The following is a 55,161-nucleotide window of genomic DNA, read 5'->3' as shown; positions in this document are numbered from 1 at the left end:
TGACTCAGCCTGCGCTGCTCCCTTGCAAGTTTTTCCTGGGATTTTCGGAAAAAATGAGGATAATCTGCATGAACTCCATTGGAATCTACATACAATTCACTCATGGAGAAATCAAGCCCGATTGCGATTTTTACTGGCCTGATTTCATGTTCCGCTTCTTCTGCCGCATACAGTAATGATACATAATACTTGTCATCTGCTTCCTGGCTGACGGTGGCACCCTTCAATATATAACTATCATCAATATTCCGATGCTGTTTTATGTGAATCCAACCTGCTTTCGGAAGTTTCAGTTTACCACTCTGCAAAGTAATATTTCCATTTACGCAGTTTGTCGTATAACTTCTTACCGGATTCTTTTTTGACTTGAACTTCGGAAAACCAACCGAAGAATCCCGAAAGAAGTTCTTATAGGCTGTCTGCAGATGCAGCTGTGCATTACACAATGCCAGACTGTCTACCTCCTTCAGCCACGGAAACTCTGCCTTATACTTTGCAGGCGTAACCTTTAATACTTTTCCGGTTTTCTCATAATATTCTATCTTCTCTGCCAGCATCCGGTTATACACGAAACGCACACAGCCAAATGTCCTTGCAAATAGTTCTTTTTGAGATTTATTCGGGTAAATCCGAAAACGGTACACGATGTTCACTCTTATTTTCTCCCTGTGTTTCTATGTACTGGCGGATAACCTCAATGGGTGCACCACCAGCACTTAACAGGCAAAAACTCTGGCTCCAGAACATTTCTTTCCAAAGCTTCTGCCGAATCTCCGGATACTCTTTTTTAATCAATCGGCTGCTTGCGCTTTTATACGCATTGATAAATTTGCTGAGTTCCGATTTCGGATGGGCCCGGAACATAATATGAACATGATCCCGATCATGATTCCATTCCTCTAATGTAACATGATACTTCGGAGCGATATATTCAAAAATCTCCCGGGCACGCTCAGAAACAGGATCCGTCAGTATCTTTTTTCGATATTTTATAACCAGAATCAAATGATAATAGAGTAGAAACACTGAATGTGCATTACTGTCCAATTTTCTCATAAAATCAGCCTTTCTTTTTACTTTCGACTGATTATATTATAACACAGGAACACTTGTTTGTCTATATTTTTCAGAACATTTGTTCTTCTGTATTTGTTTTCATTTATGTGCACAGATATGCGCAGTTTTAATATGCCAGATATTGCATGATTTTCCCAAAAGGCAATTCATCTCACCACCTAGAGAGGATGGGAGAATTCTTGCAAAGTGTTGTTAAAAGTCATCCAAACCATTTTCTCACAAAGAATGTACCTTGGCACATTCTCGCGCCAAGCGCGGTCGCTTGCGACATGTTTCTTCTTCGCGCGAATGTGCATCCTGCGGAGCTTTTTTGTCATAGGACAAAGTTTTCTATGACAAAAAATACAGCACCAGAAGATGCGCCGGATAATAGATATAAAAGAACGAACGGAATCTGCTCCGGCCTCTGTAACCGTCATATAACAGGAGGCAGACAGCCGTGAGCGCCAGTACCCAGAGGGGTTCCTGCCACGCGAACGCGCCGATGAGGACGGCGGCAATCATCTTCATAAACACCCCCGCCGTTTTCTCATGAAAAAGAATGTGCCTTGGCACGTTAGTGCCTGAATTTCCTATTACACAAAAATAAAATGCCAGCACCAGTCCCATCCCCCATGCGCCGCCGTCTGCTCCCGCCGCTTCTGTCAGCGTACAGAACACTGCCGTCAGCACCAGCTTCTCCCAGATACCGTTTCCATACCGCTCTAACAGCTCCATCGCAACCAGCGCCAGAAAAAAGGTCAGGCAGACATTCTGGTGCTGTGCATCCATCCACCGTCCGGAAAATGCCAGATCATACGGAATCTCCGACACAGCCGCCGCCAAAAGCAGCCTCCGTCCATAACATCTGCGATCCCGCGTGTGAAAAAAACCTTCTACTAATAAAAAGGCGAACAATGGAAACGCCAGATCCCCAAATGTCCGGAATCCCGGAACCGGTCTGCAGATCACCGCAATGTGGTCTGCCGTCATCGCCAGGAGTGCTAAATATTTAAGGGCGGAGGCGCTGAGATGGAGGCGGGTTAAAACCGCTCTTTCCATCCCCTCTGATTTCTCATTCTGCTTTTCCTTGATTCGATCTTTTATCGCACTCTCCTCCCTTCGTTTCCTGTCCATTCTATCTCTATTCCATCAAATTATACTGAACATTTCACCCGCTGTCCATCCGCACTTTTCCATTCCCTTTTTCTCCATCTCCCCTATTTTCCCATTCTCATTTTCCACTCTTTCTCCCCATCTTTTTTCTTTATTTTCTCTAATAAAAAAATGTAGTTTTTTCTTATAAATAAAGGCTTTTCGGCACTTTTCCGCGTCTTTTTTACACTAATTTTACATTTTATTTGACAAACGAAAAACCGTGTTATATTCTGTAAATGGTGCTGGTGCGAGATCCTGCTGAAAAAGCAAAAATCCCGCACCGCTCTTCATTTTAAATACTAAAAAATACACGGACAAAAGAGGTAGAATCTCATGGCAGGTTTAGATATTATTTGCATTGGCGCTATCAATTATGACTATATGTTTCACTGCACCGGGCTTGATCTGGTGGAGACATCCGCCGGTGGAGGCGACGAGAACTTAAGCAACCCGATTTCCGATGTGGAAAACGATATTCAGGAGCTGGCGATAAAAGGCAAGGAGTACACAACCCAGATCGGCGGTTCTGCTTTCATCACCCTGAAAGTGGCAAAGCATATTCTCCCTAACCTGCAGGTCGCTTACGTCGGCGTGTGCGGCACTCCCAGTCCATTCGATCTGCGCTTCGGCAAGACAAATGACATTGACGCCGAGCTGGCGCACCTGGATAACCGTGACTGGCTGTTTACCACGCGCGAGCGCTTCGACGATCCATATTCCAAAGCGATTGCCAAATCGATTGTCCGCCTTTATAATCACACGCGCAATTGCATCAAGATCGCGCCGTGTGCCAACAACACTCTCTTAGACCGCATCCATGAACAGGAAGCCCGGACGGGAACCACACTGGCGGAGTACCTCGCGCAGGCCCGCTGGATCCATCTGTCATCCCTGTCTGATTTCGACCAATTCGAGGCAATCATGCAATCGGTCATCCAGGCAAAACATTTAAATCCTGCCATGAAAGTCAGCATGGATCCTGGTTTTGAGTATACATCGCTGCGCCGTGAGCGCTTACAGCCACTGATCGCATATGCCGATTATGTTTTCTTAAATAAATCCGAAAAGAAAAACCTCGGCTTCAATGCCCGCAGCGCCCGTCCGCTCTACGCGAACCTCTGTGAGTATTTTTCTGCGATCAACCCGGATCCCACCCGCACCCTCATTGTCAAGCACGATGACCGCCATGAGCTGATCCATTTTAAGGACGGCGTATGTCAGATCCGCACAGTCCGCCACAAAAAGCTCTACCAGTACCAGTTAAACAACGATACCGGCGCCGGTGATTCCTTTGCCGGCGGTTTCATCAGCGGTATGCTCGATGATCGGCTCAATTCGGATATTGCTGAACCGATCCAGCTCGGTGTTCTGGCTGCCAAGGGACGGATGCGTAGTTTTGATTATGAGAACCCGTATCTGAATATACAGAAATTGACCAATGCTTTTTTTGAAGCTCTATAATAATTTTTTTCAAGTGCTGTTAAATAGCGCAGAGTGAATTGCAGCCATCATTTCAGGAGAAAAGTACGTTACTGTTCACACACGTGTGCCCAGCAACGGGATTTTGCCGATGCTACGCATTCCAAATCGGCAAAATCTGCTGCCGAAACTGTATCGTACGGAATTTTCAGTTCAGAAAATTCCTACCTGTGAACAGTTACAAAAGTACCCGCAAAATAATAGAACGTTACTTTTCTCCTGTTTATCCTTATATAATTATATATATAATGTCTGTACACATCTAAAAACTTCTTTCATATATTAATATCAATTTGATATTGATTTTGGAGATCCCATGATCCGCCTCAGCCTATGTATGATCGTCAAAAATGAAGACGCCGTTTTGACGCGTGTTTTAGCATCTGCCATACAATTTGCGGATGAAATCCTCGTCGCCGACACCGGTTCCACCGATCGAACTGTAGAAATCGCCCGGCAATACACCAAACATATTTATCACTATCCGTGGAACGATGATTTCGCCGCCGCGCGCAATTTCATCTGTGAAAAGGTCACAACCGAATACTGGATGTGGCTCGACGCCGACGATGTCGTTCCCGCAGAATCGATTACAGCGATTTTAAAGTTGAAAGAAACTTTAAGCAAATCCCCGCAGCCCGACGTTGTCATGATGAAATACATCGCTGGATTCCAGCCGGACGGCACACCTGCATTTACCTACGATCGCGAACGGATTCTGAGAACGGACCGGCATTTTCTCTGGAAAGGACGCGTCCACGAAGCCATCGCGCCACGCGGCAGAATTCTCTATTCTCCTATTCAGATCGAACACCGGAAGCCTGCTTCCGCTTTCACCCATTCTGACCGGAACCTGAAAATCTATGAAACAATGCTTGCAGACGGCGAACTGCTCGATCCGCGCCATCAATACTACTACGCCCGCGAACTCATCGACCACAAACAATACGAAAAAGCCCGCCCGGTTCTGGAACATTTCCTAAACGAACCGGACGGGTGGTATGAAAATAAGGCGGACGCCTGTCTGCTTCTGGCGCGCTGCCATGAACTACTCAGAAATATAGCTGCCAGTCAGCTTTCCCTGTTCCAGAGTTTTCTCTACGACCGCCCACGTGCTAAAACCTGCTGTGAGATTGGACGGTTGAAACTTTCCCTCGGAGAAATTTCCCAGGCTGTTTTCTGGTACCAGCTTGCCCTCAAAGACCGACCAGAATATCATCCAAATGCCTTTATCGAAGCCGATTACTATGATTTCATTCCTTTAATCCAGCTCTGCGTCTGCTATGATCGGATGGGAAACTATGATAAGGCACTGTATTATCATAAGGAAACAAAAAAAATCCGCCCGGATTCTCCGGCGGTTTTGACAAATGAAGAATACTTTCAAACCATATCCTCAAACCATAAAACAAACTGATTACCTATCTTGTGACATTCTCTCCGACCTCTGCGGTGGTCTGAGCGGCGGACTGGGAGTCGTTCCATCCAGCGGCATCCACACTTCCTACATTCATTCTTACCGTCTTCCACACTTATAATATTCCACAGTTCCCAGCCCTCAATTTCCCAGCCCTTTTCTGCTAATGCACATCTCTTTCATCGCACACATATACTACATCAGGATGGATGTCCTAAATCTGGAAAGGAGTTTTTTATGTTTCGTCATTCATGTAATTATCCCTACTATTTTGATGATAATGACTGTGAAAATAACGGCTATGGGCGCTGCGGACGCGATCGCGGCTGTCCCGGTTCTTTTGAACCCTACAACTGCTGTCGTCCCGGTCCCATAGGACCACGCGGCTGCCCCGGACCGATCGGACCTGTCGGTCCCACTGGTGCTGCCGGACTCGATGGACTGGACGGTGCTACGGGTCCGACTGGACCGACCGGGGCAACGGGGGCTGCGGGTGCTGCGGGTCCGACCGGACCGACCGGCGCTACCGGGGCTGCGGGTCCGACTGGGCCTGCTGGCGCTGACGGGGCTGCGGGCGCTACGGGTCCGACTGGACCGACCGGCGCTACAGGGGCTGCGGGGCCGGCTGGGCCTGCTGGCGCTGACGGGGCTGCGGGCGCTACGGGTCCGACTGGACCGACCGGCGCTGACGGTGCTGTTGGTCCGGCAGGGCCGACCGGGGCTGACGGCGCTACCGGCCCAACTGGCGCTACAGGAGCTACCGGCGCTGCTGGTCCGACTGGCGCTACAGGTCCTACCGGCGCTGCAGGAGCTGTCGGCGCTACAGGAGCTACCGGCGCAACGGGTCCTACCGGCGCTACAGGTCCTACCGGTCCCGCCGCCACCGTCACCGCCGCTAGTCCCGTCGCAGATGCAACAAGTGCTGAAGATGTCGTTGAACGCTTCAATGAACTTCTTGCCAACCTGCGTGCCGCCGGACTTCTGGCAACCGACAATGCGTAAAGGGCTGAAATTCTGTAACAGAAAAACCCCGGAAACCTTACGGTTCCGGGGTATCTCTTACGTCTGGACACAATGCGCTTCCTGGAAGCGACTTTATATTATATATATACGGTACATCTTCTTGCCTGCTGCGCATACAAGAAGCACCTTTGTTTAATTCATTGATTACTCAATGATAGTAGCAACTCTACCAGATCCTACTGTACGGCCGCCCTCACGGATAGCGAAACGAAGACCCTGCTCCATAGCTACCGGATGAATCAGCTCTACAGTCATCTCTACGTTGTCGCCCGGCATACACATCTCGGTACCAGCCGGTAACTCACAAACGCCTGTTACGTCAGTGGTTCTGAAGTAGAACTGCGGACGATAGTTGTTGAAGAACGGAGTATGACGACCACCCTCGTCTTTTGTCAGAACGTAAACCTGAGCAGTAAATTTCTTATGGCATTTTACAGAGCCCGGTTTAACCAGACACTGACCACGCTGGATGTCAGTTCTCTGAACACCACGAAGCAGAGCACCGATGTTATCACCAGCCTCAGCCTGATCAAGCAGCTTACGGAACATCTCGATACCAGTTACAACAGTCTTACGAGTCTCCTCGTGAATACCAACGATCTCAACCTCATCGTTCAGTTTCAGAGTACCACGCTCAACACGGCCGGTAGCAACAGTACCACGACCTGTGATGGTGAATACGTCCTCGATCGGCATCAGGAACGGCTTATCTGTAGCACGTACCGGATCCGGAATGTAAGAATCTACAGCGTCCATGAGCTCCATGATCTTGTCGCCCCACTCGCCGTTCGGATCTTCAAGAGCCTTCAGAGCAGAACCCTGGATGATCGGTGTGTCATCGCCCGGGAACTCGTACTCGTTCAGCAGGTCTCTGATCTCCATCTCAACCAGCTCAAGCAGTTCCGGATCGTCTACCATATCGCACTTGTTCATGAATACTACGATGTACGGTACGCCTACCTGACGGGAAAGCAGGATGTGCTCTCTTGTCTGAGCCATAACACCATCGGTAGCAGCTACAACCAGAATAGCGCCATCCATCTGAGCAGCACCAGTGATCATGTTCTTAACGTAGTCAGCATGTCCTGGGCAGTCAACGTGTGCGTAATGTCTCTTCTCTGTCTGATACTCAACGTGTGCAGTAGAGATAGTAATACCACGCTCTCTCTCTTCCGGAGCTTTATCGATATCCTCGAAGTTCTCAGCTGTGTTACCAGCTACTCTTGCAGCCAGAACTTTTGTGATAGCTGCTGTCAGGGTTGTTTTACCATGGTCTACGTGTCCGATAGTACCAATGTTACAATGCGGTTTAGTTCTTTCAAACTTTGCTTTTGCCATTTTAAGACGTCCTCCTTAATTTACACCCAATACGGGTATCTCAATTTATGTTAGGCTGACTCTAATTATATTCGATTAGAGCCGTTTTTTCAAGCCTAATATTGCTTTTCCGGGCAGTTATCTGCCCGGAAAAGGCAATATAGTTACATTTTTAATTATTTCTCAGCTTTTCCAGCAAGAACTTTCTCCTGAACGCTCTTCGGAACCGGCTCATATTTCTCAAAGAACATGGAGTAGTTACCACGTCCCTGAGTTCTGGAACGAAGGTCGGTAGAATAACCGAACATCTCTGCCAGCGGAACATAAGCCTTAACCAGCTTGCCGCCGCCGATGTCTTCCATACCCTCGATACGACCACGACGAGAGTTGATATCACCGATGATATCGCCCATATACTCTTCCGGCATGGTTACCTCAACCTTCATGATCGGCTCAAGCAGTACCGGATTACCTTTACGCATAGCATCCTTGAATGCCATGGAACCTGCGATATGGAAAGCCATCTCAGAAGAGTCGACCTCATGGTAGGAACCATCGTATACGTCAGCGTGAACGCCGAGTACCGGGAATCCGCCGAGGATACCTGCCTTAGCAGCCTCTTCAATACCTTCGCCTACAGCCGGGATGTACTCTTTCGGGATAGCACCGCCGACAACGCTGGACTCAAACTTGAAGGTCTCTTCGCCGTTCGGATCCATCGGAGTGAAGTGTACCTTACAGTGACCGTACTGACCACGACCACCAGACTGTTTTGCATACTTGCTGTCTACATCTACAGCCTTTGTGAAGGTCTCTTTGTAAGCTACCTGCGGAGCACCTACGTTAGCTTCAACGTGGAACTCACGAAGCAGACGGTCTACGATAATCTCCAGATGGAGCTCGCCCATACCAGCGATGATTGTCTGACCAGTCTCTTTGTTTGTATAAGCACGGAAAGTCGGATCCTCCTCTGCCAGTTTTGCAAGAGCCTCGCCCATCTTGTCCTGACCAGCTTTGGTCTTCGGCTCGATAGCGATGTCGATAACCGGCTCCGGGAACTCCATGGACTCCAGGATTACCGGATGCTGCTCATCACAGATAGTATCACCTGTGGTGGAGAACTTAAATCCGATCGCTGCTGCGATATCACCGGAGTAAACCTTTTCCAGCTCGTGACGCTTGTTGGCATGCATCTGAAGGATACGTCCAACACGCTCTTTTTTGTCCTTTGTTGCATTCAGTACGTATGAACCGGAGTTCATAACACCTGAGTACACACGGAAGTAAGCCAGCTTACCTACGAACGGGTCGGTCATGATCTTGAATACAAGAGCAGAGAACGGCTCTTCGTCGGAAGAATGTCTTACAGTCTCGTTGCCATCCAGGTCAACACCCTTGATCGGCGGGATGTCAAGCGGAGACGGCATGAACTCAATGATAGCATCCAGGAGCTTCTGAATACCCTTATTTCTGTATGCGGTACCACAGCATACCGGGATAGCCTGACACTCACAGGTTGCTTTTCTTAATACTTTCTTTAATTCATCTACAGACGGCTCTTCACCCTCAAGGTATGCCATCATCAGATCATCATCCAGCTCGCAGATCTTCTCTACCAGCTCGGTGTGGTAAAGCTCAGCGTCATCCTTCATATCCTCCGGGATATCAAGGATGCTGATGTCCTCACCCTTATCATCATTGTAGATGTATGCTTTCATCTCGAACAGGTCGATAATTCCCTTGAAATCATCTTCCTTGCCGATCGGAAGCTGTAAACAGATAGCATTCTTACCAAGTCTGGTCTTGATCTGCTCTACACAGCCATAGAAGTTTGCACCCAGGATATCCATCTTGTTGATGAATGCCATACGCGGTACATTGTAGGTATCAGCCTGACGCCATACGTTCTCAGACTGAGGCTCTACACCACCCTTAGCACAGAATACACCTACAGCACCGTCCAGTACACGCAGGGAACGCTCAACCTCAACCGTAAAGTCAACGTGTCCTGGGGTATCGATGATGTTGATACGATGCTCCAGAGCGCCTGGTTTCGGTTTGCAGTTTTCCTGCAAAGTCCAGTGACAGGTTGTCGCTGCAGAAGTGATGGTAATACCTCTCTCCTGCTCCTGAGCCATCCAGTCCATGGTAGCAGTACCTTCATGAGTATCACCGATCTTATAGTTAACACCAGTATAATACAGAATACGCTCAGTAGTGGTAGTCTTACCAGCATCGATATGAGCCATAATACCAATATTTCTGGTTCTCTCTAACGGATATTCTCTTCCAGCCAAAGCTTTTTCCTCCTATTAGAATCTGTAATGAGCAAATGCCTTGTTAGCCTCTGCCATCTTATGCATATCTTCTTTCTTCTTCACAGATGCACCAGTGTTGTTAGCTGCATCCAGAATCTCTTTTGCCAGTCTCTCTTCCTGAGTCTTCTCGCCTCTCTTACGGGAGTACAGAGTGATCCAGCGAAGTGCAAGAGCCTGTCTTCTTTCCGGCTTAACCTCGATCGGTACCTGATAGGTAGCACCACCGATACGTTTTGCCTTAACTTCCAGAACCGGCATGATGTTGTTCATTGCCTCTTCGAAAACCTCTACAGCTTCCTTACCGGATTCTGCAGCGACACGATCAAACGCGCCGTATACGATCTTCTGAGCAACGCCCTTTTTGCCGTCCAGCATGATGTTGTTGATTAATTTAGTAACAACCTTGTTGTTGTACAGCGGATCCGCTAATACGTCTCTTTTCTGAGTATGTCCTTTACGTGGCACGTTACTTCCCTCCTTAATATCTGCTCCGGCGGGGAGCCGCGGGAGCCATTCATTAGATCTTAGGTACTCGCATTGAACACTTAGCGAGGTTCCTCACGAGCTTAGTGTGAAAGCGCACCTGCGAAACGAGCGCGTCTTTCAGCGCGACATTGAGCATGGTGCTTCCTCTCTTCCTACTCGGCAGGTTCTCTCTAAGTTCAACCTGCGTCTCGTGCGCGGTTCTATGATTCCCTGCAACCTACAGGATCAATATCAAAGTCCGGCACATTCATTCTAAATCTAATAGAACTTCTACCTAATTAAAATTATTTCTTGTCTTTCGGTCTCTTAGCGCCGTATTTGGAACGCGCCTGTTTTCTGTTGGCTACGCCTGCAGTATCAAGAGTACCTCTGATGATGTGGTATCTGGTACCTGGTAAGTCTTTTACACGACCACCACGAATCAGAACAACGCTGTGCTCCTGTAAGTTGTGTCCCTCACCCGGGATGTAGCTTGTTACTTCGATACCGTTGGAAAGACGAACTCTGGCGATTTTTCTAAGAGCAGAGTTAGGCTTTTTAGGTGTTGCAGTCTTAACGGCTGTACACACGCCTCTCTTCTGCGGTGCAGAAACGTTGATAGCTTTCTTCTGTAAAGAGTTGTATCCCTTCTGCAGAGCCGGAGCTGTTGATTTCTTTTCAGATGTCTGTCTTCCCTTTCTTACTAACTGGTTAAATGTAGGCATCCTTTTCACCTCCTGTGATATTGTCTGTGGTTGCTTTTTTAAGCTTGTATTTCCGCGCAGAAATTCCTTGAATTTTGCACGCTTACTTATTATAGCTAGTTTGAGTTGCACTGTCAAGGTATAAAATGCAAATTTTTCCCGTAAAATAAAGGGTTTGTTACTGTTCACGCATACGTGCCCAGTAACGGAATTTGCCGTGGCTTCGCATTTAAATACGGCAAATTCCTGCTGCCACCACGTTTTCTTACGGCACTTTCGGTTCCAAAAGTGCCTACCTGTGAGCAGTAACAAGGGTTTTACGCTGTAGACAGGTACAGTGCAAAACCCTCTATTGTCTCGTCTGACTCTTTTTTGTCTGGAAAATATCTTAAATATCCCGGAACTTCATTTCCGCTACTCCTGCGGTCCCATGTACTCCGAATCACCAAAACCAAGAATCAGCATAAAAAGCGGATTCAGGAAAAATAAACCAATCGTAAATCCTATCCCGTGACCATAGGCACACGCCAGCTTATAGAGTGCCACCACATTCATGAGTGCTGTTCCCAGAAGCGCAAGCGAACCGATAACTCCCACGATTCCACCGAAGGAATTTAAAATACCTCCGCCGACCGCCAGTCCCAGTGCCACCCAGAAATACTGCACATCCCAGGTCAGCCGGTACTGTACATAGCCATTGTAAATCGGAATGATGGATTTCCATCCTTCTTCCCCGGCTTTTGTAAAAATCTTCCAGTATGCAATTACCTGCAGAATATAAAAGATAAACGCAAATAATGCATATGCCATAATAAACGCCACCAATCCCATATGCTTTCCTCCTTTCAGTTTTTACTGTCCGAAGAACGTATTCACGCCAGCCAGCAATCCGTTCGCCAGCGTCTCAAGCGTCGCACCCGAATGATCGGACGCCTTATCTCCCAGCTCAATATCCACACTCGGAATCGTTGAATAGGAAGTCTGGGTCAAATCCATCTCCATGCTGCCTTTGGAATAAATCTTCACACCCGCGCTCTTTAAGCCGCTGATCAGCGACTCGCCCAGTTGGTTGTGCTGCTTCCAATGAGAGGCAACCGGCTCCATCGCACGGTAGGTTGCATTGCTTGGAACGCTCATGAAAAAGGCACCCTTGTTGCTGCTGGTTGAATCCCAGTGCAAGGCTATATGACAGTCCGCGTTGTTATTCGCAATGACCGTACGGGCTATATTATCCAGCTGTACATCATCTGATTCACGGATCATCAGTACATCATAGCCTGCATTCAGAAGTTTTGTCTTAAGCACCTTTGCCATAGCAAGTGTTACCTTGCTCTCTGCTGTTCCATCTGCAAAGGTCATACCGCTGGAAACTGCCACTGCTGAGGTAGCACCGGCTCCGGTTGTGCCGCCGGTTACTTTCGCACTTCCATCCGGATGACACTGGGTCTTGACGCTTCCGCCACCGTTTGTTCCATGTCCGGCATTGACACAGACCACTTTATTTTTCTTGTTGGAAGCAGTCGAGCGGTACAGGGTCGCAGTTCCGCTGTTGATCTTCGAATAATTTGCGTATTTATAATTAGAAGAAAGTGCGATCGCCGTGCCGCCGGATGTCTGCGCTCCCGCTGCTGTCTGGCTGGTTGTCTGGACAGCACCTGCGGATGCCGGTTTTTTGCTTGTCACATAGGCAGATGAAACGTAATACTTCTTTCCATTCAAAAGAATCATCGTCCACTGTCCGCTGGTTCCCACGCGCTCCAGCTTCTGACCGTAGGACAGATTGCCCGCGATATTATTGTCCTTGATCTGCGCGGATGTCCGGTAGCGCAGGGAAGACGTATTGACATACACCGAGTCGCCTGCCAGCGCGATCTGCGACATACCGGCTGTCATCAGCAGAGCCGCCGCCAGTCCCAGTGCATGTTTTTTGAGCCGATTGTGTCTCTTCATCTATATAATCTCCTTCCAATGTCTCTATTTTTTTAATAATTGTTTCTGTTTTGAAAGTCTAAAATCGTTAAATTTGTTTTTTAAATTTATACAATTCAATCACATTACTTTGGATTTTAAACATTTCCTTTATAAGTATAACGGATTTTCCCCTTCGATTCAACCAATCCCGCGCTTCTATTTCTTACGGTTTTATGAAACAAAAAAAGACCGCCGCATCTCTGCGGCGATCTCCAAAAAACGATTCCGTTTTCATTTTTAATTATTCTTCACTCAGCTCATCCTCGTTGAGTACAATCTTGTCTGCCTCGTCCAGTTCAGCCGGCTCGTTGAAGTCGTCCTCTGCCAGATCGATATCATCCTCTTCCTCAACATCAGTGTTCAGCTTGATGGAGCGGTAACGCTTCATACCGGTACCAGCCGGAATCAGCTTACCAATCAGAACGTTCTCCTTCAGACCAATCAGCTTATCTACCTTTCCGTTGATGGCAGCCTCGGTCAGAACCTTGGTTGTCTCCTGGAAGGATGCAGCGGATAAGAAGGAGTCGGTTGCCAGAGATGCCTTGGTGATACCCAGCATAACCTGACGTCCGATCGCCGGCTCTTTGCCCTCAGCTTCCAGCGCCTCGTTCATCTCGTTGAAATCGAGTACATCCATGGATACGCCCGGCAGTACGTCGGAATCTCCACTTTCCTCAATCTTAATCTTCTTTAACATCTGGTGTACGATCATCTCGATATGCTTATCGTTGATTTCTACACCCTGTAAGCGGTATACACGCTGTACTTCCTGGATCATGTAATCCTGTACGGCGCGGACGCCCTTGATCTTCAGAATATCGTGCGGGTTCACGCTACCTTCGGTCAGCTCGTCACCAGCCTCCAGAACCGCGCCGTCCTGAATCTTGATACGGGAGCCGTAAGGAATCAGGTATGTCTTGGAATTGCCCGTCTCATTATCCGTGATAATGATCTCACGTTTCTTCTTGGTATCTTTGATGGTTGCCACACCGCCGAACTCAGCGATGATAGCAAGTCCCTTCGGCTTACGTGCCTCGAAAAGCTCCTCGACACGCGGAAGACCCTGTGTGATATCGCCACCGGCAACGCCGCCCGAGTGGAACGTACGCATGGTCAGCTGTGTACCAGGCTCACCGATGGACTGTGCCGCGATGATGCCGACTGCCTCACCGACCTGAACCGGCTGACCGGTTGCCATGTTGGCACCGTAGCACTTCGCACACACACCGATATGGGATTTACAGGTCAGAACGGTACGGATCTTGATGGAATCTCTGCCCTGTTTCTTCAATGCTGCCATAACAGCCGCTGCACGCTTCGGCGTACACATATGATTCTTCTCAATCACCACTTCACCTGTATCCGGGTCTGTGATTGTCTCAGCGATGAAACGTCCTGTGATACGCTCCTGCAATGTCTCGATGGTCTCCTGACCATCCATGAATGCCTTGATCTCCATATACGGAATCTCCGGCTTATCCCAGCAGCAGTCCTCCTCGCGGACGATCAGATCCTGGGATACGTCTACCAGACGTCTGGTCAGGTAACCAGAGTCGGCAGTACGCAGAGCCGTATCGGACATACCTTTTCGAGCTCCGTGTGCGGAGATGAAGTACTCCAGTACGTCCAGACCCTCACGGAAGTTGGACTTGATAGGAAGTTCAATCGTATGACCGGTCGTATCTGCCATCAGTCCTCGCATACCAGCAAGCTGTTTAATCTGCTTATCCGATCCTCGCGCACCGGAGTCAGCCATCATGAAGATGTTGTTATATTTGTCAAGTCCTGTCAGCAGGTCGTGAGTCAGCTGATCATCGGTTGCCTTCCAGGTCTCGATAACTTCTTTGTAACGCTCTTCCTCTGTGATAAGACCACGGCGGAAGTTCTTTGCGATATGGTCAACCGTTGCCTGCGCGTCAGCAATCAGCTTCGGCTTGCTTGCCGGTACGGTCATATCGGAAATCGATACGGTCATGGCTGCACGTGTAGAGAACTTGTAGCCAATCGCCTTGATATCATCCAGGGTGATCGCTGTCTGGGTTGCACCATGGACATTGATAACCTTCTCCAGAATCTGCTTTAACTGCTTCTTGCCTACGTGGAAGTCAACTTCCAGTTTCAGCTCGTTCTCTTTCTGGGAACGGTCTACGAAGCCCAGATCCTGCGGGATGATCTCGTTGAAGATGAAACGTCCAACGGTAGACTCGATGATACCAGTCTTCGTTGTGCCATCCGGCATCGTGCGGGTTACTCTTACTTTGACACGGGAATGCAGGGTAACAACCTTGTTCTCGTATGCAAGAATCGCCTCGTTGATGCTCTTGAATGCCATGCCCTCGCCCTTGGCGCCCGGACGTTCCTGGGTCAGATAGTAGATACCGAGTACCATATCCTGGGAAGGAACGGCTACCGGACCACCATCGGACGGTTTTAACAGGTTGTTCGGGGAAAGCAGCAGGAAACGGCACTCTGCCTGTGCCTCCACGGAAAGCGGAAGATGTACCGCCATCTGGTCGCCATCGAAATCGGCGTTGAACGCGGTACAAACAAGCGGATGCAGCTTGATTGCCTTACCTTCTACCAGAATCGGCTCGAATGCCTGGATACCCAGACGATGCAGTGTAGGAGCACGGTTTAACATAACCGGATGCTCTTTGATTACATCCTCGAGAACGTCCCAAACCTCCGGCTGAAGGCGCTCTACCATCTTCTTTGCATTTTTAATGTTATGAGCGGTTCCGTTGGAAACCAGCTCTTTCATAACGAACGGTTTAAACAGCTCGATCGCCATCTCTTTCGGCAGACCGCACTGGTAAATCTTTAACTCCGGTCCTACGACGATAACGGAACGTCCGGAATAGTCAACTCGCTTACCCAGAAGGTTCTGACGGAAACGTCCCTGTTTACCCTTTAACATATCAGAAAGGGACTTGAGGGCACGGTTGCCAGGACCGGTAACCGGACGGCCACGGCGGCCATTATCAATTAATGCGTCAACTGCCTCCTGAAGCATACGTTTCTCGTTGCGCACGATGATATCCGGTGCGCCGAGCTCCAGAAGTCTTGCAAGACGGTTGTTACGGTTGATAATACGACGATACAGATCGTTTAAGTCGGAAGTTGCGAAACGTCCGCCATCCAGCTGTACCATCGGACGGATATCCGGCGGGATAACCGGGACAACGGTCATGATCATCCACTCCGGTTTGTTGCCGGAATTTCTGAATGCCTCTACGACTTCCAGACGCTTGATGATACGGGCACGCTTCTGTCCGGTTGCATCCTGTAACTGGTTTCTCAGATCCTCAGAATCCTTCTCCAGGTCGATCGCCTTTAAAAGCTCCTGAATCGCCTCGGCACCCATGCCGACACGGAAAGAACCGTAACCGTATTTCTCGATCTCGTCACGGTACTCCTTCTCAGACAGAACCTGCTTCATCTGCAGTCCGGTCTGTCCCGGATCCAGCACGATATAGGAAGCGAAGTACAGAACCTTCTCCAGAGTTCTCGGAGAAATGTCCAGAATCAGACCCATGCGGCTCGGAATTCCCTTGAAATACCAGATGTGGGAAACCGGAGCTGCAAGCTCGATATGACCCATGCGCTCACGGCGGACGCTGGCTTTTGTAACCTCAACGCCGCAGCGGTCACAGATAACACCTTTATATCTGATTTTTTTATATTTACCACAGTGGCACTCCCAGTCCTTGCTCGGTCCAAAGATTCTCTCACAGAACAGGCCGTCTTTCTCCGGCTTTAATGTTCTGTAGTTGATGGTCTCCGGCTTTTTAACCTCGCCGTGAGACCACTCCAGAATCTTTTCAGGGGATGCCAAACCGATCTTGATTGCGTCAAATGTCAATGGTTGATATGTTTCATTTGTCTCTGGCATGAGCGGTACTCCCTCCTATCGATTATTCTTCGTCGTCAGATCCATTATCATCGGAAACGTCTGCATAGTCATCGTCTGTATAGCCGTCTGCCTCTGCTGTATACTCATCGTGCTCTACATCGGTCAGCTCACCATCTTTAAATTCCTGCTCCTGGTAACCGTAGTTGCCGAAGGACTCATTCTGAGAGTAACGCTTGCTGTCACCCTCGATGACGGAACGAAGATCGGTATCGCCTTCGTCGATGTTCTCCTTGAGCTCGATCTCGGAACCGTCTTCTGCCAGAACTCTGACATCCAGACCCAGGGACTGAAGCTCTTTTAAGAGTACCTTGAAGGACTCCGGAATACCCGGCTCCGGAATATTCTCGCCCTTGATGATTGCCTCGTATGTCTTCACACGACCTACCACATCATCGGACTTCACGGTCAGGATCTCCTGCAGCGTGTAGGATGCGCCATACGCCTCCAGAGCCCAAACCTCCATCTCTCCGAAACGCTGACCACCGAACTGAGCTTTACCACCCAGCGGCTGCTGTGTAACGAGGGAGTAAGGACCTGTGGAACGTGCATGAATCTTATCATCAACCAGATGATGCAGTTTCAGGTAATGCATGTGTCCGATTGTAACCGGGCTGTCGAAGTACTCGCCGGTACGTCCATCTCTCAGGCGGACTTTACCGTCGCGTCCGATCGGAACGCCCTTCCAGAGTTTTCTGTGCTCCAGATGGGTACCCAGATACTCCATAACTTCCGGATCTACAATATCTTTATATTTTGCTTCGAACTCTTCCCAGGAGGTGTTGACATAGTCATTTGCCATCTCCAGAGTGTTCTGAATATCTTTCTCGTCTGCACCGTCGAAAATCGGGGTGGATACATCAAAACCAAGTGCTTTGGCAGCAAGGCTTAAATGAATCTCCAGGACCTGTCCGATATTCATACGGGACGGTACGCCCAGTGGGTTCAGTACGATGTCGAGCGGACGGCCATTCGGAAGGAACGGCATATCCTCAACCGGAAGTACACGGGAAACGACACCCTTGTTACCATGACGGCCAGCCATCTTATCGCCGACGGAAATCTTTCTCTTCTGTGCAATGTAGATACGAACGGTCTTATTTACACCCGGAGCCAGCTCGTCGCCGTTCTCTCTTGTAAATACCTTCGCATCAATGATGATACCGTATGCACCATGCGGTACTTTCAGGGAGGTATCACGAACCTCTCTTGCCTTCTCACCGAAGATCGCACGTAACAGGCGCTCTTCTGCAGTCAGCTCGGTCTCTCCCTTCGGGGTAACCTTACCTACCAGGATATCACCGGCACGAACCTCTGCACCGATGCGGATGATACCGCGCTCGTCCAGATCTTTCAGTGCATCCTCGCCGACACCCGGAACATCTCTTGTGATCTCTTCCGGTCCCAGCTTGGTATCACGTGCTTCTGCCTCGTATTCCTCGATATGGACGGAGGTATATACATCCTCCTGAACCAGACGCTCAGACAGAAGAACGGCATCCTCGTAGTTGTAGCCTTCCCAGGTCATGAAGCCGATCAGCGGGTTTTTGCCCAGACCGATCTCACCGTTGCAGGTGGACGGACCATCTGCGATAACCTCGCCAGCTTCGACATGGTCATTCTTGTATACAATCGGTTTCTGATTGTAGCAGTTGGACTGGTTACTTCTCTTGAATTTTGTCAGATGGTATACATCGCGGTTTCCATCGGAATCTCTCTTGATGATGATCTCGTTGGAAGCGGAGCGCTCAACCACACCGGCATTCTTTGCAACGACACACACACCGGAGTCAACAGCTGCCTTCGCGGAAATACCGGTATCGACAACGGCTCTCTCGGTGGTCAGAAGCGGTACCGCCTGACGCTGCATGTTCGATCCCATCAGAGCACGGTTCGCATCGTCGTTCTGGAGGAACGGAATCATGGAAGTAGCTACGGAGAATACCATCTTCGGGGATACGTCCATCAGGTCGATTTTCTTCTTCTGGAACTCGGAAGTCTCCTCACGGAAACGACCAGATACGTTATTGTGGACGAAGTGTCCTTCTTCGTCTAACTGCTCGTTTGCCTGTGCAACAACGAAGTTATCTTCCTCGTCTGCTGTCAGGTATACAACCTCATCCGTAACAACCGGGTTGGACGGATCGGTTTTATCTACTACACGGTACGGAGCTTCGATGAAACCGTACTCATTGACACGTGCGTAAGATGCCAGGGAGTTGATCAGACCGATGTTCGGTCCCTCAGGTGTCTCGATCGGGCACATACGACCATAGTGTGTGTAGTGTACATCTCGTACCTCGAATCCGGCACGGTCCCTTGACAGACCGCCAGGACCCAGGGCGGAAAGACGTCTCTTATGGGTCAGCTCGGACAGCGGGTTGTTCTGATCCATGAACTGGGACAGCTGGGAACTTCCGAAGAACTCCTTGACTGCTGCTGTAACCGGCTTGATATTGATCAGGGACTGGGCAGAAACACCTTCCATGTCCTGTGTTGTCATACGCTCACGTACCACACGCTCCATACGGGACAGACCGATACGGTACTGGTTCTGAAGCAGCTCGCCGACCGCACGGATACGACGGTTGCCCAGATGGTCGATATCATCTGGATTGCCGATGCCGCCTTCCAGATGCATGTTGTAGTTGATGGAAGCGATGATATCTTCCTTCGTAATGTGCTTCGGAATCAGGTCATGGATATCTCTGCGGATAATCTCTTTTAACTCCTCATCAGAAGCGCCGGCATTTTCTTCCAGAATACCCTGGAGAACCGGATAGAATACTAACTCTGTGACGCCTACTTCTTCCGGATCGAAATTCACATAAGCGCCCAGATCTACCATCATGTTAGAAAGAACCTTGTGATTCTTCTTCTCACCCTGAATCCATACAAACGGAACGCCTGCGTTCTGGATGTCAGTAGCAAGTTCCTTGGTAACCTTTGTTCCCTGCTCCGCCAGAATCTCTCCGGTAGTTGTATCAACCACATCCTCAGCCAGAACGTGACCTACGATACGGTTCTTAAAGTGAAGCTTTTTATTGAATTTATAACGACCTACCTTTGCCAGATCGTAGCGGCGCGGATCGAAGAACATGCTGTTTAACAGGCTCTCTGCGCTGTCTACGGAAAGCGGCTCACCCGGACGAATCTTCTTATATAATTCCAGAAGACCATCCTGGTAGTTGTTGGACGGATCCTTCTCGAAGCTCTTCTCCAGTTTCAGCTCATCGCCGAACAGGTCAATGATCTCGGCGTTAGTACCGTAACCAAGAGCACGGATCAGAACAGTAACAGGAACTTTTCTGGTCCGGTCTACACGCACGTAGAAAATGTCGTTGGAATCTGTCTCATACTCCAGCCAGGCACCCCGGTTCGGGATAACGGTGCAGCTGTATAACTCTGTACCGATCTTATCGTGCGCGATTCCATAATAAATACCAGGGGAACGAACAAGCTGGCTGACGATAACTCGCTCCGCTCCGTTGATAACGAAGGAGCCGGTGTCGGTCATAAGTGGAAGATCACCCATGAAAATCTCATGTTCATTGATCTCATCTTTATCTTTATTGCAAAGTCTTACCTTTACCTTCAGAGGAGCTGCATAGGTCGCATCGCGCTCTTTGCACTCTTCGATCGTATATTTGATATCGTTTTTACACAGTGTAAAATCCACAAATTCCAGACTCAAGTGACCTGCGAAATCCGTGATCGGGGAGATATCAGCAAACACTTCTTTCAGTCCCTCATCCAGGAACCACTGATACGAGTTTTTCTGAATCTCAATCAAATTCGGCATTTCCAGAACTTCTTTTTGTCTTGAGAAGGTCATCCTTACACCTTTACCGGTTTTTACCGGACGCATCCTGCTTTTCTCCATTCGATGTTTCACCCCTGTTTTCTTTCTATCTCTATGGTTTGCATTTTTCCATCTCCGAACCAGCCTTGTTTCATGCCGCCGGAGCCGCACTGTCATTTGGGCATACGAATACCCGGAAAACACAGTTTTCCACAATAGTGCATTCTCCATCTTAGCATGGGATTTGATGGGTGTCAAGTGGTTTTTTTGATAGATTTGGAATAAATTTGGAATAATTATGAAAAAGTTTTCTCAAAAAACACCAGAATCCGGACAGACAACAGACGCCGCTCCCCAGATGATAGCGGCGTCCGATTTTTTATAGAAATTTTATGCAAATAAATTCGGTAAAAATGTAACGGTCTGTGGAATATAGGTAATCACCAAAAGGACAATCAGAAGGACTGCTAACATAGGGAGCAAATCCCGCATCTGGTCTTTCAGGCTTACCTTGGCAATCGATCCCGATACAAACAGGCACACGCCCAGCGGAGGCGTACACATACCAATTGTCAGGTTGACTGCCATGACCAGGCCAAAATGGATCAGGTCAATTCCCATTGCCTTAACAAGCGGCAGGAAGAGTGGGGTAAAGATAACCAGCGCGCTTGTCGTATCGATGAAGGTGCCTGCAATTAACAGAATCACATTGATGATCATCAACAATACATATTTGTTGCTGACCGTGCTGGACAGCAGGGCGCTGACGGTCTGCGGAACCTGTGCAACCGTGATAACCCAGGTAAACAGGCTCGCACAGGACACAACGATTAAAACCTGTCCCGTTGATTTTGCACAGTCCACAAAGAGGTCAAACATCTTGGACGGCTTTAACTCCCGGTAAACAAAACCGCCGATGATAATCGCATATGCACACGCGATAGCGCCGGACTCGGTTGCCGTAAAAATACCAGATAAGATACCTCCAATGATGATAATCGGCATAATCAGGGCAAGAAGGGCATCTTTTCCGGTACGAATTCTCTCCTCACGGCTCGCCTTTTTCTCACGTCCTACATAATGTCTCTTTTTTCCTACATAATAACTGTAAATCATCAGTCCGAGTCCCATGATAATGCCCGGGATAAATCCACCGATAAACAATTTACCAACGCTCACACCTGCCATCGTTCCGTACAGCAGAAGTGGAATACTCGGAGGAATGATCGGTCCAATCGAACCGCCGCAGGCGATTAACGGAGCCGAAAACGTATCTTCATAGTTTTTCTCACGCATGATCGGAATCATAATGCCGCCGATCGCTGCGGTTGCCGCGATCGCAGAACCTGTGATCGCCGCAAAGAACATACACGCCAGAATACTTACCAGCGCCAGACCACTTGGAAAATGTCCGATCAGCGCATCGGCAAAATCGACGATTCTTCTGGAAATACCGCCCTGAACCATCAGACCTCCGGCAAGGATAAACAGCGGAATCGCAATCAGCGCCGTGCTGTCAGCACCGGTGAACATTCTCTGGATAACAACAATTAACGGGGTTCCTCCCTGGATAATTCCAGCCACCGATACCATTCCGAGTGAAAAGCAGATCGGAATTCCTATTAAAAACAAGACAAATAATAAGACAATATAAATCATACCTTTCCCTCCTAATCATTCTTTTTCAGCTGCTCTGCCATATTTTTAATCATATAGAACAGCATAATCGCTCCGGCACTTGGAATACTTGCATAGTAAACACTCATTGGAATCGGCAGATAGGAAGTCGTCTGCGTCCATCCAAACGCACAGAATTTAATTCCAAATACAATCATAAAAATGAAAAAGAGAGACAATACCAGGTCAATTCCCAGTTCCACCACCTTGCGGATTTTAACTGGAAACGACATCAGCAGAACATCCACGTTCAGGTGTTCCTTTTCCCGCACACACCACGCAGCGCCCCAGAATACCAGATAGGTAAATGCCAGACGCAGGATATCCGTACTCCACGGAAGCGGAGATTTTAAAACAAAGCGGCATAAAACCTGCAAAAAGGTAATGACAAATACCACAATCGCGCTGATTCCCATGACAGCTTTTGTAATCTTATCGACCAGACCAGACATTTCCCATCCCCCTATTCTTTCCCATGCGTATTTCTATACTCTTCAACCGCCTGTTTTACCTTTTCCGTCAATTCCGGCGGAACCAGTGCCGTTACAGCCGGTTCCTGATACAGGCTGGCCGTTGCATCCTGGAAGGACTGTAAATCCGGATCCTTGCATACCTTTACGCCGTTCGCTTCAATCGACGCAAGCATCTCTTCTTCCATGTCCGTTACTTCCTGACGCTGTGTATCTTTTGCGTATTCAGCCGCCTCATCGATCCAAGCGCGATCTTCATCGGTCAGTTTATTATAAAAGTCAAGGTTCATGATCATGCTTTCCGGCGCATATGTGTGACCATCCAGAACCATATATTTCTGCACTTCATCAAACGCAGAACTGGAAATAGACGCGATCGGGTTTTCCTGACCATCTACAGTTCCCTGCTGAAGAGCAGTATAAAGCTCGTTAAATGCGATCGGCGTCGCAATAAATCCAAGGTGATCTGCCAATGAGAACCAGATCGGCGACTCCTGTACACGGATCGATAATCCCTTCATGTCGGATGCCTTGGTCACTTCTTTTTTATTATTCGTAAAATGACGGAAGCCTAACTCACAGAAACCCAGGTGTTTAAAGCCCTGTGCCTCAAACTTCGGTTCCAGTTCTTTCTGCAGCGTATTATCCAGGACATAGTATGCTTCCTGCTTATCCGCAAAGAGATACGGGATTGCCAGAACCTGCGTCTCCGGCACGAAGCTTGGAAGCGCGCCATCCGTTGTTACAATCGCAAGCTCTATCGAACCAATCTTGACGCCTTCCGCCATTTCACGCTCACCGCCCAGCTGCGCGCTCGGGTAAATCGTCACTTCGAACCGATCACCTGCCAGTTCCTCCAGCTTTTCCTGAAATGCCGCTGCCGCCATCGTTGACTGGTGCTTCTCATTTCCAACTGTCGCTATTTTCAACTTGATATGTCCGCTGTCTGATGTACCGCCGCAGCCGGTCAACACCGTTGCTCCCAAGACAAGTGCCGCGAACGTCCCTGCCCAACCTTTTTTCATTACCGTTCCTCCTCACTGATGACATCCACTTCATACTCCGACGATAACTTCCGGTTCAGCTTTTTATCTTCCATCTCATAGCGGAATTTACTGCCGAAACGGAATCCATCCTTGACCGGCACCGTTCCGGAAAAGATCACACAATTATCAATTCCGCCAACCCGCTCGTCCAGTTCTTTTAAGATGGTCTCCACCGGGAGAATATCTGCCAACGTTCCCTCCTGATATAAAACTTCCGTTCCGTCCAATGTCTGCCAGGAATGAAGCTCTATTTCATCCCAGTGATCCTTGACATCCTCGTACTCCCAAACGGTATCGCAAATCGGCTTCGCACAAATCTGTTTCGCTTTTGGAACACTGGCTGCCTCAAGCTCCCGGTCTGTGTGGTCGCTTCCCAATCCGATGTAAATCGTCTTATCTTTAATGACAATCACATACTCGACTTCTCCACAGGTCTTTTCACCCACAAACGCCAGTTTCTTTTCCTGTGTTAAAACGTAATTGCCACACTGGAAAATGGTCGGTATTTTCTTCGGTGCCGGAACGCCTAATTCCCGTTCCAGTTCTTTGATATGCTCCATCGTCTTTTCAATGTTTCTGCCTGCATATCCAATGGCAAACACCCTCTCATAATTCAGCTCCAGCGGCTTTTCTCCGTTCTTTCCCTGAACCGTAAAACACATTGTATCCATCCTGTTTCCTCCTTATTCCATTCCCTCTTTTATATCTTATATACTTCCGGCAGCCGATCCCGATAAACATTGATCGAATCTCTGACCCCATCGACTGCTCCAATCTCCATATCTGCCATCAGTATCTGTTCCGCTTCTCCGCCCAGCACCAAGCACTCTCCCATCGGTCCATAGACGGCAGAATGTCCGCCGCACTTTGTATTTCCAGCCGTTCCGACCGAATTAGTACAGCATAAAAAGCTCTGACTTTCAATTGCCCTCGCCCTGTTCAAGGTATCCCAGTGAAGAAGTCTCGTATCCGGCCACTGTGCTACCACAAACTGGACTTTTGAACCCGCAAGCATCTCAGAACGAATCAGTTCCGGGAACCGGATATCATAACAAATTACCAGACTGCACGGGATTCCATCCAATTCAAAATTGCAGATTTTTTTTCCATGTTCAAAATACTCATGTTCGCCGGACGGGCTGAACAGATGCACCTTGTCATATTCCATCACCACTTCGCCGTCCCGGTTAAAGACAGCGGCTGTATTATAAATCTTCTCATCCCGGCAATTTGCCACGGAACCGGCAATTATATTGACACGGTATTCTTTCGCCAATCTGGAAAACAGCTTTTTGGTCTGTTCCAGATCTACATCCGATGCCTCTTTCAGATTTTCTCTCGGAAAAAATCCGGTGTTCCACGTCTCCGGAAGTGTAATCACATCCGGTTTCAGCTCTGCAGCCATCCGGACCAGCTTTTCTGCCTTCTCAAAATTCGCCTCCGGCTTCCCCAACTGCATATCCATCTGAATCATCGCAACTCTCATACCTGACCTCCAATTTTTTGCGATATTTGGTATTCGGTATTTGGTATACCAGTTATTAGAATAATAACACCCTTATCTTTTATGGTCAATTTACTCTTTTCACAAAAACCGCTGTCCTTTTTTGGATGATCTTCCAATTTTATCTGGCATTCCGCTCCATTGCATGATTCTGGTTGATATTTTTCTCTGTCTCCTCCATATGGATTTTCATCGCCTGAACTGCCGCTTCCACATTTTTCTGTTTCAATGCATCTAAAATTCCCTGGTGTTCATCGATCGTTGTCTGGCGCCGTTTATCCGTCCCCATCACCGCCTGCATTCCCATAAAACGGAACATGTCATAGTAATTGCTCAGCAATTTTAAAAGCTCCCTGTTCTGGCTCATCTGATAGATATAGGTATGAAACTCTCGATCCAGCTGAATAAATCTCGTTATATCATAATGTTCCAGGACTTCCTTCTGTTTCTCCTGAATCTCTTCCAGACATTTCAGATCATTCTCTGTGATATTTTTCGCAGCGTCCTCGATCGCAGATAACTCCAGCGCGCTTCTGACACGGGTCAGCTCCCACATATAATGCGGGTCAAACTCCCGTACCACCGTTCCCTTATAGGTTTCCATCTGAAGCCAGCCATCTCTGGCGAGCATTTGCATCCCCTCACGAATCGGTGTACGGCTGATTCCAAGTTCTTCTGACAGTTTTCTCTCATTCATCACAGATCCCGGCGAATAAATCCCCGTCATGATCCCCTTTTTTATCTCGTTATATACCTGGTATTTATACCCCAGCTGTTTTTCTACCATGATTGCCCTCACATCTATTTGTTTGATCTAATTAGAATTCATCATCACACAAGTATCAACTATCATATGCATATCACACGGTCACTCTGATTGTCAAGCTATTTACCAGTTTTCCGATGCTGTCAGCACTTACAGATTCAGCTTTTTCTTGCCATTTCCCCACTCCAATGCTATAATATATAGTAATTGTGCGGTTATTTTCGTGTTCCATGCGAAATGGGATTGGATTTTCGTCCCGCCGCTATCTACAACGGAGGTATATATATGTCATTTTGGAATGTACTGCTAGTTATTATCGTCATTCTGGCTATCCTTCTTGTCGTACTGTATATTCTGGGTTCCCGGATGCAGAAACGTCAGGCAGAGCAGCAGACTATGATCGACGCTTCGAAACAGACTGTTTCGATTCTGGCGATTGACAAAAAGAAACTGAAAATCGGAGATTCCGGTCTCCCGAAGATGGTTATCGACCAGACTCCATGGTATATGAAGTGGGCGAAGCTCCCGATCGTAAAGGCTAAGATCGGACCGAAGGTTGTGACCATGATCGCGGATGAGAAGGTATTCCTTCAGTTACCGCTCCGCACCGAGGCAAAGGTTGTCATCAGCGGTCTTTATATCACAGAGATCAAGAGCGTGCGCGGAGGCATCCCGCCGCTGCCGAAGAAGAAAAAATTCTTTGACCGTTTCAAGAAAAATACAGAAGAGGCAGCAAAGAAAGAAGCTTCCAAGTCCAAGAAAAATAAATAATGGATCTTAAAATCCCGGAAATGTAACTGATTGCACGTTTCCGGGATTTTTGATTCATCGATTTTATTTCTTTGTTTCTATATTCTTTTATATTTACTACTCTTTCAGGTTCAATTTCGCCGTCGCCTTCGATTTCACATCAATTTCAATATGGCTCTGGCTGGTCTGCTCATAGTTGAGTTCCAGCGTATAATCAATCTGGATTTTCAGATGATCCGGACCTTCATTGATCTTGATGCGGTCGGTCGTGACGCCCACGATCATCTGACCGTATGGAGTCACATAACAGCTGACATTCGGACGGTTCTCCTGAAAAATCATATGCGCCCGCGCATCGCCTCCCTTGATCATATCGACGCTGTCCGCATTGGCTTTGATGGTATTGCGGATGCTTCCTTCCTCGCCCTCCAGTATCTCATCATAGATGATATAATGCTTGCCATTTTTGAAATAATAGCTGCCTGCCGTGATAACCTCCAGGTTATTCGTCTCCCCGTCCGCAATATGGGCACCGCGCACGGATACAAGCACATCTTTCGTCATATTTTAATACTCCTCAATGTTAATCTGTTTCGTGTCTTTTACCTCTTTTGGCAGAATCGCCTTGGCAAAACGCGTGAAATTCTCCGCCCGGTCGCTGACAAAGAACTGATACGGGTCAAGAATCGGCTCCCCGGCAGCAGCGCGGCGGCTGTTTTCCTCCGAAAAACGTTCCAGATCCTCCGAACTGCGTGTCAGATCCATGTCCCGCAGCAGAGTTTTAAGTTCAACCGCCGTCTCATATGCCGGATTTACCAAAGTCACCTCGTCGCCCATCAGCCGGTGCAGCGTCGAACGCAGCAGCGGATAATGCGTACATCCCATAACCAGCGTATCAATGTATTTTTCTTTCAGCGAAGAAAGATACCGGGAGGCAATCTCGTCTGTTACCGAATCATGGAAGAGTCCTTCCTCCACCAGCGGCACAAAGAGCGGACACGGTTTTCCAATGACCTCAATATCCGGGCGCAGCTTCTGCATTTCTCTGGTATAAATACCGCTCCGGATGGTCGCCTCGGTTCCAATCACGCCAATCTTTCCATTATGGGTTGCCTCAGCAGCCGTGCGCGCGCCCGCGTAGATAACCCCGATGATCGGGATATCCAATTCCTGTCTGACCGTCTCCAGTGCACACGCCGAGGCCGTGTTGCAGGCAATCACGATCGCCTTGACTCCCTGTGTTTTCAGAAAACGGATGATCTGGCGGGAATAGCGCAGCACCGTATCCTGCGATTTGCTTCCATATGGAACGCGCGCCGTATCTCCAAAGTATACGATGCGCTCCTGCGGCATCTGACGCATGATCTCACGGGCTACCGTCAGACCGCCGATGCCTGAATCAAAAACTCCGATCGGGGCATTTCTATCCATGTTTACCTTCCTTTCGGCAAAATTCTTATGGTCATGTTTCCATTCTTTCCCGAACATCTGTGTATATCGAATCATATAACGTCCAAAAGTAGATTCTCTCACACTGTTTCAGGATTCTGAAACATTTTTATTTATTTCTAGGCTTCGTAGCGTTTCAGTCCGTGTTCAATCAGCTTTGTCACCATCTCCGGCTTCGGGATTCCGGCCGCCTCAAAAAGCATCGGGTACATACTGATCGCGGTAAAGCCCGGCATGGTATTGATCTCATTGAAGATAACCTCGCCGTCCTTCGTCACAAAGAAATCGACACGCGACAGACCATAGCCATCTACCGCCTTGAAAATACGTCTCGCCGCCTGACGCACACGCTCGGTCGCATCGCCCGGAAGCTCTGGATTTACCACGGTTCTGGACTCTGCGTTGTAATATTTCGCATCGAAATCATAGAAATCGGCTGCTGCCAGAATCTCGCCAACACCAGAAGCGATGACCGGTTCTGTGCCATTTCCAAAGACCGCACATTCGATCTCACGGCCGACGATCGTCTCCTCAACCAGAATCTTGCGGTCATGGTGCGCCGCCTCCTTTAAGCCTGCAATCAGCTCTTCGCGATCCGACGCCTTGCTGACACCTCTGGAAGAACCTGCATTGGACGGCTTGATAAATACCGGATATGCGAACCGGTTCTCGATGCGTGCCACAACCTCATCCATTTTTTCAAGTTCTTTGCGGATGACCAGCTCATATGCCGCCTGGCGCACGCCTGTGTGGTCAACGATCTGTTTTGTATACACTTTATCCATCGAAACGCTGGACGCCAGCACACCGCATCCGACATACGGGATTTTTGCCAGCTCAAAGATGCCCTGAATGGTGCCGTCCTCGCCCCAGAGTCCATGCAGAACCGGGAATACCACATCAATGCGGATCATTTCCGCCTTACCATCTTTCAGGACGATCACGGATTTCTCCGTTGCATCCGGGGAAAGGATCGCGGTCGTCGTGTTCTTTCTCCAGCTCTCATCCTCGATCTGCTCGACCGAGTCAACCAGCAGCCATTTTCCCTCTTCGGTAATGCCGATCAGGGTTACATCATAGCGCTCTGTATCTATATTTTTAATGACATTGATTGCCGACATACATGAAACAATATGTTCCGAAGACTGTCCGCCAAATACCACAAGTACACTCTTTTTCATAATATCCGCCTTTCTGCCGGGTGTGGGAAGCGTCACCACACGCCGGAATGCTATTCCAAAATATAGTTTAGATTATACCATAACTGTCAATACTTGCGACAAGAAGATTCGATTTCTTTCAGTAAAAGGAGAGCCATTATGTTAAATCAAGTGATTTCGTTCCAGTCTGAAAATTCTCTGTCATCCGCATCCAGGATTCATCCACCTGTTACCAATAAATGCCGCCATTTTTCCACCGGTTCCTGCAAGCTTTCCCATATCTACGATGGAATACTCCCGCTTCTCGCATTATGTTCCATGCTCTTATTTCTGCTTTTCTGCCTGCCTCTTCTGACTTTTACCAGAAACCAGATTCAGCAGAAAGTCCTGGCGTACGCGATCACCCCGCCGTTCCTGCAGACTCATGTGATCGACAACTGGTGGGGTGTTCTCTATCCGCCGCCCGCCCTGTCCGGAGGTATCATGCCGGAAGAAAACTCAAAAAATCAGAGCGCCGATTCCGTCTCTGACGCTCTGATTTCTGATAACGATATGAACTGGCTGTCGCAAAAGAAACATATCGTTTTTGACGTAAACAAGAAAGCTGCTGCTCTGATTTCCTCTAAAGCTGACCCGATGACTTGCTCCAATCACTCGGAACGTTCTGGAACAGCTTCAGCTTCCAAAACAACCACCGAACCGACAGAATCCTCTTCGAACTCAAAAATAGCAGCCACGCACACCGTTTCCGCTGACAGCAGTCTGCCGGATAAAGCTCATGCTTCCTCCGACAATTCGATTACTCTTCGGGTAACGTGTCGTTTTTTATCTTTCCTTCCCGGAGGCTCGGAGTGATGAAATTCTCATAAGAATAGTTCCACAGCGTCTCCGAGCCCTTGGCGGTATTCTTATTTCTTCCAAGAATCTGGCTCAGGTGCACGCCGCGCGTCGCCCACGCCTTTCCCTTGGAAGCATCATTGAGCATCGTCGGCTGGATGTTGTCCATCGTATGTGCAAATCGCGCTTCCGGCGTCTCCCCGGCTTCAAATTCATCCCAGAGAGCGCGCAGTTTTTCGCCCTGATCCGGCGGCAGTATTCCGAAAATGCGCTCTGCACCCTTTAATTCTCTCTCCCGCTGGGTTTTCTTCGCCTCCTCATCATAGGCATACGTGTCGCCGGCGTCGATCTCGACCAGATCGTGAATCAGAAGCATGGTAACCGTTTTCAGCACATCGATCGGCTCATTGGAATACTCCGCCAGAAGCACCGTCATGATCGCCATATGCCATGCGTGCTCCGCGTCATTTTCCTTCCGCTCGCCGTCTGTCAGATACGTCTGGCGACCGATAAATTTCTCCTTATCTATCTCCCGGATAAATGCAAACTGCTGCTCCAGACGTTCTTTCTGTTTCTGATTTATATCCATTGTTTCCGCCTCCCTGGTCTATTTCACTACATTTCTAGTTACTGTTCACGCATATGTGCCCAGTAACGGAATTTGCCGTGGCTTCGCATTTAAATACAGCAAATTCCTGCTGCCACCACGTTTTCTTACGGCACTTTCGGTTCCAAAAGTGCCTATCCGTGAACAGTTACGGAAAAATGCCTCTTGCATTTATCCTCTCTTTACAGTCTCTTCCCTGCAAGGACCTCTTTATAATCCTTATAATTCTCCTCCAAAAGCTTCGGCGTATCCAGACCATACGGGCACATCGACTTGCAGTGTCCGCAATGCAGGCAGTCCTCTATCTTCTTCATCTTCGCCTGTCCCTCCGGGGAGAGGTATCTCGCTGACGGAGAACGGCGCAGAAGCAGGGACATACGCGCACAGTTGTTGATCTCGATTCCTGCCGGACACGGCATACAGTAGCCGCAGCCCCGGCAGAATTCACCTGCCAGCTCTTTCTGGTCTTTTTCAATAACAGCTTTCAGCTCGTCCGTCAGTTCCGGTGGATTGCCGATGTAGCTTAAAAATTCGTCCAGCTCGCTTTCCTTCTGTACCCCCCAGATCGGCAGTACATTCTCAAACTGTGCCATATAGGCATAGATCGCAGCCGAATTGGTCAGCAGACCGCCCGACAGACCCTTCATTGCGATAAATCCCATTTCGTGCTCCGCACAGGCCTTCGCCAACGCGATCTCCCGCTCGGTGGAAAGATAATTAAATGGGAACTGCAGGGTATCGTAAAGCCCCGACTCGATCGCCTCCTCCGCAATGCTCATGCGGTGGTTCGTGATGCCGATGAAACGGATTTTCCCCTGCTCTTTTGCCTCGAGCATCGCCTCATAAAGACCGCTTCCGTCTCCCGGCTTCGGACAGACTGCCGGATTGTGGAACTGGTAAATGTCCACGTAGTCTGTTTTTAAGTTATGTAAACTCGTCTTCAGATCCTTCCAGAAGCCTTCCGCCGTCGTTGCCGCTGTCTTGGTCGCAATATAGATATGCTCACGCACGTCGCTCAGCGCATAGCCGATCTTCTCCTCACTGTCCGTATAAAAGCGCGCCGTATCAAAGAAACGGACACCCGCGTCATACGCCTTGCGAAGCAGTACCTTCGCATCATCAAAAGAAATACGCTGGATTGGCAGCGCGCCAAATCCATTTTTATTGACAATAATATCCGTCTTTCCAAGGGTAACCGGCGTACCGGCTACCCTTTCTCTTGCGTCCAGCATCTCTTTCAGCGCCTCGTCGCTGTCATCGATCCAGACATCCTCCTCATCGGCGTTGAGACCGAGATATTTTGCCAATGTCCGCTCATCATCCGACCGGTTCCAACGGGAAATATAGCGATCGATTTCCTCAAATGGTACCTGTCCGGACAGGTACAATTCTTTAAATGTCATACTTCCTTCCGCTCCTTTAAATTCTTAAGTACCGTGATTTCCTGGTTATCTATGTGCCCCCTGGCTACCGCCTTTGCCTCCGCCATATGGCGCAGACGCAGTGCCGCCAATATTTTTTCATGCTCTAACTGCAGAATCTGCCGTTTATCCTCGTCCTTGATGTATTCCAGACGGAACCGGTACATCTGCTCACGCAGGTTGTTCAAAATCTGCACCAGACGCTTGTTGCGGGTCGAATAGTAGATCACGTCATGGTATGCCTCGTCCGTCTCCGCGATCTTCATCGCATCGCCCTGATCAATCGCCGCTTTAAATGCTTTCTGTGCTTCTTCCAATGCCTGCATATCTTCTTCCGTCATGCGCTGGCACGCCAGCTCAATCGCCAGTTCCTCCAGCGAACGGCGCACTTCCAGCACATCTTTCAGGCTTTTTTCCGAAATCCGCGCCACCTCCGCGCCGCGCCGTGGAATCATCAGAACGAGTCCTTCCAGCTCCAGCTTGCGGATCGCCTCACGGATCGGGGTGCGGCTGACGCCCAGCTTCTGTGCCAGCTGAATCTCCATCAGGCGCTCGCCCGGTGCCAGCTCTCCCTTTAAGATTGCCTGCCGGAGTGTGTTGAATACCACATCCCTGAGTGGGAGATATTCATTCATTTTAACCTCAAAATTGTTCCCCATCTGCGTGCCCCTTCCTGTTGTAAAAACTAGTCAGGTATACCTGTTTCGCCAGATCCTGGCTGCTGCCATAGCGGAGTTCCTCATACGCCGCCTGCGCCGCCGTCTGGTTCGTAAACAAGCCAAATACGGTTGGACCGCTTCCGCTCATCAAAGAGCCGTCCGCGCCCATCTCCATCATCTTATCTTTGAGTGTCTGAATCACCGGATTTTCCGGGATCGTCACCGTTTCCAGCACGTTTCCAAGCTGTGAAACGACGCCGGAGAGGTCTTTTTTCTCGATCGCCGCCCGCATCGCATCAATATCCGGATGCGCCTCTGCGCCCAGAGACGGCAGATTTAAGCTCTCGTACACATGCTTCGTCGAAACGCTGACCGCCGGTTTGGCAATCAGCACGCGGCACTGCGGCATCGGCGGAAGCGGTGTCAGGATCTCCCCGATTCCCTCCGAAAGAGCCGTTCCCCGCATGATACAGTACGGCACATCCGCCCCCAGACGGACGCCGCGCTCCATCAGCTCCTGTTTCGAAAGCCCCAGTCCGAACATCTTGTTGACACCAAACAGGACTGCGGCCGCATCGCTGCTGCCGCCTGCCATCCCGGCTGCCACCGGGATAAATTTCTTCATCTTGATCTCCACACCGTCGCGGATTCCAAACTCATCCATCAGAAGCTTCGCCGCGCGGTAACCTAAGTTATTTTCATTGTCCGGCAGATAATAAAGGTTCGTTGAAAGACGGATTCCCTCTTCCTCCGTCCGGTTCAGTTCGATCGCGTCGTACACGCGCACCGTCTGCATGATCATCCGCACTTCGTGGTAGCCGTCTTCTCTCCGGCGGACTACATCCAGACCGAGATTGATCTTTCCATATGCTTTCAGCTCCAGATGCCTGATCATCGGTCATTCCTCCCATCGTTCCCTTAGTGTAATCACACTAGATTGTATTTTTTCATTATTTTGTATACAAGCTATTATATCCTTTTTGCATACAAAATACAATAGAATCCTTGCAGGATGAAGGTACCTGAATGAATCCCATTTTTTCCGCCAATATCCGCGAAGCCGTGTTGGAACGCTTCGTGCAAAGCCGGATCTTATCCAGCTCCAGCGTTTCAAACCCATATTTCACAATCGCCCGGCAGGCTTCCAGCGCATAGCCCTGACGGCGGAACGGTTCATAGATATGATATCCCAGCTCTCCGTCCGTCAGCCCCGCCTTTCCAACCAGCACACCGTCCACGCGGCGTTCCAGCGCCCACAAACCGCACTCGGCAAAGCGGTACTGGTGTTTCCGGTATTCCTCGCGCTTGTTCCAATCAGAAAAAGTTCCGTCGGCATCCTCAGCGGATGCCGGTTCCAACGGATCGTCCTGGGAAAATTCACGGATGATGAGGCGGTCAGTTTCAGCGATGAGCCACGGGAGAGCCAGGTGGCGGCGGACGACGCGTTCCAGAAATGTTTCATCGGCGTCTTCAGGGTCTGTAATAAGGTAAAGGCAAGATGAATAGTCGGCCGGCTGTTTTTCCTCATTTTCCCTCCATAAGCCAACAATAGCTCTCCCGGCTGCTTTCGCAGCCTGAAGAGCTTCGTTTTCATCGGAGAGGATCACCGGGTATGTCTGTCCCGCAATGGTTACTTCTCGTTCGATTGTCATAGATTATCTTTCTTTTCCTTTTTCCGGCTCCGGGTACTCCTCGCCGAAGGTGTCAACGGTCATCTTTTTGATCTTCTGCTCTTTCAGCGGACGATCGCCCCAGTCGGTGCGGACGCCGGCAATCTTGTCCACGATATCCAGACCTTCAACTATCTTCCCGAAGGATGCATACTGACCATCCAGATGCGGGGAAGTCTCATGCATGATGAAGAACTGGGAACCTGCGGAGTTCGGATCCATCGCACGCGCCATGGAGAGAACGCCCTTGGTGTGCTTGAAATTGTTCGTAAAACCATTCTGGCTGAACTCACCCTTGATGGTATACCCTGGACCGCCCATACCATTTCCATTCGGGCATCCGCCCTGAATCATAAAGCCCTTGATGACACGGTGGAAGATCAGACCATCATAAAAGCCCTTCTTGATCAGGCTGATAAAATTGTTGACTGTGTTCGGCGCAATCTCTGGGTAGAGCTCTGCCTTCATGATATCACCATTTTCCATCTCAATGGTAACAACTGGATTTTTCATGTATGTTTCCTCCTGAATTTTAAAAAATACCTCATTAAGTGGTCACATTATACCATAAGAACGTTCGAAAATCGACTGTTTTTCGTTCCATATTTGTCCATTTTCTTTACATTTCGTAAGTTTCTCCTCACAATTCATTCACATTTATGGCTTAAGATGTATAGCACAATGTCGAAATGGACATTCTATGCGAAAAGATGAATGTTGCGCTCAGGAATCATCATCTGTCCTGCATCATACATCTGTGAGCAAACCAAGTCAAAAGAAAGGTTGGTAATGTACTATGAAAAAAACATATTTTGCAATCCTGGGCGCGGCTGCGATCCTCTCGCTCGCAACCGCCTGCTCTTCCCAAAACGTGAATGAATCGACTGCTAATGAATCGTCCCAGTCCGCCTCCTCCGGGTCCAGCTCGAATGGCATGGACGAAAGCAGCCCGATGGATGATTTAAAAGAAGACGCCAAAGACACCCTTCTTCCATCCGAGGGAACTGCCGATACAAAACAGTCCACAATGACTGGTACGATCAGCGACATCAAAGACTTTATGTTTACGATCACCGCCGACGGAACCGATTATGCATTCAACTTCGAGCAGGATCAGAAACCAGACGGGCTTTCTGATGTAAAAGATGGGGATAAAGTTACCGTAACGTATACGGGAACCGTCAGCGAGGTGGATGCATTCAGCGGAACCGTTTTATCAGTTAAAAAAGCGGAATAAGGATTGTTGACGTTACTGTTCACGCATACGTGCCCAGTAACGGAATTTGCCGTGGCTTCGCATTTAAATACGGCAAATTCCTGCTACCACCACGTTTTCTTACGGCACTTTCGGTTCCAAAAGTGCCTACCCGTGTACAGTAACTTGTTGACACTCTTTATACCCATACTTTTTATGGCAGTCTTGACAGACGAAGCACGCAAATTATCTGCGTTTCCTGCCCAGGCTGCCATTTTCGATCCTCTGAACATAAAATATATTTATCGTAATCATGGAATCCATGTTCCGCGTTCATATTTCGTTCACACTTCATTAAAAAACCTTTTACACAATTAACATGGTTTCTTCACGATTTTTCCCTATACTATAACCATAGCAACAAGCAATGCTTACAAATTTTTTTCATAATACCGAGCTGAGTTTATATCAGCTCTCCTCCCTTTTTCAATACCAAAAGACCTCTCACTGCTGGAGAGGTCTTTTGTTGTATCTGAATCCCTCAACTCTCTCACCATTCCGGTCTTCGTACCTTCCTGCCAAGCAGCACCAGCGCTGCAAGGTTTGGCACCGCCATCAGCCCATTGAAAATATCAGATACCGCCCAGACGGCTTCCATCCGGCTGACGCAGCCGAGAAAGACCGAGGCAAGATAACCTCCGTGATACAAAATACATATTTTGTCGGCACGCTTCTGTGGGACATCCCGCATCAGCCATCCAAGTGCCTGATCGCCGATGTAAAACCAGGCAAGGATCGTGGCAAAGGCAAACAGCACCATGCACGCCGCCGTCACTATGCCGCCTGCATTTCCAAAACGGGCTGCCAGAGCCGCCGCCACCGCGCCGCTGCCGCCCAGGGAATCGATCTTCCCGGTCAGATTGTGCGGAAAGACACAGAGCAGTAAAAAAGCGGTCAGGCTGCACCCTATGATCGTATCGAAAAACACCTCGAAAATTGCCCACATTCCCTGTTTCTGCGCTTCCTGCCTCTGTCTTAGCCTCCCCTTTCCCTCACTCATCCCATGCAGCACCGCCAGACTCCCCAGGCCCGCCTCATTGGAAAACACACCGCGCGATACCCCGCTCCGGATCGCCGCTGCCATTCCGTACCCGGTCATCCCGCCCGAAATTCCTGAAAAATTCAAAATACTGCTTCCATCCGTCTGTCCTGCATTATCTGCCAGTCCAAATGCCCCGCCCACAATGTTCCCCAATACTTCCGGTATCTGATCGTAAAAGCTGAACACGGCGATTCCACCTGCCAGCAGATACAGCCCCGCCGATACCGGTACCAGCACCGAAGCCGTCCATCCGATGCGTTTTGCCCCACCAAAGAGCACCACGGCAGTCAAAACTGCCAGTATGATACCGGTTCCAAGCGGCGGCAGGGACGCTGCATAGCGCAGACTATCCGCCAGAGCCCCCGCCTGTACCATACATCCCATTCCAAGCGACGCCAGCACGCAAAACAGGGCATAGCATTTTCCAACGAAACAGCTTCCAACCCCATTTTCCAGATAGACATAAGGTCCGCCCCCATACAAAATTCCCAGATAAACCTCCGTATATGCCAGCGCCATCCCCAGAAATGCCGCCGCCCACATCCAGAACACAGCACCCGGACCACCGATCGCCAACGCGGCTGCCACGCCCGTGATATTTCCCGTTCCGACCGTCGCCGCCAGCGCGGTGCAGGTCGTCAAAAGCTGTCCTTTCCCGCCGCTCCCAACCGTCTCTCCCCACCAGACTCTGATATGACGGATCGGAAATCCCCGCAGACGCACCATGCAGAGGACTCCAACCGCCAGAAACAGTCCCAGAAGCCACGGTCCCCACACCATTTTCTGTACGATTCTGAGCGCTTCCATCCGAGCACCTTTCTATATCTATTTTCACTCTATCAAACCAATCTTATGATTTACTATGATATTTTATTCTCCAAGCCGTGATATTGCCTTCCGAGAACTCTCTTTCCATCCACCTTTTCTTACACTTTCTGTAAACATCCGCAAACCCCATGACAAACCAGACCGGCAGTGCTACAATAAGCATATCGGACAGGCGGACAAATTTCCAAATCTCTGTCCTTCTGGAAAGGATGAAAACAATATGCCAGGTTTTACCACGCACTATATATTCGGCATGAAAGCATACAACGATATGCCGTTCACACCCTTAAAACACACGATCGCCAAATACCGCTGGCTCTACCAGCTCGGTCTGCAGGGACCGGATATGTTTTTCTATAATATCCCGATCCTGCGCCACCGCGATTACCGCAACGTCGGTTCCTATATGCACGAACACAAGGTAAACGCCTTTTTTGAGTGCTGTCTGCGCCGTATTGGAACCATCCGCTCGCGCCAGCAGCAGGAGGAAGCCATCTCCTATCTGGCCGGATTTATAAACCATTACATTGCCGATTCGATCTGTCATCCTTACGTGTACGGGCGCATCGGCTATCCAGTGGATGCCCCGACCTCCATGCATCACGGGATGCACGCACATCTGGAAAACGAGCTCGACGCGATCCTGCTCTGGAAATATAAAAAAAAGAAGCCGTCCGAATTTAACCAGACCGCCACGATCTGTCTAAATGGACAGGAAATCCAGTTTATTTCCCATTTCCTGGCTTCCTGCATCAACGAAACCTATTATCCGATCACCTACCGCAACAACTTCCAGGTTACTCCGGCGATGGTGCACCGCTCCATCTGGGCGCTGCGCTTCGGCTGCCGGACACTCTCGGACAAGAACGGCAAGAAAAAATTCGGCATTGCACAGGTCGAATCCATCTTCGTCAACCACCCAGTTGCTTCCGCGAAAATGGTAACGGACTCCGTAACCGACTACCGGAGCAGCTGTAACCTAAACCACGAAGCATGGGGCAACCCGTGGGATCCGACCCGCGTCTCAACCGCCTCGTTTGTTGATCTCTTCCATGAAACATTGGACAAATGCAGCCGTGTCTATGCGCTTTTAAACAGCGCCGTCACAGACAACATGCCGTTAGATAAACAGGATTTATCGCCGCTTCTGGCTGAACTGGGGAATGAGTCTTATCACAGCGGACTACCTGTTGAGTGAAAACACGTACTTCGGTTCCTGGTAAATAAAAGCTGTCATATGAAGAACACTCATCTGTTTCTCATATGACAGCTTTTTTGATCACTTTTCTCTTAATTATACACAGAAAATATCCCGTGTCTGTGCAGACAACCTCTTATTCTGCGTTCTCTGTCTCTTCCTCCGCCTCAGTCGTATCGTACTCGCCTGCTGCTTCTTTCTCTTTCACCTTGGAAATCAGCTCTTTGGTATCCGGAAGTTTGAAATCTGCGCCAGCCTCATAGGAACCACTGATAAACCATGCGTCCTCGTTATCCTGGTCGCTCTCCGGAACGATGCTGTAGGACAGTGCATACTGTTTCCACAGTCCGCCGTAGGAATCTTCACCAGACATCTCAATCGAGAAGTCCTGGGTGTGGACAATGTCGTTGAATCCCTTGATTAAATCTTCCGCATAGGTTCCTATCTGATCATCCGGCAGATCATCTGCCACTACCCAGATCAGCATGATCTGTTTCTTGTTCGGCTCCATATAGAAATGGAAATCGCGGCCGTACTCGTAGGTACTTGTATCCTTGAACATGTCTTCCGCGTCCGTGCTGACCTGTGTCCAGTCGATCTCAACATTTTCCTGGGTCTCAAAATTCGGATCTCCGACTACCGTCTCAGAAGTCGGTTTTACAATCGTACTCTCCGTGCATCCGCTGAGCAGCGCCATACACGCAACCATCATTATCAGAAGTTTTTTCATCGTGTTCTTCTATCCCTTCATTCACTCATTCACAGCCGGAACCAGCCCGAACCGCATGGCTATTATATAATATCGCCTTTTGTTTTTGTAGTCATTTTAGAAAAATTCAAAAAATCTTCATACTTTCCAAAATTTCCCGTAAACAATCCATCTGGACCATTTTACCGCCATTTAGCGCATCCAGGTTGTCAATCCAAATCCTCAACCGTAAGCTCTGTGTCATCCTCCTGCACACCCTGCTGTGTTTTGGCATCCTCTGCCTCTTTCTGTGCAGGTTTTTCTTTCAGCGGCTTCTTTTCCGTGGAACCAGTTCTTACTTTTCCACTCTCTGCCAGCCGGGACGCGGCTGCATCTGCCGCCGGAACCTGTCCTGAACCAGATCGCACATCCATGTCAGACTCCGCCTGCTCTGTGCTCTCATCTGCCTCCGCTGTGCCAGGCGCCCTGTAGGACGCGCCCATCCGCTTTTCAAGCAGTTTTTCAAACTCTTCCCGCGAACAGCCGATCTCCTGCAGACGCTGTCTTCTCCGTTTTCTCCGCTCCTCCTGGCGTCTCTTTTCTTCCTGACGACGCTGGTAGAACAACCATACAAGCGCCGCACACGCCGCTGCCAGAAGCACACTGACGACCACAATCAGCACCGTTCTCACCGATACTTTCGGAAGTTTCGGCAGGGTCAGGTGGAACGAAGATTTCGCCTGCTTCGGTTTTCCGGACGCGCCTGTATTGGATGCTGCCGGATCCGATGCCGTATTTCCGTCATCCGAAGCCGTTTCCCCGTTTGCTGCCGCTTCTGCCGCCGATGCGCTGATCAGATACACCTGTCCGATCTTGCGGTCGTTGTATTTGTAAGAAAGCAGTGCCACCGCGCCCAGCGGTGCATCCTCCGGCAGATCCGTTACCACCGTCTTCTCCGCATCCGCAAACGAAGCATCCTTCGGGATCGTGATGACTGCCGACGTATCCATCGATAAATCGGACGGCTGATAGCTATTGTCTCCGATCTGCACCGGCTGATCGCCGCTTGTGTATGCCGTCTCATTTTCCGAAATATTTACATTTTCAAACCGTAGAAAGCCGAAATCCAGCAATGCAATCGTATCCTGATAATGGGTCGCCTGCGTACTCTTCATCGTGACCGCGATCTGGCGTCTATCATCCTTGATCGCATAGGTAACAAGTGTCTGCCCGGCAATCGATGTGTAACCGGTCTTTCCGGCCACCGCATATGGATAATAGTTCGGACTCTCTGTGTCAGTCGTGATAAGAAGCTTGTGCTCCGGCTGGATGGTCACACCGTCCGGATTGTTCTTCGTCGCCGGTAATCGGTAGCTCTTATCCTTACTGATCGTTAAAAGCGTGTCATTTTTATACGCCGCCGATGCGATCAGCGCCATATCATACACAGAAGTGAGCTGTGTGTCGTCATTCAGACCGGACGGATTCGCAAAATGGCTGTTTTCACAGCCAAGCTCCGCCGTCTTCTCGTTCATCATCTTCACAAAACCGTCGCGGCTTCCGCCCACATGCTCCGCCAACGCATTCGCCGCCTGGTTGGAAGAACGCATCAGCAGCAGGTAGAGACAATCGCGCACCGAAAGCGTGTCGCCCTCCTCGATGGCGTTCTTGTTTCCGCTGCCATCTTCCACGTTGTAAACGGCATCGTGGGAAAATGTGACCGTATCATCCAGACTGCTGTTCTCAATGACTACGAGCGCCGTCAATATTTTCGTGATACTTGCCGGTGCCTTCTGCACATGGATGTTCTGCCCGAATAAAACCGCCCCGGAGTCCGCATCCATGACAATGCCTGCCTCCGACTCGATCCCCGTATCCGAGGGCCAGTCCGGCTTTGCAAATGCCGTCATCGGCATTCCGGCAGCCATCAGTGCCGTGATCATCAAACTTATCAGTAAACGTCTTAATCTCTTCATACGATTCCTTCCTGTCAGCTTTCCTTTTCCGGAAATCCTTTTGTATCATGAACGATATAAATTGGACGATCCTTCAATTCTGTAAACAGGATCGCGATATACTCCCCGATAATTCCCACAATCACGAACAGCATCGCGAACATAAAGCATAAAAGCACTACGATCGTCGCGTAACCATTGGGCGTTCCCTTGACCGCCCACTCATAAATCGTTTCCAGCATCACGAGCAGCCCCAGAAAGCCCACGATAATTCCCGAGTAAATGCCGAGCTTTAGCGGCAGATCCGAAAAGCAGAGAATCGTATTGATCGAAAATTTAAATAATTTCCGGATGCTGTACTTGCTCTCGCCCGCCACCCTGGCTCTCGCCTCATACTCGATGGTCGTCCGGTTAAATCCGATATTCTGCACATAGCCGCGCAGAAAACGCACTTTTTCCCGGTAATTGGTCTTTAACACCTGCGCCGCATTGGCAGTCAGCGCAAAGAAATCGGATGCGTTATTTTCCAGCTTCACATCTGAAATCTTGTTCAAAAATTTATAAAAAGCAGAAGACGTCAGGTTTTTGATGAATCCAGCCGATTTATTTTTCGTCCGGACCATGTTGATAACCTCATAGCCCTCTTCGAATTTTTCGATTATCTGCGCCACACATTCCGGCGGATGCTGCAGATCGGCATCCATACACACGATGCCCTCCCCGCTGCTGTGGTCCAGCCCCGCAAGCATCGCCGCCTCATGGCCAAAGTTACGGGAAAAGTTGATCACACGTACCCGCGGATCCGCTGCTGCCAGTTCTGCCAGAATCTGCCCCGAGGCGTCCGCACTTCCGTCGTTGACAAAAATCAGTTCGTAATTCCACGGCAACGCCTCAAAAACCGGAGTTGCCTCCCGATAGAACTCATGCAGCGCCTTTTCCTCGTTGTAAACAGAAATCACGATCGAGATCGTCTTTGGTTTCTGTCCGTTCATATTTTCCATCCTGTTCTGCATGGTTGACTGTCTGGTTTCATTTTTCTTCTTATCTTCCATGCTGTCTGTCCGTTTTTTCTTATCTTTCTTACTCATATTTCATCTTTCAATTAAGCATCCGGGTCATCCAAAATTTCGATCGCTATCGAAGAATGTGCCGGAACCCGTTTTTCCACCGGCGGCAGCGTCATATAGTCGCCGTAAATCCACTCCAGCACATGCTCATAGCCCACCGGCACCATCAGCTTTGTATCCTCAAACGGCAGATCCACCGCGTGCTCGCACCATGCGCCCTCCAGCGTTACATAGAGATAATCCGGCTGGTAATTGCTGTAATACCAGTGTTTCGTCTTCTTTTTGCGATCCTTCGCCGCTGCAAGTCTCTGCAGCTTAAATAAAACCGGCATCGGGACAAGGTGTCCCACACCTGCCAGCACACCAACCCGCAGCTTATCCATCAGGCTGTATTTGCTGAAATCAATCTGATCACGGTGTGCGATCGCCATTCCATAAATAACCTTCTGAAGAAATTTTGCGCTCCACGCGCCCACCTTACTATCCGGCAGGCGGTCAAGGACGAACAGATCCACCCAGAGATGGTTTAATTTTCCCTCATAAAACTGCATCTGCTCATTGTCCTCATGGACGCGGCTGTTGTCATAGATGACGCGCGTTGTAAAATCATAAAACACCTTGCCGCCCCGGATCTCCTCCGGGCGCAGCAGGGACATTCCCTCCGGCAGCTCCCGCGGCGCTACCTTCAAAAACATCTCATAATTGGCACGTGTAAATGCCAGATCGACATCATCATCCCACGGGATAAATCCCTCATGACGCACCGCGCCCAAAAGTGTCCCGGAATCCAGCATATAGGAAATCTTGTATTTCCGGCAGATCCGGTCTATCTCCTTCAAAAGGCGCAGATTCGCCCGGTGAACCTTCTCAAGCCCCGGATACGGCGGCAGTTTGACCGCCCTGCGGCTCTCTGATTTTTCCTCATTCATGATGGTTGTCCCCTCATTTTCTCCTGTAACTGTTCATTCTCTGTCACAGCTACTCATTTTCACAGGCATTTTCTTACAGGCAGAGTATCTCCCCACCTGTGAATTACCGCGGTCCCCGTCCCTACTGACGGCATGCCTCACGAAGTGTCTTTGCCATATAATCAATCATTTCATCTGTCATGCCCGGATAAACGCCGACCCAGAAGGTATCGCGCATGATACGGTCGGTATTTTCCAGAGTTCCGGCTACGCGGTAGCCGCAGTTTTCTTTCCGCATCTCATCAAAGCACGGATGCTTGATCAGGTTTCCGGCAAAGAGCATACGCGTCTGCACGCCCTTTTCCTCGACATATTTGACTACCTTGTTCCGATCCACGCCCTCTTGGCAGGTCAGAAGGAAACCAAACCAGCTCGGATCGGAATGCTCACAGGCAACCGGCAGGATATATGCGTCCTCGGTTCCGGCAAGTCCCGCTTTCAGACGGGCGAAATTGTGTTTTCTGCGCTCCACGAAGGATGGAAACTTTTCAAGCTGCGCGCAGCCGATCGATGCCTGCAGGTCGGTCGCCTTTAAATTATATCCAAAATGGGAGTATACATATTTATGGTCGTAGCCAAGCGGCAGCTCACCATACTGGCGGTCAAATCGGTGACCGCAGAGGTTATCGCAACCGGACGGGCAGACACAGTCGCGTCCCCAGTCGCGGAAGGAACGGATAATCTTGTTTAAAAGCGGATTGTCCGTGTACACGGCGCCGCCCTCGCCCATCGTCATGTGGTGCGGCGGATAAAAGCTGGACGTTCCGATATCTCCGATCGTACCGGTAAAATGCCACTCGCCGTTCAGCTCATAGCGGCTTCCGAGGGCATCACAGTTGTCCTCCACCAGCCACAGGTTATGACGGTCACAGAATTCTTTTACCTTCTGTAAATCAAACGGATTTCCCAGTGTATGGGCGATCATAACCGCTTTCGTCTTCTCTGAAAGCGCCGCCTCCAGCTTATCGGCGTCGATGTTGTATTGTGGAATCGTCACATCCACAAACACTGGAACTGCGCCATACTGGATCGCCGGGGTTACCGTCGTCGGGAAACCTGCCGCAACCGTGATAATCTCATCGCCGCGGCACACCCGGCGCTCTCCCAGCAATGGGGAAGTCAGCGCCATAAATGCGATCAGGTTCGCGGAGGAACCGGAGTTTACAAGGGAACAGTATTTGACGCCCAGGTAGTTCGCAAGCCCCGCCTCAAACTGATCGGTGTAACGTCCGGAGGTCAGCCAGAACTCCAGCGCACTGTCTACCAGATTGACCATCTCATGGTTATCGTAAACGCGGGACGCATACGGAATCCGCTGTCCCTCGGTAAATTCTTTTTTCTGATTATGATATTTATCACAATACTCTGCCACCAGATCGAGAATCTGCTGACGCGCAGCCTCTTTTCCGTCCGACAAGGTTACTTTTTCTTCTGACATGTTTCTCCTCCTGCTTTTGCTACTGCTCTCTGCCGCACCCGTTCTGCCTGCTGCCAGACACACCTTTCGTGCAGCCGCCTGCATCTATCTATTTTTCTTCAAACCGAGCCGCATACGCCCGGATCTGCTCATCCGTCACCTCGCGCATATCCGCTCCGGCAAGCCACTTCTTCGACCATTCCACCGTCGCAGCCATCGCTTCTTCTACATGGAAGTGCGGCTTCCAGCCAAATACCTTTTTCACTTTGGAACAATCCAGTTTCAGAAAATTCGCCTCATGCGGACCTCCGTCATAGCGGTTGATCCAATGCATCCCGCCGCCCCATGTTTCACAGAACAGATCCGCCAGACGTCCTGTATTGACGCAGTCACAGTCATCCGGTCCGACGTTGTAGCAGCCCGCCAGCTCCGCATTTTCCCACTGCGCCTTTGCCACCGTCAGATACAAAAACAGCGGCTCTAACACATGCTGGAACGGGCGCGTCGAATGCGGATTCCGCACGATGATCGGCTCTTTCTTTTCCGCTGCGCGCACGCAATCCGGCACGATCCGGTCCGCCGCAAAATCACCGCCGCCGATCACATTGCCAGCACGACAGGTTGAGACGGCGCAGCGGCCGTCCGTGAAGAACGACTGCTTATAGCTGTGTGTCACCAGCTCCGAACAGGATTTGCTATTGGAATAGGGATCATAGCCGTCCAGCGGGTCATTTTCGCGGTAACCGTACTCCCATTCCTTATTTTCATAAACCTTGTCCGTCGTCACATTGACGAGAGAGCGGACGGATTCACACTGTCTGGCGCATTCCAGCACATGAACCGTACCCATGACATTCGCCGCATACGTGCCGACCGGATCCCGGTACGACTCGCGCACGATCGGCTGCGCTGCCAGATGGAGTACAATCTCTGGCTTCGTCTCATCAAACACCTGTTTTAAATGGGCAAAATCGCGCACATCCCCATCCACATGGTGAATCGTCTCCCCCAGATGCAGGATCTCAAACATCGACGGCTCGGTCGGCGCTTTCAGCGCATAGCCGGTTACCTCCGCCCCCGCCAGATGGAAGATGCGGACCAGCCAGCTTCCCTTAAAGCCTGTGTCACCGGTCACAAGGACCCGTTTTCCTTTATAAAAATCAAGAAGTTCCATGGTTTTCCTCTTTTTAATTAATTTCGTGATTTCATCACTCCATTATCTTTGCTGAGTGCTCTTATTATATTTCTCACCCGTCCACTCACGAACCCGCGCTATCGCGCTCTACCGCCCTGCTTCGCATGGCTGTTCGTTCGTTAATGGCGCAAGAAAAGAATATGTCTGCTTCGCAGCCGCATTCTTTTCTTCTGCGCTCATTATACCATACTTTCTTACAGGATTTGTGTATATTCCTTGAATTTTCCCTTACAGTATATTATTTCCACAGCTTCCAGGGCGCATTGCCTTCCTGCCACATCTGTTCCAGCTGCATCTTGTCACGCTGGGTATCCATACATTTCCAGAAACCGTCGTGGCGGTATACCATCAGCTGTCCGTCCTTGGCAAGCTGCTCCAACGGCGCTTTCTCAAAGACGGTATCATCGCCCTCGATATAGTCAAAGACGCCCGGTTCGAGTACCATGAAGCCGCCGTTGACGATCTTGCCGTCATCATCGTTCTTCTCACGGAACTCGCGGATGTGTCCGTCGCTGTCAACATCCATGACACCGAAACGCTGTCCGATGTTGACGCCGGTCAGGGTCGCGATCTTGCCGTGCTGCTTGTGGAATGCCACCAGCGCGTCCAGATCCACGTTGGAAACGCCATCGCCGTAGGTCAGCATGAACGTCTCATCCCCAATGTAATCGCGGATACGTTTGATACGACCGCCCGTCATCGTGTGCAGTCCGGTATCGACCAGCGTCACGCGCCACGGCTCGGAATAATTGTTATGCACCTGCATCTCGTTCTTCGCCAGATCGAAGGTCACATCCGACGTATGCAGGAAATAATCGGCAAAATACTCTTTTACTACATACTGTTTGTAGCCCAGACAGATCACAAAATCATTGAACCCATACTGGGAATAGTGCTTCATGATATGCCAGAGAATCGGCTGTTCTCCGATCTCGATCATTGGCTTTGGTTTTAAATGGCTTTCCTCGCTGATTCGTGTGCCGAATCCACCCGCTAATATTACAACTTTCATTGCGCTTCTCCTTCTGTCCATTATTTTTATCGAAATATATTCAAATGGTTTTCTTCCAAAATTCTCATCGCATCCCGCACTGCATCCGGGTCGTTATGCAGGTAGGTTTCCAGATCCTCATCGCTCGCCGTCCGGTAATTCAGTCCCAGCTCCCTTGATACCTGTAAATATGCTTTCCGGTACGGCGCTGTCCGGATTTCTGCCCGGGTTGTCCATGCATTTCCAAAGACCGTCAGCACGGTAAATGCCAGCATACAGACCTTTAAAAGTGTGCGGGCTGCCCGTTTCTCCGGCACGCGTGTTTTCGCCTTATCTGCCTCTGTTTCCTGCGCCTTTTCCCGGCACATACTCCAGACGAGTGCAAACGTAAGCAGAATTCCTACAATTCCCATCTGATACTGTATCTCGTATCGCGAGGACATCCCGTACTCGTCCTTCAGGAAAATCCACCGCGCCGCCAGCACCAGCAGATGGTTACAGCCGCCGCTGAGAACCAGCAGAAGCGGAAAAATAGTCTTTTTATAAAGCTGAAACCGCACATTCAGATACAGTGCCATCAGATACGAAACAAACACTGCCAGCCCCAGCAGATACACCAGATGCAGCCGGACAAACCAGGGGCTTCCTGTCTCCAGCTCCTGAATCTGCGCCACGCCAATCACCGACGATGCCACCGCTTTCAGCAGAAACCGCAGGAAAAAGAGCGGCTGGGCGGCAAATTCCTGAGCGATTGAAACATCCGTCACTGCTCCACGGTGCACGTAAACTGCCTGTGAATTGCTCCAAAGATATAATACCATCGCAAGAACCGTTGTCAATGCCCCGATGCACCAGGTTCTCCGGCACTTTCGGCTCCAGGAGCGGCTGCTTGTTTCAGCACCCCCGCGCCGATCCGCCAGCCACAGTGCGCCGTATGCCAGCACCAGAATCACCGCATAGCCGCCGCTGTACGGTCCTGCCACCAGCACGACCAGCAGGATCGGCAGAATTGCCAGAAGCACCCGGTCAGACATATTCCGGCACCGGGTCGCCGCTGCATGGTCGAGGACTGCAAAATGGAATAAAAATCCGGAGATCGACAGAGTGCAGACCCAGCCGGTCCCGTTCGTCATCATTTCCCATTTATTCAGACTGAAATATACAAACTGAATCAACAGGAAGGAAAGATAGCCGACCGAGCGGTTCCGCTCTGCGTAGAGTGCCAGCACCGCCGCGCCCGCACCCAGGCTCAAAACACCCAGAATCATGTCAAAATACGTATTATAGCCAAATAGTTTCACATTGATGATGCGCCCCAGATACGTGATCGGAACGCGCGTCAGGATATCCGGTACAAAGAATTTCGCCGGATTTGTCACATCCGGCAGATACGAATTGATCAGCCGGATATAATCCGAATACGCCACATTGTCCGAGGCATGAAATATATACCAGATATAAAATAAAATCCCCAAAATAACCGGAAGTCCTAAAAATACACGGCGTTTCATCCGTTTCTCCTCTTTAAAATGCTCAGCTGGTTCAAGTAAAGTTCAAATAACTGACGGTGTTTCTTCGTAATAACCTCCAGAATCACACCACTGATCCACAACAGGAACGAAATCACATAGAGCCCGGAACACGCGATCAGGGTCGGGAACTTCGGCACCATGCCGGTTGCCAGATAGCCGCTGAGCACCGGCGCGAAAAATGCCGTTGCAATCGCAAAACAAATGAGTCCCAGCCATCCAAAGAACGCAAATGGCTTGTAATCCCGGAAGAGTCTCGCGATCGTGCGTAGCACTTTAAATCCATCCGAAAACGTATTTAACTTTGACACACTTCCCTCCGGGCGGTCACGGTATCCAACCGGGATCTCCACCAGCTTAAAGTTCTTGTCCAGCGCATGAATGCTCATCTCCGTCTCAATCTCAAATCCGGTCGAAAGAATCGGGAAGCTCTTGACAAATTCATAGTTAAATGCGCGCGCGCCTGTCATGATATCCTTGATATTGCTCTTGAAAATCAGGTTGATAAGCCCACGCACCAGACGATTTCCCGTATTGTGGAACGGACGCTTATTTTCGGTAAAATACGTCGAAGAAAGGCGGTCGCCGATGACCATATCCGCTTTTCCCTGTAAAATCTGATCTGCCAGCTTTCTCGCGTCCTCCGCCGGGTAGGTATCATCGCCGTCCGTCATGACATAGCACTCCGCGTCAATGTCGCGGAACATGCTGCGGATGACATTTCCCTTGCCCTGCTGGTATTCATAGCGCACAACCGCGCCTGCCTCCCTGGCAATCTCATCCGTGTGATCCGATGAATTATTGTCATATACATAGATTGTTGCCTCCGGCAATGCCTCGCGGTAGTCCTTGACCACCTTGGCAATCGTCTGGCCTTCATTATAACACGGAATTAATACCGCTATCTTGTCCATTTTTCTCCTCCCGTTTTCACTCTTCCACCGTTTTGGCGGACCATTCCGGATTGATCACAACAGCCCGTTTTGTCTCAGCTGTACTTACCAATTCCAATTTTATCTCTCTCTGAAGCCCTGTCAGATCAAGCTGTACTTCCATCGGTTCATATTCCTTCTGTCCCGCCTGGATCACAGCAGCCGTCCGGCTGTTTGTCCCATCCGAGGCGATGATTTCCACTTCAAATGGCTGCTTCAGCACCCAGTAGTCCGGATCACACAGAACCGCCCGGATAGTCGGATGATCGTCCCCGCTGGTATTCTCCCAGCGCCATTCTGGTACTTCTTTTTCCGGTTCCTGTGCATCCATGAAAATCTCCTGTGTGCGGTACCAGCAGTTTTCGCGTCCATGCGCCATCTCAAGCCCTGCCAGCGTAAAGGACTGGCTGCCCTGCAGGATTGTTTCCTGATACTCCATATCATGCACGTACCATCCCGCCTCATTCATCCATTCCAGATAGCTTTCCAACGTCTCAAGTCCCTGCGGGATCATGTCATAGACGCCCTCGCCTGCCTCCATCGCCGCCTCGATTTCATCGATATAGGCGTCTTTCTGCTCCGAAAGCTCATTGACGATCGAATACCGGTTCCAGACCGGCACATCTTCGCCCGCAAGCCGCGCATAACTTCCCACATCCGACCAGGTCAGGAAAATGCGGTCAATCTTGGAACGTTCTTCCGGTGTAAACAGCTGATGATCGTGAAATACGTAAGGCAGGTTGCTGCGGATACTCTCACGGCTCACCGCCCGCATCGCCCATTCCCCGCCGTTCCAGACACAGGTGTAAGCATCGTAAGCGCGCCCGGCGTAAACAACTATAAACATAATTGCAAATATAACGCCGCCTGTCAGCCTGGGAGAAATGGAAGCCATTCCCTGCAGCACCAGGCACCCGCAAAGCATTCCGGCAAATAAGATTCCGCCCATAAAATAGCGGCTGTGCCCCGTCGTTGCCGCCCAGAGGACAAAGGATGCGGCATACAGCAGAAATAAGGTTCCCGTCCTGCTGCTGACCCGCTTCCAAATCCAGCAAAGCCCGGCCCCCGCCGCTCCCAGATACATCAGCGCCAGATCCAGGTTGTATTTCGCCGGAATCTCACTCAAGCGGTAATCTGGATGCCGGATCATCGAATATGCCCACAAAAGAAATTCTTTTATATTGCTGGGTCCCCATCTCGGATCCTTAAAGTCCGTTTCCCCAAAATACGGCGAATGAAACAGGCTGTTATAATAAGGATAAACTGGATTTTTCATCGCTATCCCATTATAAATCAGGTACACGCTGACGGGAATCACCCCCGTCACCAGACACCCCAGAAACAGCTTCGGTGTCAGGTACTTCCGGATTTTCCACAGATACAGAAGCACCAGCGGCACCAGATACACGATATTCGTCATCTTGAGGCAGAACAGGATTCCACCAAACAGGCAGAATAAAACCGCCTCGTGCTCCCGCTTCGCCTCATCCAGCCCGCGCAGAAGCAGAAATACCATTTCCAGCAGAAACGGCAGCGCCAGAAGCTCGACCATGTAGCTGCCGCTCTCCTGAATCAACTCCAGGCGGCTGACAATCAGAAATGCCAGTACCGGCGCAAGATGCTTCGACCAGCTGCATTTTCTTTCCAGCCGGTCTGCCTCCATGCTCAGGAACACCGTTACCTGCCGATAAATCACAAGCATCGCCAGTGCGTTTAACAATGTCCCCATCCGAAGCCCCAGAAGTGCCCGGAATGGATAAAACATCCGGTCGCCCAGCCGGAAACCGAACATCTGGAACCGTCCCGGTATCACATGATAATGAAGGTTGTCCACAAATCCGGGAATCTGCGACAGCAGGTGATAGTTCTGCGTATCATAGCTCTGATCCGGGGCAAATCCCTTGACCGAAAAGAACGCCAGGATGAACAAGCTTCCCGCTATAAAAAACGGGCTCACTCCCGCATGGTCCCATTCAAATCTTCCGATTGCCGCCATGACAGCGCCGCATAAAACGAGCGCTGCCGCCCGCGACAAAATCGTTCCCTGTGGTACATGTAAAAGCCATGCCAGAAGATCCAGCACTTCCAGCCACCAGATAAAAAGCGTATAGGCAAGCAGCACTGCAAAACTGCGGGTAGTGACTCTCCATTTTGCCGTTTTGTCTGCCGGCCTGTTTCCAAATAACATACTTTTCCCTTGTAATCATCCAGTTTTCTTCATGAACCTGCTGAATCATTACTTCCTTTCCATGAAACAAAATATATCTTAAAAGAAATATTCTTCCAACATCAGGCACAGTGCATGGTACACCGGAAGATGCAGCTCCTGAATCTTAAATGTCTCCTGCTCCGGCACGACAATCGCAGTGTCGCTGTACCCACGGATCCGCCCGCCGTCGCGTCCCAGAAGCCCGATAACCTTAAGCCCCTTTGCCTTTGCCGTCACGGCTGCATACAGGACATTTTTTGAATTGCCCGAGGTTGAGATTCCGAGGAACACATCCCCCTCTTTTCCATATCCAAGCACCTGTTCCGCGTAAATCATGCTGCCGTCCACATCATTCATAAATGCGGTGGTCAGTCCTGCATGGCCAGTCAGCGCGATCGCCGGAAGTCCCTGCTGCAGCTTTTCAGAAAGTTCCGCTCCCATCTGCGGGTCTACCGTTTTAAGCGCCGCCTCTATCTCCGCCGAAACTAGGCGTTTCTTCACAAACCCCTTCATCAGCTCGCCCACGATGTGCTCCGAATCCGCACAGCTTCCGCCATTTCCGGCAATCAGAAGTTTTCCGCCGCGCTCATAGCACTCCTTCAGCGTCTCATACGCAGTGCGAATATCCGCTTTCACCGGTGCAAGAACCGGATAGCGGCTGATCAGTTCGTCCAGATACTCGTATTCCTTCATGATTTCTATTTCCTCCTGTCAGGTTTTTCGATGTCTATTGAGCTTCTGCATCATAAAATAAATACTCCCGCTCAAACATTTCCAGATTGTTCTGCGCTTCTTCCTCCGGCACCGCTGTGTCGGATACACGCGCAAGCATATTTCCATTTTCAAAAAACAGATCGGTCAGGCTGCCGCTGTGGATCAGCTCCCGCAGGAGATCCAGACTCCACTCCCAGCTTCCCGGTCCCAGATAGCCTGCTTCCGCGTAGACATAATCTGTCTTCGCATACGCCATATAGGTTTCAAACGCCTCCGGCGAGTTGACGAGTTCGACGTTGCCCCACGGTGATGTAATGTCCTTATACGACTCCACATTGCACGGGAACTGCAAACAATACGGATGCGTTCCAAATGCGATCACCCGGTTTTCCGGATTCTGCGACACTTCCTGCCAGATCAGCGTATTTCCCTTTTCCTCCATCCGCGCCTGTTCCTGCGCCCGATGGTTGACACGCCCTTTATTCAGAAAATGAATCTCCGAAAATCCGGCCGTCCACGCCCAGCTGCTGATCGCCGTGACAATCAGATTTAATACCAGCAGCGGCGCCAAGCACTTCGACGCGACCGGATAAAAGCCGATTTTCTTAAAATACTCCATCGCCCGGCATGCCCCCAGAATCAGCATAGAATACAGAAGCATGAAATAATTTCCGTCGATCTGGTAAAGCATCGACAGGCTGATCAGGCTGACGATCACAAATGGGAAGAAAATTACCAATGCCGCGTTCCAGATATGGGACTGCTCATCTCCCTTTTTAGACAAAATCCCATAAAGCACCAGCATCACAATCAGCACCGCCATCAGCGAGGTTCCCCACGCCAGAATTACATGCCCCATATCTTCACCCTGCGGCTGCATCAGCATCTGCCAGATGCGCCGCGCCAGCACATGAAGCGTTGATTCCTCCTGATAATTCTGCGGCAGCTCCGAGGTGGCAAATGGGTATTTCATTTTAAAACCAAACCATGCAAAAATCGAAGTAAACACCGAAGTGACCGGCATTCCCGTGATCTTCATCGTCCGCGCCCAGATACCAACCAATGCCCCAAATGGCAGGCATAAGGAGCCAATCAGGCGGACTATATGGTGAAACAGGTCAGCCGCCGCCCCGCGCTCATGAAACCAGAACCACAGAAGGTACAGCCCCATCATGCCAAATACGGCAGTGGAAAAGACCAGGGAGGTCGGCTTCATCGTGAGGGACAGGAAATAGGAACCGGCTGCCCCGGAGAGGAATATCCAATGATTTTCATACACATGAATATACTGAAAGAAACATCCCAGCATAATAAGCTGCAGCAGCCACGTAATCAAATCCGCCTTGGCTGTGAGCGCCATATTCATGATGCCCGGCACCGAAACCGTCAAAACAGCTGCCATAATTCCCGGCAAGACGCTGCGATACGTTAGTTTCTTCCCTGTCTCCTGCTTTCGATTACTCGTCAGCAGTTTCGCATTCCAGACCATCGCCCCAATTCCCAGGACTGCCAACCAGAGGTTAAAGAACGTCAGGTAGCTGTGACTCGCCAGATCGCAGAGCGGCAGGGTCAGCACCTCAAAGCCCTTCGAATACACATAGACCATGCCGACCAGCCCCGGATTCTCATAAAGCCCGGTTCCGCCTGCCACGATATACTGGGAGCGAACGCCATACCAGAGTGTATCAAAGTCGAGTGCGATATTCAGGCGTCCCACCTGAATCAGGAACATCAGGGCACACCAGCCAGCCGCCAGCGTCCATGCCCGGCGCACCCGGCGCGGTATTTCCCGCGATACCCCGCTGCCATCCAGCATCCAGGAAAGCGTCTGCCATCCCATGATGCACTGGCAGGAAATCGAGGAAAAATCAAAGCCCAGCGCCGCCGCACCCAGAGCATAGACGCTCAGGCGCATCCAGGCGATTTTTCCAACGCCAAGGGCAGAAAGGAGGCAATACACAACGATTGCAAAGGAGGCGCCAAAAAGGAAGTCCATATAAAAAGAAAAATAAGACCGCTCCCAGACCGTTCCCCTGAAAAACACCCGTTTTCTCAAAAACCGCCCGATCGCCAACAGGCTAATCAGATACACCGCCGACACCACCATCGGCAGAAATACCACATGAATCCAGGAAAACACCAACACAACCGCCGTCAGCCAGTACATCCGGCTGCGTCCGCGCTTCAAAAGCGCCAGCCCCCCAAAGATCAAGACTGCCAGAATCGCAATCTCCACATACATCCGTTTCGATTCCGTGAAATGAATGTAATCCGCAAAAAAACCATTTCCCGTAAACAGCGTTTTCGCCGGAATCAGAACCGCCGCCACGCAGAACAGCACCAGAAAAAGACCAGCCATGCGCACGGCTGCGTCTGGTCGTCCGTTTTGTCTCTGATTCTGCATGTCGATGGTTCCTCTCTTTCTAGTTTATGTACTCCCGGAATCTTTTTGTGAGCCGCATTCTATATACGCCCGCCTAAAATCCCGCGCACCGCATCCAGCAGCGTCTCCGCATACGCATCATAACCGCCCGCCG

Annotated in this window: 47 protein-coding genes (1 of these 47 running past the window's edge); 7 read left to right on the top strand and 40 right to left on the bottom strand. The window is 49.8% G+C overall.

The window, feature by feature from the left end; translation table 11 throughout:
- The 3 genes from DXC57_RS07280 to DXC57_RS07270 all read right to left on the bottom strand — a co-directional run.
- Window positions 1–653, bottom strand: a 653-nt coding sequence (locus DXC57_RS07280) for an RNA-guided endonuclease TnpB family protein (RefSeq protein WP_147354080.1), incomplete at its 3' end; no start/stop codon positions are given.
- Entirely contained in the window at window positions 616–1,056 is a 441-nt protein-coding gene (gene tnpA, locus DXC57_RS07275; RefSeq protein ID WP_118651775.1) for an IS200/IS605 family transposase, read from the bottom strand. The genes DXC57_RS07280 and tnpA, both read right to left, overlap by 38 nt.
- A gap of 351 nt (window positions 1,057–1,407) precedes the next feature.
- Window positions 1,408–2,193 carry a TraX family protein gene (locus DXC57_RS07270; protein WP_118651773.1) on the bottom strand — a complete coding sequence of 262 codons (786 nt, stop codon included), beginning with the start codon at window positions 2,191–2,193 and terminating at the stop codon, window positions 1,408–1,410.
- A gap of 354 nt (window positions 2,194–2,547) precedes the next feature.
- Here DXC57_RS07270 and DXC57_RS07265 point away from each other — a divergent pair, with 354 nt between their 5' ends.
- The 3 genes from DXC57_RS07265 (at window position 2,548) to DXC57_RS15330 (ending at window position 6,112) form a co-directional block, all read left to right on the top strand.
- Window positions 2,548–3,675 carry a carbohydrate kinase family protein gene (locus tag DXC57_RS07265; protein ID WP_117796276.1) on the top strand — a complete coding sequence of 376 codons (1,128 nt, stop codon included), beginning with the start codon at window positions 2,548–2,550 and terminating at the stop codon, window positions 3,673–3,675.
- 334 nt (window positions 3,676–4,009) lie between these two features.
- Window positions 4,010–5,110, top strand: coding sequence for a glycosyltransferase family 2 protein (locus DXC57_RS07260; protein WP_118293985.1), 1,101 nt, complete (start codon window positions 4,010–4,012; stop codon window positions 5,108–5,110).
- 237 nt (window positions 5,111–5,347) lie between these two features.
- Entirely contained in the window at window positions 5,348–6,112 is a 765-nt protein-coding gene (locus DXC57_RS15330) for a hypothetical protein (RefSeq protein ID WP_147354079.1), read from the top strand.
- A gap of 165 nt (window positions 6,113–6,277) precedes the next feature.
- Here DXC57_RS15330 and tuf read toward each other — a convergent pair whose 3' ends face one another.
- From tuf to DXC57_RS07180, 14 genes are all read right to left on the bottom strand, one after another.
- Window positions 6,278–7,471 (bottom strand): elongation factor Tu, encoded by a 1,194-nt coding sequence (tuf, locus tag DXC57_RS07245; RefSeq protein ID WP_107000672.1) that lies wholly within the window; start codon window positions 7,469–7,471, stop codon window positions 6,278–6,280.
- Between the two features lie 155 nt (window positions 7,472–7,626).
- A complete protein-coding gene (gene fusA / locus DXC57_RS07240; protein ID WP_022358474.1) occupies window positions 7,627–9,747 on the bottom strand; it encodes an elongation factor G in 2,121 nt (706 codons plus the stop codon).
- 15 nt (window positions 9,748–9,762) lie between these two features.
- A complete protein-coding gene (gene rpsG, locus DXC57_RS07235; RefSeq protein ID WP_022358473.1) occupies window positions 9,763–10,233 on the bottom strand; it encodes a 30S ribosomal protein S7 in 471 nt (156 codons plus the stop codon).
- Window positions 10,234–10,538: 305 nt separating this feature from the next.
- On the bottom strand, window positions 10,539–10,958 hold the full coding sequence (rpsL, locus tag DXC57_RS07230) for a 30S ribosomal protein S12 (protein WP_022358472.1): 420 nt from the start codon (window positions 10,956–10,958) through the stop codon (window positions 10,539–10,541).
- A 393-nt stretch (window positions 10,959–11,351) separates the two neighbouring features.
- Window positions 11,352–11,768 carry a DUF5684 domain-containing protein gene (locus tag DXC57_RS07225; RefSeq protein WP_022358471.1) on the bottom strand — a complete coding sequence of 139 codons (417 nt, stop codon included), beginning with the start codon at window positions 11,766–11,768 and terminating at the stop codon, window positions 11,352–11,354.
- A gap of 21 nt (window positions 11,769–11,789) precedes the next feature.
- Entirely contained in the window at window positions 11,790–12,887 is a 1,098-nt protein-coding gene (locus DXC57_RS07220) for an N-acetylmuramoyl-L-alanine amidase (RefSeq protein ID WP_118651771.1), read from the bottom strand.
- A gap of 262 nt (window positions 12,888–13,149) precedes the next feature.
- Window positions 13,150–16,800 (bottom strand): DNA-directed RNA polymerase subunit beta', encoded by a 3,651-nt coding sequence (gene rpoC / locus DXC57_RS07215; protein WP_107000676.1) that lies wholly within the window; start codon window positions 16,798–16,800, stop codon window positions 13,150–13,152.
- A 22-nt stretch (window positions 16,801–16,822) separates the two neighbouring features.
- A complete protein-coding gene (locus DXC57_RS07210) occupies window positions 16,823–20,701 on the bottom strand; it encodes a DNA-directed RNA polymerase subunit beta (RefSeq protein WP_107000677.1) in 3,879 nt (1,292 codons plus the stop codon).
- Window positions 20,702–21,010: 309 nt separating this feature from the next.
- Complete coding sequence (locus DXC57_RS07205) at window positions 21,011–22,279, bottom strand: TRAP transporter large permease (protein WP_118469150.1); 1,269 nt, start codon at window positions 22,277–22,279, stop codon at window positions 21,011–21,013.
- Window positions 22,280–22,290: 11 nt separating this feature from the next.
- Window positions 22,291–22,749 (bottom strand): TRAP transporter small permease, encoded by a 459-nt coding sequence (locus DXC57_RS07200; protein WP_118469151.1) that lies wholly within the window; start codon window positions 22,747–22,749, stop codon window positions 22,291–22,293.
- An 11-nt stretch (window positions 22,750–22,760) separates the two neighbouring features.
- Window positions 22,761–23,792, bottom strand: coding sequence for a TRAP transporter substrate-binding protein DctP (dctP, locus tag DXC57_RS07195; RefSeq protein ID WP_118482415.1), 1,032 nt, complete (start codon window positions 23,790–23,792; stop codon window positions 22,761–22,763).
- Window positions 23,792–24,484, bottom strand: coding sequence for a DUF2848 family protein (locus tag DXC57_RS07190; RefSeq protein ID WP_118482414.1), 693 nt, complete (start codon window positions 24,482–24,484; stop codon window positions 23,792–23,794). The genes dctP and DXC57_RS07190 overlap by 1 nt, the downstream gene beginning before the upstream one ends.
- A gap of 29 nt (window positions 24,485–24,513) precedes the next feature.
- On the bottom strand, window positions 24,514–25,299 hold the full coding sequence (locus tag DXC57_RS07185) for a carbon-nitrogen family hydrolase (protein WP_118651769.1): 786 nt from the start codon (window positions 25,297–25,299) through the stop codon (window positions 24,514–24,516).
- Window positions 25,300–25,438: 139 nt separating this feature from the next.
- Entirely contained in the window at window positions 25,439–26,104 is a 666-nt protein-coding gene (locus DXC57_RS07180; RefSeq protein ID WP_118651767.1) for a GntR family transcriptional regulator, read from the bottom strand.
- A gap of 264 nt (window positions 26,105–26,368) precedes the next feature.
- Between DXC57_RS07180 and DXC57_RS07175 the strand changes: the two genes are divergently transcribed.
- Window positions 26,369–26,854: a hypothetical protein gene (locus DXC57_RS07175; RefSeq protein ID WP_022360091.1), complete on the top strand. Its 486-nt coding sequence runs from the start codon at window positions 26,369–26,371 to the stop codon at window positions 26,852–26,854.
- Window positions 26,855–26,950: 96 nt separating this feature from the next.
- On the opposite strand, the gene DXC57_RS07170 is transcribed toward DXC57_RS07175, so the two are convergent.
- The 3 genes from DXC57_RS07170 to DXC57_RS07160 all read right to left on the bottom strand — a co-directional run bounded on the left by DXC57_RS07170 (window position 26,951) and on the right by DXC57_RS07160 (window position 29,463).
- Complete coding sequence (locus DXC57_RS07170) at window positions 26,951–27,397, bottom strand: DUF1934 domain-containing protein (RefSeq protein WP_118651765.1); 447 nt, start codon at window positions 27,395–27,397, stop codon at window positions 26,951–26,953.
- 3 nt (window positions 27,398–27,400) lie between these two features.
- A complete protein-coding gene (murI, locus tag DXC57_RS07165; protein ID WP_118651763.1) occupies window positions 27,401–28,264 on the bottom strand; it encodes a glutamate racemase in 864 nt (287 codons plus the stop codon).
- Window positions 28,265–28,401: 137 nt separating this feature from the next.
- Complete coding sequence (locus tag DXC57_RS07160; RefSeq protein ID WP_022360088.1) at window positions 28,402–29,463, bottom strand: D-alanine--D-alanine ligase family protein; 1,062 nt, start codon at window positions 29,461–29,463, stop codon at window positions 28,402–28,404.
- Between the two features lie 138 nt (window positions 29,464–29,601).
- On the opposite strand from DXC57_RS07160, the gene DXC57_RS07155 reads away from it, so the two are divergent.
- Window positions 29,602–30,297: a hypothetical protein gene (locus tag DXC57_RS07155; protein ID WP_118651761.1), complete on the top strand. Its 696-nt coding sequence runs from the start codon at window positions 29,602–29,604 to the stop codon at window positions 30,295–30,297.
- Here the strand turns inward: DXC57_RS07155 and DXC57_RS07150 are convergent.
- The 6 genes from DXC57_RS07150 to DXC57_RS07125 form a co-directional block, all read right to left on the bottom strand.
- On the bottom strand, window positions 30,242–30,868 hold the full coding sequence (locus DXC57_RS07150; RefSeq protein ID WP_118651759.1) for an HD domain-containing protein: 627 nt from the start codon (window positions 30,866–30,868) through the stop codon (window positions 30,242–30,244). The two genes, DXC57_RS07155 and DXC57_RS07150, sit on opposite strands and share 56 nt — an antisense overlap.
- 200 nt (window positions 30,869–31,068) lie before the next feature.
- Window positions 31,069–32,289, bottom strand: coding sequence for an aldo/keto reductase (locus DXC57_RS07145; protein ID WP_118651757.1), 1,221 nt, complete (start codon window positions 32,287–32,289; stop codon window positions 31,069–31,071).
- On the bottom strand, window positions 32,286–32,966 hold the full coding sequence (locus DXC57_RS07140; RefSeq protein ID WP_118651755.1) for a GntR family transcriptional regulator: 681 nt from the start codon (window positions 32,964–32,966) through the stop codon (window positions 32,286–32,288). The genes DXC57_RS07145 and DXC57_RS07140 overlap by 4 nt, the downstream gene beginning before the upstream one ends.
- The gene (gene ispE, locus DXC57_RS07135) at window positions 32,950–33,861 is read right to left on the bottom strand and encodes a 4-(cytidine 5'-diphospho)-2-C-methyl-D-erythritol kinase (protein WP_022360083.1); all 912 of its coding nucleotides are present in this window, start codon (window positions 33,859–33,861) and stop codon (window positions 32,950–32,952) included. Before ispE ends, DXC57_RS07140 begins: the two co-directional genes overlap by 17 nt.
- A gap of 55 nt (window positions 33,862–33,916) precedes the next feature.
- Window positions 33,917–34,618, bottom strand: coding sequence for a GNAT family N-acetyltransferase (locus tag DXC57_RS07130; protein ID WP_118651753.1), 702 nt, complete (start codon window positions 34,616–34,618; stop codon window positions 33,917–33,919).
- Between the two features lie 3 nt (window positions 34,619–34,621).
- Entirely contained in the window at window positions 34,622–35,149 is a 528-nt protein-coding gene (locus DXC57_RS07125; protein WP_022360081.1) for a peptidylprolyl isomerase, read from the bottom strand.
- Window positions 35,150–35,432: 283 nt separating this feature from the next.
- Between DXC57_RS07125 and DXC57_RS07120 the strand changes: the two genes are divergently transcribed.
- Window positions 35,433–35,873, top strand: a complete 441-nt coding sequence (locus DXC57_RS07120) for a hypothetical protein (protein ID WP_118651751.1) — start codon at window positions 35,433–35,435, stop codon at window positions 35,871–35,873.
- A 508-nt stretch (window positions 35,874–36,381) separates the two neighbouring features.
- Here the strand turns inward: DXC57_RS07120 and DXC57_RS07115 are convergent.
- Window positions 36,382–37,740 carry an amino acid carrier protein gene (locus DXC57_RS07115; RefSeq protein WP_118651749.1) on the bottom strand — a complete coding sequence of 453 codons (1,359 nt, stop codon included), beginning with the start codon at window positions 37,738–37,740 and terminating at the stop codon, window positions 36,382–36,384.
- Between the two features lie 241 nt (window positions 37,741–37,981).
- Here DXC57_RS07115 and DXC57_RS07110 point away from each other — a divergent pair, with 241 nt between their 5' ends.
- On the top strand, window positions 37,982–38,959 hold the full coding sequence (locus tag DXC57_RS07110; protein WP_117796288.1) for a zinc dependent phospholipase C family protein: 978 nt from the start codon (window positions 37,982–37,984) through the stop codon (window positions 38,957–38,959).
- Window positions 38,960–39,095: 136 nt separating this feature from the next.
- On the opposite strand, the gene DXC57_RS07105 is transcribed toward DXC57_RS07110, so the two are convergent.
- The 13 genes from DXC57_RS07105 to DXC57_RS07045 all read right to left on the bottom strand — a co-directional run.
- Window positions 39,096–39,689 (bottom strand): hypothetical protein, encoded by a 594-nt coding sequence (locus tag DXC57_RS07105; protein WP_181357194.1) that lies wholly within the window; start codon window positions 39,687–39,689, stop codon window positions 39,096–39,098.
- Between the two features lie 188 nt (window positions 39,690–39,877).
- Window positions 39,878–41,623: a D-alanyl-D-alanine carboxypeptidase family protein gene (locus tag DXC57_RS07100; protein WP_118651747.1), complete on the bottom strand. Its 1,746-nt coding sequence runs from the start codon at window positions 41,621–41,623 to the stop codon at window positions 39,878–39,880.
- 14 nt (window positions 41,624–41,637) lie between these two features.
- On the bottom strand, window positions 41,638–42,594 hold the full coding sequence (locus tag DXC57_RS07095; RefSeq protein WP_117796321.1) for a glycosyltransferase family 2 protein: 957 nt from the start codon (window positions 42,592–42,594) through the stop codon (window positions 41,638–41,640).
- A gap of 110 nt (window positions 42,595–42,704) precedes the next feature.
- Entirely contained in the window at window positions 42,705–43,598 is an 894-nt protein-coding gene (locus DXC57_RS07090; RefSeq protein WP_118469173.1) for a LicD family protein, read from the bottom strand.
- Window positions 43,599–43,719: 121 nt separating this feature from the next.
- Window positions 43,720–45,075 carry a lipopolysaccharide biosynthesis protein RfbH gene (gene rfbH / locus DXC57_RS07085; protein ID WP_022360072.1) on the bottom strand — a complete coding sequence of 452 codons (1,356 nt, stop codon included), beginning with the start codon at window positions 45,073–45,075 and terminating at the stop codon, window positions 43,720–43,722.
- 88 nt (window positions 45,076–45,163) lie between these two features.
- Window positions 45,164–46,228 (bottom strand): CDP-glucose 4,6-dehydratase, encoded by a 1,065-nt coding sequence (rfbG, locus tag DXC57_RS07080; RefSeq protein WP_118651745.1) that lies wholly within the window; start codon window positions 46,226–46,228, stop codon window positions 45,164–45,166.
- Window positions 46,229–46,487: 259 nt separating this feature from the next.
- The gene (rfbF, locus tag DXC57_RS07075) at window positions 46,488–47,261 is read right to left on the bottom strand and encodes a glucose-1-phosphate cytidylyltransferase (RefSeq protein WP_022360069.1); all 774 of its coding nucleotides are present in this window, start codon (window positions 47,259–47,261) and stop codon (window positions 46,488–46,490) included.
- A gap of 26 nt (window positions 47,262–47,287) precedes the next feature.
- Window positions 47,288–48,751 (bottom strand): hypothetical protein, encoded by a 1,464-nt coding sequence (locus tag DXC57_RS07070; protein WP_118651743.1) that lies wholly within the window; start codon window positions 48,749–48,751, stop codon window positions 47,288–47,290.
- Window positions 48,748–49,683: a glycosyltransferase family 2 protein gene (locus DXC57_RS07065; RefSeq protein ID WP_022360066.1), complete on the bottom strand. Its 936-nt coding sequence runs from the start codon at window positions 49,681–49,683 to the stop codon at window positions 48,748–48,750. The genes DXC57_RS07070 and DXC57_RS07065 overlap by 4 nt, the downstream gene beginning before the upstream one ends.
- 16 nt (window positions 49,684–49,699) lie before the next feature.
- Entirely contained in the window at window positions 49,700–51,889 is a 2,190-nt protein-coding gene (locus tag DXC57_RS07060; RefSeq protein WP_118651741.1) for a hypothetical protein, read from the bottom strand.
- Between the two features lie 78 nt (window positions 51,890–51,967).
- Window positions 51,968–52,603, bottom strand: a complete 636-nt coding sequence (locus tag DXC57_RS07055; RefSeq protein ID WP_118651739.1) for an SIS domain-containing protein — start codon at window positions 52,601–52,603, stop codon at window positions 51,968–51,970.
- 34 nt (window positions 52,604–52,637) lie between these two features.
- Complete coding sequence (locus tag DXC57_RS07050) at window positions 52,638–55,028, bottom strand: potassium transporter KefB (protein WP_118651737.1); 2,391 nt, start codon at window positions 55,026–55,028, stop codon at window positions 52,638–52,640.
- A 59-nt stretch (window positions 55,029–55,087) separates the two neighbouring features.
- Window positions 55,088–55,161: the final stretch of an HAD family hydrolase gene (locus DXC57_RS07045; protein ID WP_118651735.1), read on the bottom strand. It continues 544 nt past the right edge of the window; only the last 74 of its 618 coding nucleotides appear in the window; its start codon lies beyond the right edge, outside the window; it ends in the stop codon at window positions 55,088–55,090.

It is taken from the genome of Clostridium sp. TF06-15AC, assembly GCF_003481165.1.
Classification (GTDB): domain Bacteria; phylum Bacillota; class Clostridia; order Lachnospirales; family Lachnospiraceae; genus Otoolea; species Otoolea fessa.
The sequence above is the reverse complement of the archived record's forward strand: the minus strand, read 5'-3'. Positions and strand labels throughout refer to the sequence as shown.

What these genes read in the sequence shown, in the direction of transcription:
- tnpA (WP_118651775.1), bottom strand. Translation starts at nt 1,056, where the DNA reads ATGAGAAAATTGGACAGTAATGCACATTCAGTGTTTCTACTCTATTAT.
- DXC57_RS07270 (WP_118651773.1), bottom strand. Translation starts at nt 2,193, where the DNA reads ATGGACAGGAAACGAAGGGAGGAGAGTGCGATAAAAGATCGAATCAAG.
- DXC57_RS07265 (WP_117796276.1), top strand. Translation starts at nt 2,548, where the DNA reads ATGGCAGGTTTAGATATTATTTGCATTGGCGCTATCAATTATGACTAT.
- DXC57_RS07260 (WP_118293985.1), top strand. Translation starts at nt 4,010, where the DNA reads ATGATCCGCCTCAGCCTATGTATGATCGTCAAAAATGAAGACGCCGTT.
- DXC57_RS15330 (WP_147354079.1), top strand. Translation starts at nt 5,348, where the DNA reads ATGTTTCGTCATTCATGTAATTATCCCTACTATTTTGATGATAATGAC.
- tuf (WP_107000672.1), bottom strand. Translation starts at nt 7,471, where the DNA reads ATGGCAAAAGCAAAGTTTGAAAGAACTAAACCGCATTGTAACATTGGT.
- rpsL (WP_022358472.1), bottom strand. Translation starts at nt 10,958, where the DNA reads ATGCCTACATTTAACCAGTTAGTAAGAAAGGGAAGACAGACATCTGAA.
- DXC57_RS07225 (WP_022358471.1), bottom strand. Translation starts at nt 11,768, where the DNA reads ATGGGATTGGTGGCGTTTATTATGGCATATGCATTATTTGCGTTTATC.
- DXC57_RS07220 (WP_118651771.1), bottom strand. Translation starts at nt 12,887, where the DNA reads ATGAAGAGACACAATCGGCTCAAAAAACATGCACTGGGACTGGCGGCG.
- rpoC (WP_107000676.1), bottom strand. Translation starts at nt 16,800, where the DNA reads ATGCCAGAGACAAATGAAACATATCAACCATTGACATTTGACGCAATC.
- DXC57_RS07210 (WP_107000677.1), bottom strand. Translation starts at nt 20,701, where the DNA reads ATGGAGAAAAGCAGGATGCGTCCGGTAAAAACCGGTAAAGGTGTAAGG.
- DXC57_RS07205 (WP_118469150.1), bottom strand. Translation starts at nt 22,279, where the DNA reads ATGATTTATATTGTCTTATTATTTGTCTTGTTTTTAATAGGAATTCCG.
- DXC57_RS07200 (WP_118469151.1), bottom strand. Translation starts at nt 22,749, where the DNA reads ATGTCTGGTCTGGTCGATAAGATTACAAAAGCTGTCATGGGAATCAGC.
- dctP (WP_118482415.1), bottom strand. Translation starts at nt 23,792, where the DNA reads ATGAAAAAAGGTTGGGCAGGGACGTTCGCGGCACTTGTCTTGGGAGCA.
- DXC57_RS07190 (WP_118482414.1), bottom strand. Translation starts at nt 24,484, where the DNA reads ATGGATACAATGTGTTTTACGGTTCAGGGAAAGAACGGAGAAAAGCCG.
- DXC57_RS07185 (WP_118651769.1), bottom strand. Translation starts at nt 25,299, where the DNA reads ATGAGAGTTGCGATGATTCAGATGGATATGCAGTTGGGGAAGCCGGAG.
- DXC57_RS07180 (WP_118651767.1), bottom strand. Translation starts at nt 26,104, where the DNA reads ATGGTAGAAAAACAGCTGGGGTATAAATACCAGGTATATAACGAGATA.
- DXC57_RS07175 (WP_022360091.1), top strand. Translation starts at nt 26,369, where the DNA reads ATGTCATTTTGGAATGTACTGCTAGTTATTATCGTCATTCTGGCTATC.
- DXC57_RS07170 (WP_118651765.1), bottom strand. Translation starts at nt 27,397, where the DNA reads ATGACGAAAGATGTGCTTGTATCCGTGCGCGGTGCCCATATTGCGGAC.
- murI (WP_118651763.1), bottom strand. Translation starts at nt 28,264, where the DNA reads ATGGATAGAAATGCCCCGATCGGAGTTTTTGATTCAGGCATCGGCGGT.
- DXC57_RS07160 (WP_022360088.1), bottom strand. Translation starts at nt 29,463, where the DNA reads ATGAAAAAGAGTGTACTTGTGGTATTTGGCGGACAGTCTTCGGAACAT.
- DXC57_RS07155 (WP_118651761.1), top strand. Translation starts at nt 29,602, where the DNA reads ATGTTAAATCAAGTGATTTCGTTCCAGTCTGAAAATTCTCTGTCATCC.
- DXC57_RS07150 (WP_118651759.1), bottom strand. Translation starts at nt 30,868, where the DNA reads ATGGATATAAATCAGAAACAGAAAGAACGTCTGGAGCAGCAGTTTGCA.
- DXC57_RS07145 (WP_118651757.1), bottom strand. Translation starts at nt 32,289, where the DNA reads ATGACATTTAAAGAATTGTACCTGTCCGGACAGGTACCATTTGAGGAA.
- DXC57_RS07140 (WP_118651755.1), bottom strand. Translation starts at nt 32,966, where the DNA reads ATGGGGAACAATTTTGAGGTTAAAATGAATGAATATCTCCCACTCAGG.
- ispE (WP_022360083.1), bottom strand. Translation starts at nt 33,861, where the DNA reads ATGATCAGGCATCTGGAGCTGAAAGCATATGGAAAGATCAATCTCGGT.
- DXC57_RS07130 (WP_118651753.1), bottom strand. Translation starts at nt 34,618, where the DNA reads ATGACAATCGAACGAGAAGTAACCATTGCGGGACAGACATACCCGGTG.
- DXC57_RS07125 (WP_022360081.1), bottom strand. Translation starts at nt 35,149, where the DNA reads ATGAAAAATCCAGTTGTTACCATTGAGATGGAAAATGGTGATATCATG.
- DXC57_RS07120 (WP_118651751.1), top strand. Translation starts at nt 35,433, where the DNA reads ATGAAAAAAACATATTTTGCAATCCTGGGCGCGGCTGCGATCCTCTCG.
- DXC57_RS07115 (WP_118651749.1), bottom strand. Translation starts at nt 37,740, where the DNA reads ATGGAAGCGCTCAGAATCGTACAGAAAATGGTGTGGGGACCGTGGCTT.
- DXC57_RS07110 (WP_117796288.1), top strand. Translation starts at nt 37,982, where the DNA reads ATGCCAGGTTTTACCACGCACTATATATTCGGCATGAAAGCATACAAC.
- DXC57_RS07105 (WP_181357194.1), bottom strand. Translation starts at nt 39,689, where the DNA reads ATGAAAAAACTTCTGATAATGATGGTTGCGTGTATGGCGCTGCTCAGC.
- DXC57_RS07100 (WP_118651747.1), bottom strand. Translation starts at nt 41,623, where the DNA reads ATGAAGAGATTAAGACGTTTACTGATAAGTTTGATGATCACGGCACTG.
- DXC57_RS07095 (WP_117796321.1), bottom strand. Translation starts at nt 42,594, where the DNA reads ATGAACGGACAGAAACCAAAGACGATCTCGATCGTGATTTCTGTTTAC.
- DXC57_RS07090 (WP_118469173.1), bottom strand. Translation starts at nt 43,598, where the DNA reads ATGAATGAGGAAAAATCAGAGAGCCGCAGGGCGGTCAAACTGCCGCCG.
- rfbH (WP_022360072.1), bottom strand. Translation starts at nt 45,075, where the DNA reads ATGTCAGAAGAAAAAGTAACCTTGTCGGACGGAAAAGAGGCTGCGCGT.
- rfbG (WP_118651745.1), bottom strand. Translation starts at nt 46,228, where the DNA reads ATGGAACTTCTTGATTTTTATAAAGGAAAACGGGTCCTTGTGACCGGT.
- rfbF (WP_022360069.1), bottom strand. Translation starts at nt 47,261, where the DNA reads ATGAAAGTTGTAATATTAGCGGGTGGATTCGGCACACGAATCAGCGAG.
- DXC57_RS07070 (WP_118651743.1), bottom strand. Translation starts at nt 48,751, where the DNA reads ATGAAACGCCGTGTATTTTTAGGACTTCCGGTTATTTTGGGGATTTTA.
- DXC57_RS07065 (WP_022360066.1), bottom strand. Translation starts at nt 49,683, where the DNA reads ATGGACAAGATAGCGGTATTAATTCCGTGTTATAATGAAGGCCAGACG.
- DXC57_RS07060 (WP_118651741.1), bottom strand. Translation starts at nt 51,889, where the DNA reads ATGTTATTTGGAAACAGGCCGGCAGACAAAACGGCAAAATGGAGAGTC.
- DXC57_RS07055 (WP_118651739.1), bottom strand. Translation starts at nt 52,603, where the DNA reads ATGAAGGAATACGAGTATCTGGACGAACTGATCAGCCGCTATCCGGTT.
- DXC57_RS07050 (WP_118651737.1), bottom strand. Translation starts at nt 55,028, where the DNA reads ATGCAGAATCAGAGACAAAACGGACGACCAGACGCAGCCGTGCGCATG.